Here is a 54981-nt window from a genome sequence, read left to right as displayed (position 1 = left end):
GCGTCCGACGCCCGCGCCGGTGGGCTGCAGACGCTCGCCCTCGAGGGCGTGCTCGATGCGCTGCTCGACGATGTCGGGGAGCTTCGTCCCCCCGCGGGCGAAGATCTTGATGCCGTTGTCGGGGGCCGGGTTGTGCGACGCCGACACCATCACGCCGAAGTCCGCGTCGTGATCCGCGATCAGGAAGGCCGTGGCGGGGGTGGGGATCACCCCGGCGTCGAGCACGTCGACGCCGGAGGAGGCGAGTCCTGCGGCGACAGCGGCGGCGAGGAACTCCCCCGACACCCGGGGATCGCGCGCGACGACGGCCGTCAACCGACGGCCTTCCGCTTTGCGCGCCTCCGCAGAACGGCCCTGGCCCAGGACGACAGCAGTCGCCTGGGCCAGGTGCAGCGCGAGTTCGGCGGTGAGGAGGCCGTTGGCCAGCCCCCGCACCCCGTCCGTGCCGAAAAGAGGCATACGGAGAGTCGAACTCAGCGCTTGGAGTACTGAGGCGCCTTGCGGGCCTTCTTGAGACCGGCCTTCTTGCGCTCCTTGACGCGAGCGTCGCGCGAGAGGAAGCCGGCCTTCTTCAGGGTCGGGCGGTTGTTCTCGGCGTCGATCTCGTTGAGCGCACGGGCGATGCCCAGGCGCAGCGCGCCGGCCTGACCCGAGGGGCCGCCACCGGAGATGCGCGCGATCACGTCGTACGAGCCCGCGAGCTCGAGCACCGTGAACGGGTCGTTGATCAGCTGCTGGTGCAGCTTGTTCGGGAAGTAGTCCTCGATCGTGCGGCCGTTGACCGTGATCGTGCCCGAACCGGGGATGAGGCGCACGCGGGCGATGGCCTGCTTGCGGCGGCCCACGGCTGCGCCGGGAACCGAGAGCACGGGGCGCTCGGCAGCGACGACCGACTGCTCGGCCGGCGTCTCGGTGCTGTAGTTGCTGGAGTCGATGTTCGACACTGTTTCGTCCTTATCCGGCGGCGCTTACTGGGCGACCTGGTCGAAGGTGTATGCCGTGGGCTGCTGGGCACCGTGGGGGTGCTCGGCGCCGCGGTAGACCTTGAGCTTCTTGAGCTGCGCCGCGCCGAGGCTGTTCTTGGGCAGCATGCCGCGGATGGCCTTCTCGACCGCGCGGACGGGGTTCTTCTCGAGGAGTTCGTCGTAGGTGACGGACTTCAGACCGCCCGGGAAGCCCGAGTGGCGGTACGCCTTCTTCTGCGTGAGCTTCTGACCCGTGAGGGCCACCTTCTCCGCGTTGATGACGATGACGAAGTCGCCGGAGTCGATGTGGTTGGCGAAGGTCGCCTTGTGCTTGCCGCGGAGGAGGACCGCCGCGTGCGAGGCCAGGCGGCCGAGAACGACGTCGGTGGCGTCGATAACGACCCACTCGCGCGTGACCTCAGCGGCCTTGGGGGTGAAAGTGCGCGTCACAGTAGTGCTGCTTTCTTGATCGAACGGAGGAGTTCGTGAATCCCGCTCCGGTGGTCCGTTGCCCCGCCGATGACGGGGGAACAGGGCCGGTGGAGGGCTCACGTTCGGGCGTCCCGCTCGCAGGGAGGCGGGCACCAAAGAGCAAGACTACGGCATCCGGATGCCATCGCCAAACGGGGACGGAGACGACGAGGGAGCGTGCTCCCATGACGCCCCGCGGGACCACGCTAGGAGAGCAGGGCGCCCGCTGCCAGCAGAGCGTATCCCGTGGCGTTGAAGACCACGTGCACCGCGACCGCCGGCCAGATGCGTCCGGTCGCCATCACGAACGTTCCGGTCACGACGCCGACCGCGGCGAGCGCGATCGAGTCGACGCCGCCCTGTTGCGACGTGAGCCGGTGGGCGACGACGAACAGAGCCGTGGAGAAGGCGACGGCCGCGATCGCGGCGGGCACCCGCCCGCTCAGCCGCCTCACGAGCGCAAAGGCGCACACCAGCACGACCCCCCGGAAGAAGAACTCCTCCGTCACCGCCGCGACGACCGAGTCGGCGAGGGCGTCCGCGACGAACGACTCGGGCAGGGATCCTCCCGTCGAGAAGGTTGAGGGCCAGGCGGCCGGCACTCCCCCGGTCTCCGCGAGGGCCCCCTGCACGATGCGCAGAGCGACACCGAAGACGATCCCGTAGACCACGTCGATCAGGCGAACGCGCAGCAGCCCGCGGGGCCGGGACCGAGAGAAGGCCAGGGCGATCGGCACTCCGAGAGCAACCCACACGACGGCCCGCGCACCCCCCTCCGCCGTCTCGGGCGGAAGGAGGACGGATGCCGCCCGCCCGGCCAGAGCACCCGCACCGAGCGCGCAGACGGCCCACGCCAGCAGTTCGAGGTTCCACCGCCGCGTCGTCGAGCGCCCCTCGCGCCAGGGCCGCGGACGGCTGCGCCGTCGCCGCTGCATCCCGCGAGTCGAGGCGTCGGCGGCGTCGGACATGGCGGTCACGTTAGGTCGCGTCCGAACGGGTCTCAGCGGACCCGCCGGGCGAATGCGGACGTGCGGCTCGGCGATTCACCCCCGCTGTCATCACGCACCGATGCCCCGTCACCGGGCGGTGACGGGGCATCGGATCGGCCGGCGCGTCCCCCGCGGATGCGGGCGAGAGTGGGGCGCGCCGAGCGGGTCAGCGCTTCAGGAAGTCGATCAGCACGCGGTTGAACTCGTCGGCGTGACTCACGTTGACGCCGTGCGGCGCTCCGGCGACCACGTGCAGTTCGCTCCCGGCGATGGCCTCGTGCGTGCGCTTGCCCGAGCCCTCGAACGGCACGGTGGCGTCGCTGTCGCCGTGGATGATCAGAGCGGGCACACCGACGTTCGGCAGGTCCGCGCGGAAATCGGTCGTGGCGAAGGCCTCCATCGACTTCAGGGCGGCGTGGTGATCGGCCTGGTTCGCGAGGCGCTCCGCCTCGGCCTGCTCCTCGGGCGCGACGACGAGCTCGCCGTTCACCGAGAAGAAGTCGGTCGTGAACTGGTGATAGAACGCCTTCTCGTCGTCCGTGAGTCCCTGCTTCATCCCGTCGGCGGTGTCATCGTCGAGGGGACCCTCGGGGTTGTCGTCGGTCTGGGCCAGGTACGGCGGGACGGCCGCTGCGAAGACGACGCTGTGCACGCGGTCCGCGCCGTGGCGCGTGAGGTAGCGCGCCACTTCGCCGCCGCCCATCGAGAAGCCCACCAGCGTGGCATCCCGCAGGTCGAGCGCCTCCAGTACGGCCTGAAGGTCGTCGGCGAACGTGTCGTAGTCGTACCCGGTGCGGGGCTTGTCGCTCCGGCCGAAGCCGCGGCGGTCGTAGGTCACGACCCGGTGGCCGGCCGCTTCGAGGGCCGGAACCTGGTGCGCCCACGACTCGCCCGACAGGGGCCAGCCGTGGATCAGCACGACGGGGCGACCCGATCCGCCGGTGTCGTCGACGTGGAGGTCGATGTCGGTCAGGAGTCCATGGTGTGCGGTGATCTCGCTCATGGCCGCCATGGTTCGCCCTGCACCTGACCGGAGGCCCGCCGTTGACGATCGCGTCGAGAATTGGTATCGCTCGGCCCGCCGGGGAACGCACACGCGACGCCGCGATGCAAGCACTCCGGCGGTCCGTTCGCGCATCGCTAGCCTCGCGCCATGGCCTCGACCCGCTCCCTCGCCGTCGCCCTGTCCGCTGTCACGGTCCTCGCGCTCAGCGCCTGCGCCCCCTTCGGCGGTGGCGGCGGATCCCTCACCCCCACCGATCAGGATGCCGTCCGCGCCGTCACCACGGCCGAATCCGACGCCGGTGGCCGTGCGTTCGCGCTCGACGCGGATGACAACCGGTGGGAGGTGCACGTCGCCGTCGGCGATCAGGAGGTCGAGGTCCAGGTCAGCACCGACGGTACCCGCGCGGAGTCCTCCGACGGCTCCGAGAGACTCGATGCGGACGACTCCGCCGCTCTCCAGGCGACCACGACCACCCTTGCGGATGCCATCCGCATCGCCGCGACGCGAGCCTCCGGTGGGGCACGGGTCGAGGAGGCCGTCCTCGAGCAGGAGGACGGCGCTCCCGTGTGGAAGGTCGAGATCGCCGGAGGCACGACGGTCCGCGTGTCGGGTGTCGACGGCAGCGTGCGCTGAGGCAGCAGAAGCAGGGGTGGGTGCGCAAGCCCGGAGCCGGCATCCGTGGGGATGGCCCCCTCTCATTACACTCGCCGCATGTGCCACGCTCTCGACGCCGACGGTCATAGTCCGAGCGCCCGGGTGACCCCGGGTGCCGAACGCATCGCGACGAAGGCGGGCGAGCGATGAACGACCTCGCGCTGAACATCGTGCTGGTCGTGGTCTTCGTGCTCATCGGCGGGGTGTTCGCCGCGACCGAGATGGCCCTGGTGACGCTGCGCGAGAGCCAGGTGAACGCCCTCGCGGCGCGCGGGCGGCGCGGGCAGAAGGTGGCCGACCTCGCGCGCAACCCCAACACCTTCCTCTCCGCCGTCCAGATCGGCGTCACGGTCGCGGGTTTCGCGTCGGCCGCCTACGGCGCCTCGTCGATCGCCCCGTCGGTGACCCCGCTCTTCACCGCGTGGGGGCTCGACGAGCCGGTCGCGGCCACGGTCTCCACCATCGCGCTCACCCTGGTCATCGCCTACCTCTCCCTCGTCCTGGGCGAGCTCGTTCCCAAGCGGCTCGCGATCCAGCGCAACGCGGCGTTCGCCTACGGCGTCGCGCCGGTGCTGAACGGCTTCGCCACCCTCATGCGACCCGTCATCTGGCTGCTGTCGATCTCCACCAACGTGCTCGTGCGTCTGCTCGGCGGCGACCCGAACAAGACCGGTGAGGAGCTCACCGAGGAGGAGCTGCGCGACATCGTGTCGAGTCACGAGGGCCTGCCCGCCGACGAGCGTCGCATCCTCGACGACGTGCTGTCGCTGCGCGACCGCCACGTCAGCGAGGTCATGCGACCCCGCCCGGAGGTCGTCACCCTGGATGCCGGCGGCTCGATCGCCGAGGCGGTGGAGCGTGTACGGGATCTGCCCTATTCGCGCTACCCCGTCGCCGAGCACACGATCGACGACGTCGTCGGATTCGTGCACGTTCGTGACCTCTACGAGGACACGTCGCGTCCCCTCACCGCCGTGATGCGCGACATCCGCTACATCCCGTCGACCGCGCGGGTGCTTCCCACCCTCACCGCGATGCGCGCCGAGGGCAGTCACATCGCGGTCGTCGTCGACGAGTACGGGGGAACCGACGGCATCGTGACCCTCGAAGACCTCGTCGAGGAGGTGGTGGGCGAGATCTTCGACGAGTACGACGACGCCGCCGAGCAGCCCCTTGCCGAGGGCGAGCACGGCACCGTCGAGGGCCGACTCAATCTGCAGGACTTCGAGGAGGCGACCGGGGTGACGCTCCCGCGGGGTGCATCCGACACCGTCGCGGGATTCGTCGTCGAGCGGCTGGGCCGTCTCGCCCGGGTCGGCGACATCGTGGAGGTGGACGGCGCCACCCTCCAGGTGAGCGCCGTCGACCGCCGACGCGTGGCCGAACTGCTCGTCACCCGGCATCCCGTCGACGACGACGACGCGGCACCCGCGGCCCGCGACTGAGCGTCCGACAAGCCTCGGCTTCCGGCCCCGCGCGCAAACGTCTCCCGCCGTCGGGCCTCGCCCGTCGACGGGGTGGAGGCTCAGGCGAGGTCGCCTCCGAGCGGGGCGACGGAATCCCCCAGCTCGAAGTGATGCCCGTTGATGGCGAGCAGGTCGCGGTCACCGTCGGGGAGGAAACCCGATGGCGCCGTGAAGCTCGCGTCGCTGCGGCGGATCATGCGCCCATCGTCGCCCGGGAGCGGGGGCGATGGCAGGGCTTGACAGAGCGACTCGCTCCGGTCCCGTTCTTTAGGTTGTGCACGATTGAATTGTGTGCAACAGTTCTTCCATGCCCGCCGTCGACGCCCTCGTGTGCTTCGCGCTCTACGCCGCCAACCGCACGACCACGCAGGCCTACCGCGTCCTCCTCGAACCGTGGAACCTCACGTACCCGCAGTACATCGCCCTGGTCACCCTGTGGGGCGACGGCGATCAGACGGTCAAGAGCCTCGGCGAGGCGCTGCAGCTGGACTCGGGCACCCTCTCGCCGATGCTCGCCCGCATGGAAGCGGCGGGCTACATCGAGCGGACCCGTCGCTCCGACGACGAGCGGGTGGTTTCCGTGTCGCTGACGCCTCGAGGAGCCGGCCTGGGGGAAGAGCTGTCCCACGTCCCCCGCTGCATCGCGGCCGGCGCGGGTCTGTCCGACGCCGACAGCGCACGGGAGCTGATCGACGCTCTGCACCAGCTCACCGAGGCGATGAAAGACCTGCGCGACCACCCCGACACCGTCCTGTCGGCCGTGGGCGCGCCCCGCCGTTCGTCGTGACGCGACGACGCCCCTCCGTCCCCAGAAAGGAACACCCATGGACGTTCTCTACACCGCAGAAGCCGTTTCCACCGGCCACGGCCGCACCGGCCACGTGACGGCCGGTCCCTACATCGACCTCGAGGTCGCACCCCCGAAGGAGATGGGCGGATCGGGCGCGGGCACCAACCCCGAGCAGCTCTTCGCCGCGGGCTACGCCGCCTGCTTCCACGGCGCCCTGCACGCCGTCGCGCGCGGCCGGAAGATCACCCTCGAGGACTCGTCCGTCGGCGGCCGCGTCCACATCGGCCCGAACGGCCAGGGCGGCTACCAGCTGGCCGTGCTGCTCGAGGTGGTCCTCCCGGGCGTCGAGCACGACATCGCCCAGGAGCTCGCCGACCAGGCGCACCAGGTGTGCCCCTACTCGAACGCCACGCGCGGCAACATCGAGGTGACCGTCACCGTCTCCGAGGACTGACCTCCGACTCCCGGGGCGGGGCGCTGAGCCCCACGTATCGCGCCTCGTCCTGGGCCTGCCTCCGGCAGTACGACGCCGCCCGTTCCCTGCGGGCGGCGTCGTCGCGTGCAGCGCCTCCACCCCGCCCGCCGCACGTCAGGAGAGCTGGAGCTCGGCCTCGGTCTTCGGATAGGAACGGCGCAGCCACTGGCCGAAGCCCGGCTGGGCGAGACAGGCCGTTTCATCGATGCACGTCACGACGGGATCCTGCGCCGCGTACACCTGATACACGTCGACCTTCGCATCCAGCGGAGCTCCGACCACGTTCACCGGCTGCCGCTTCGAGGGATACCCGATGTAATAGGTCACCGCTTCCGCCGGCACCCCGGCGGTGGGTGCGACGGCACGCACGAGCGACCCGACGCACGAATGATCGGGGTGGTCACCTCGCGCGAAGGCGCTCTCGTGGGGGATGTTCGTCGTGATGCGATCGGGCCGCCCCGCGTGGATGAGCTCGGCGACCGTGTCCGAGAGGCGCGCGGCGTCGAGGGTGGGGCCGTCGTCGATGGGGGCGAGCGCCGGCACGGTGCCGTTGATCAGCTGCGTGAGTCCCGCTCCTCCCGTGGCGGGAAAACCCTTCGCGCTCAGGTTGCCGTCCGGCAGTCGCAGAACCGTGATCGATAGACGCGGCTCGTCGCTCGGCACGAACCGCGTGACGCGGGCCCCGCTCAGCAGCGCGATCTCGCGCGTCTCCCACGGTGCCGTGCTGCCGCGCATCTGGTCGTAGGCCGCGCGGATGCCCGCCTCGCGCTGCTGCGCGTAGGCGAGGCCGCGCCCGGCGTCTCCCGCGGTGATGAAGATCGTCCGCAGGGTCGCTCCGGAGGCGATGACCTCGCTGAGGTGGGGGTTGGCGAAGATGATGTCGTCGTCGGCGTGGGCCCAGACCGCCACCGTGGAGTCGTCCCCCGGCTCCTCGAATGCGGGCGACGCGTCCCGCGGCGCGTCGCGGGGCTGGGGGACGATCGGACTCAGCTTCACCCAGGTGCCGTCGGGCCCGTCCGATCGCCGCATCTCGCGGTACGCCCACGCGCCCCCGCCGATCGCCGCGAGACCGCCGAGGGCGAGGCCCCCGAACACGAGCGATCGGCGCGAGATCGAGCGCCGACGGCTCGCCCCGGCGCCGTTCTGCGCCTCGCGTCCGGCACCGCCGTCGCCGCTCGATGGCTCGTCGATGTCACTCACGGCGACTCCGTCCTGTGTTGCGCCCCCCGGCGACGGATGTTCGGGTTCCCCCGCGCCCTCGGGCGCACGGGTTCCCCCGCGCCCTCGGGCGCACATCGACGGTACCGCGAAGCACGCCGCTCACCGCGCGCGAAACCCCGCGGCGGCGCGACGTCGCGGGCAGAGCGGACCGATCACCGCGTCGATCATCCCGCGGGTGACCGCGCGCGGCCGGCCGGTCCACCCCACGCATGGCCGATGCTCAGCCCGCGCCTAAGAATGCTGGCGACACTCGCACTCATGCAGACGTCCTCACCGCCGCGGTCTCTGTCGCCCGTCGCCCTGCGCATCCGTGCCGTCCTCAACGACTGGGACCCGATCGGGGTCCATCGGATCGGGCGCGGGTGGCCCGACGACGAGTACGACGACCTGATCCTCCCGATCATGGAGGCCCTCGAGGTCGCCCCGAGCGTCGACGAGCTCGCCGCCGACCTGCGCGAGGTCGTCGAGGTCGACTACGGGCTGCCGACCCCCGACGGATGCCATGATGCAGCCCGCTCCCTTCTCGCCCTGCCCCACTGATCGCTAACCTCCGCCGACCCGCGACGCAAGCCCTGCCGGCACGTCGGGAACGGGTCCTATCGTGCGGAGCATGGTCGATCTCTCCCGCCCCCAGACGCCCGATCCGTATCCCCTCCTCCCCGCCACCGCGTCGTTCGACGTGGCCAGTGACGACGTCGTCGACGGTGAGCCGCTGAAGGACGATCAGGTGGCCGAGAAGGGCAACACCTCCCCCCACCTCCGGTGGTCGGGTGCCCCCGAGGGTACGAAGTCGTTCGTCGTCACCGGCTTCGATCCCGACGCGCCGACGCCGAGCGGCTTCTGGCACTGGGTCCTCGTCGACATCCCGGCGGACGTGAACGAGCTCGCCACGGGGGCCGCCTCCGGCGACCTGCCCGGCAACGCGTTCCACGTGCGCAACGACGGCGGCGAGAGCGGGTTCATGGGCGCCGCTCCCCCGCAGGGCGATCAGCCCCACCGCTACTTCTTCGTCGTGCACGCCGTGGGCGAGGAGACCCTCGGTGTCGACGCGGACGCGAGCCCCGCCGTGGTGTCGTTCAACCTGGCGTTCAAGACGCTCGGCCGCGCGATCCTGCACGGCACGTACCAGCACTGAGCGCGGGCCATGACGCAGCGCAGTGAAGGGTTCGACAAGGACGAGACCATCGCCGACGTCGAGGAGCGCGTGCAGGTGCGCTTCCCCGACGCCCCCGCGGAGGTCGTGCACGACGAGGCCGTGGCGGCCGTCGACAAGTACGCGGACGCCCCCGTGAAGGACTTCGTCGACATCATCGCCGAGCGCGACGCGCGCGCGGCCGTCGAGGACGCGCTCGCCTCGGACGACGAATGATCAACCGAGCTGGAGCTCGGCCTCGCTCTTCGGGTACGAACGCTGCAGCCACTCGCCGAACTTGCGGGTCTTGAGACAGTTCGAGCGGTCCGCGCAACGGATCACCTTGTCCTGCTGCGTGTAGATGCGGTACGTGTCGACCTTGCGGTCCAGCACCGCTCCCTCGAGGTTGCGGGGCAGGTTCTCCGACGGGTAGCCGACGAAATACCGGATGCCGGGGGCCACCGCCGCGTCCGACGAGAGCGCTTCGCGCACGAGAGCGCCGACGACCGAGTGATCCGGGTGATCGCCGGGGGCGAAGGCGCTGCCGCGCGGGATGTGGGTGAGCGTCGCGCTCGGCCCGACGGCATCCGCGAACTCGCGTATCGACGCGACGACCTGCCCGCGACCGACCGCGGGGCCGCCGTCCACGGGAGCGAGCGACGAGATCGCCCCGTCATACAGCTTGCTCAGGGTGGCGAAGCCCGTCTCGGAGAAGCCTCCGTCCGTGATGTTGCCGTCGGGCAGACGCACGTAGGCGACCGAGATCCGCGGATCACCGTCGGGACTGAGTCGGCGGATGTGCAGGCCGGTGTCGAGGGTGATGTCGTCGGCGTGCCAGAGCCCCTCCTGCCCGCGCATGGCGTTGTAGGCGCGCAAGATGCCGAGCTCCCGCGCCTGCACGTACTCCATACCCTTGCCGGCGTCGCCCGCGGTCAGGAAGACGGTCCGCACGCACTGGCCCGCGGCGATGGCGTCCGAGATCGTGGGATTGGCGAAGATGATGTCGTCGTCCGGGTGGGCCCAGAAGCTGAGGAGAGTGGGAGCCCCGTCGCAGACCTGGGCGGCCGGTGACGTGGGCGGAGCGGGCGTCGGCGTCGCGGTCGGAGTCGGGGTCGGCGTGGGAGTCGGCGTCGCGGACGGGGCCGACGACCCCGTGAGGGTCGGCGACGGAGACGGCGACACCGCGGAAGAAGAGGCGGTGGCGTCGATGGCCACCGGATCTCCGGCGGGCCGCAGGAGTGCGAACGCGAAGACCGCCGCCACGGCGACGAGGAGCACGGCCGCGATCGCCAAGGCGGCGATGAGACCGGCCGACCCCTCACGTCGCGCGCCGAGGAGCGGCGGCGGGACGCGGGTCATGAAGTTCCTCCGGTGGGCGGGTGGGCATGCATCCCGCGATGCGGGGGGAAATCTCGCAGGCGGCCGGCGTCGGCCGATCCGCTGCCCGAGTGTAGGGGACGCGCCCCTCGCGGGGCCACCGCGCGCGCGTGAGGGGCGCGGCGGATCGCGCTGTTGTGATGACTTCGTCTCACGTGTCGGGTGAGTTAGCGGGTGACGGCCGCGGTGTTTCAGACTCGTGACAAGTGCCGCAGGGTGACTTATGGGGTGACTCTCGCCTGTTATCGTTCACGGGGTAAGCCGAAAGGCTCGCCGGCCGGGGGGAGGAGCTGCACATCGTGACGTCCGATCTTCAGATGAGCGCCGAGACCGCGGACGCGGACGCGGACCCGCTCACTGCGCGACCCCCGCGCGAGACGCCGACGCAGGCTCCGATGTACCAGCGCGATCCGTGGCGGCGGCGTTACCGTCTCAACCTCGCGCTGACCGATCTCTTCTCCCTCACGTGGGTCGTCTACGGCACGCAGCTGCTCTGGTTCGGCCTGGGGAACGTGCAGCTCGCCACCGGTCGCGACAGCCGGATCAGCGACCTCTCGTACTGGGTCTTCTCCGCCATCCTGATCGTGACCTGGATGTGGGCGCTGTCGTTCGTCGACTCCCGCAGCGACCGGGTCATCGGAACCGGCTCCCAGGAATACGTCCGCATCGCCGACGCCAGCTTCCGCCTCTTCGGGACCGTCGCGATCATCGCGTTCCTCACGCAGATCGACGTCGCCCGCGGATACCTTCTGATCAGTCTGCCCCTCGGCATCCTGGTCCTGATCTTCACGCGATGGATGTGGCGGCAGTGGCTGGTGGCCCAGCGCTCGCGCGGTCTGTACTCGGCGAACGTGCTGCTCGTCGGGTCGCTCCCCTCCGTCACCCAGCTCGCGCGCGAGTTCGGCCGCTCGCCCAGCGCGGGGTATCGCGTGGTGGGCGCGTGCGTCCCCAACGGCAAGATCGCCGACGTCATCCCCGGGACCGAGATCCCGGTGATGGGGCACGTGGGAGACGTCACCCGCGCCCTGCAGGTCACGGGTGCCGACACGGTCGCGATCACCAGCGCCGACGACCTGCCCGCCGACAAGGTCAAGCAGATCTCGTGGAGCCTCGAAGCGGGCCGTCAGCACCTCGTACTGGCCCCGAGCATCATCGACATCGCCGGTCCCCGACTGCACACGCGTCCCGTGGCGGGGCTCCCCCTCATCCACGTGGAGACGCCGAAGTTCTCCCGCGGGCAGAGCTTCCTCAAACGCAGCGTGGATCTCGTCGCCGCGTCGGTCGGCGTCATCCTGCTGAGTCCTCTGCTGGCCTTCCTCATGATCGCGGTGCGACTGTCCAGCGATGGTCCGATCTTCTTCCGTCAGACCCGCATCGGGTTCCGTGGACGCGAGTTCACGATGATCAAGTTCCGCTCGATGGTCGTCAACGCCGAAGACCTCCTCGAGCAGCTCGCCGCGCAGGAGCGGGACTCCGGCAACGAGGTGCTCTTCAAGATGAAGAACGACCCGCGCGTCACCCCCATCGGGCGCGTCATGCGCAAGTTCAGCCTCGACGAGCTCCCCCAGCTGTTCAACGTGATCGGCGGGTCGATGTCGCTCGTCGGCCCGCGCCCCCCGCTGCCCTCCGAGGTGGCGGTCTACGCCGATCACGTGCATCGTCGATTCCTCGCCAAGCCCGGCATCACCGGGCTGTGGCAGGTCAGCGGGCGCTCCTCGCTCTCGTGGGAGGAGTCGGTCCGTCTCGATCTCTCCTACGTCGAGAATTGGACGCTCCTCGGCGACTTCGTCATCCTCGGCAAGACCGCCCGCGCCGCCCTGGCGCCGGGCGAGACGGCCGCGTGAGAATCCTGCGCTCCCTCGCGGGTCCGCGAACCGGCGTGTCCGGGTCGTGTCGATGTGTATCTGAAAGGCTCTGATCGTGCGTTTGTCTGTAGTGGGTTGCGGGTACCTGGGAGCCGTGCACGCGGCTGCGATGGCGTCGATCGGGCACGAGGTGGTCGGCATCGATGTCGACGAGCGCAAGATCGCCTCTTTGTCCAAGGGCGAGGCGCCGTTCTTCGAGCCCGGTCTCCAGGAGATCCTCACGGAGGGCATCGCCTCCGGCCGCCTGTCGTTCACCACCGACATGTCCGCTGCGCAGGGCGCGAAGGTGCACTTCGTCGGCGTCGGAACGCCGCAGCAGGCCGGTGGCCACGCCGCCGACCTGACCTACGTCGATGCCGCCGTCGACGGGCTCCTCCCCTTCCTCAGCGACGGAGACATCGTCGCCGGCAAGTCGACCGTGCCGGTGGGAACCGCCGCACGCCTCGCCCCGCGCGTGGCCGAGCGCGGCGCCGTGCTCGTCTGGAACCCGGAGTTCCTGCGCGAGGGCTGGGCCGTCCAGGACACGGTCGACCCCGACCGCCTCGTCGCCGGCGTCCCGTCCGAGGACGGCAAGCCCACCGCCGAGGGCGAGCGCACCGCCGACGTCCTGCGCGAGGTCTACCACCCCTCGATCGCGAAGGGCACGCCCTTCATCGTCACCGACTACGCGACGGCCGAGCTGGTGAAGGTCTCGGCGAACGCGTTCCTCGCGACCAAGATCAGCTTCATCAACGCCATCGCCGAGATCGCCGAGGTCACCGGTGCCGACGTCACCACCCTGGCCGACGCCATCGGGCACGACGCGCGCATCGGCCGCCGCTTCCTCGGCGCCGGCATCGGCTTCGGCGGCGGATGCCTCCCCAAGGACATCCGCGCCTTCTCCGCGCGGGCCGAAGAGCTCGGACGCGGGGAGTCCGTCGCCTTCCTCCGCGAGATCGACGCCATCAACCTCCGCCGTCGCGACCGCGCCGTCGAGCTGACGACCGACGCCCTCGGGGGCAGCGTGTTCGAGAAGAAGGTCGCCGTCCTGGGGGCCGCCTTCAAGCCCCACAGCGACGACATCCGCGACTCCCCCGCCCTCGACGTCGCCGTGCGCCTGCACGGCCTCGGAGCGCACGTCGTCCTGACCGATCCTGCTGCGATCGAGAACGCCCGTCGCATCCACCCCCAGCTCACGTACGAGACCGACCTCGACGAGACGCTCCGCGACGCGGACGCGGTCATCGTCGTGACGGAGTGGGACGAGTACCGTCGTGAACTGTCGCCCGAACACGCGGCCTCGCTGACCCGAGGGCACGTCGTCGTCGACGGACGCAACTGCCTCGATCCCGTCGCGTGGCGCGCCGCGGGCTGGTCGTACTTCGGCATGGGTCGCCCCTGACCATCCCCTCCGTCATCGCGAACGCCCCGGCTCCGGCCGGGGCGTTCGTCGCTCGCGGAGCAGCATCCCGCCGCGGATCGTCATCCCGAGAGACTCTGCTCCGACGGGCCGACGACCGAGTCCGGCGCTCCCGCTGGATCGACGTGGGAGCGGCGCCGGGGTCGTGGTCGTCGGGGGACGAACCGAAGTTCTCTCCGACCCGCGTGACGAATCCTCCCCTCCACGCGTCTGCGTAGTGACGGTCCGCTGCGGATCACCGCCGGACCCCGTGCAGAAGGAGGATGCCATGCGCAACAAGATCATCCTGATCGGCGCCGTCGCGCTCATCGCCTACGTCGTGGGGACCCGCACCCCGCGTGTGCAGGTCAAGAAGCGGGAGTCCGTCGGGCACCAGATCGTCCGGTTGTGGGACGACCCCAAGGCCCGCCGTCGTCGGCACAAGGCGGCGAAGAAAGCCGCTCGCGCTGCGCGCAAGCGCGCACACCGCACCCTGCACGACCTGCGCTCCTGACCCGGGCAGCGCAGTCCGACCGACCGGGAAGGAGTCTCATGAGCCGTATCTCTTCGAGCAAAACGGTGATCCGTTCGCGCCGCAGCGCCGCCGCCGCGATGACCGGTGGCGTGGTCATCGCGCTCATCGTGCTGCTGGGCTTCCTCCCCCTCGTGACCTTCCTCGCGGGCGCGACGGCGAGCACCGCCGGGTTGGTGCCGTTCCCCGTGCTGGGCGTGACCGCGGTCGCGCTCATCGGACTGCTCGCCATCGTCGCCTTGCTGGCGGGGTCGGTCACGCGCCGCCGCGCCCCCGCGGCGTGGGCCCTCTCGGCGACGGCGGTGGTGGTGGCGATCGTCGTGACCGCGTTCCCGCTCATCGCCGTCGTCGTGGGCTCCGTCGACCGCGTGGGAGACCTCGGTGCGGTCGTCGAACAGCTCGTGCAGCGGCTCGGTGGGGGCAGCTGACGCACCCCTGTGGATGACACGCCACAACGACGCATGCGCATGCGAAGATGCCTCCCAGGAGGAACCATGCACCTGCCCCTTGACGATCCGCCGCGAGAGCGCGGGCGATTCGACGACGACGACCTGCTGGTCGGCTTCGCGCCGAATTGCCCCGCCTGTTCCCTGACGATGCGTCCGCACTCTTCGCGCGACGGGCTCGCGTGGTGGCGATGCGGCGAATGCGCTCTTCCCCGGATCTGCTGAGCAGACGACTACGCTGACCCCGTGGGGGCCACCATCCTGATCTCGATATCCGCCGTCGTCTCGGCGGTACTCGTCGGGTTCGTCGCCCGGCGCATCCTCGGGACCGCGGTCGGGTGGCCGCGCAGCATCGTCGTCGGGCTCCTCGTGTTCTTCCTCGGCGTGCCATCCGCCCAGTGGACGCTCGGTCAGACCGACCTCATCGACACGAACGCCGTCGTCGAAGCGAACGACGCATGGCTGTGGATCGGGCTCATCGCCCTGTCGCTCGCGTGGGTCTTCGCCCTCGGCGTCGCGGCGCTCGTCGCGAGCGAGGCGATCTTCCCCACGCGCCCTCTCCCCAACCCCATCGACCTCGTCCGTGCCGCGCTCCGCCAGCGCAAGCGCACCCGCCGCTATCTCGAGATCCTGACGATCGCGTCCCGACACGGCGTGGGATGGCTGTTCCACGGCGGCCGCGCGCGCGTCGAGGAACAACTCAGCACCTCCGAGGAACGCGCGAATGCGATCGTCGCGACCATCAACGACGCGGGGGTGAGCTTCGTCAAGCTGGGCCAGGTCCTCTCCACGCGCCGCGACCTCATCCCCGAGCCGTACCTCACCGCCCTGTCATCCCTCCAGACCAACGCCACGACGCTGGCGTGGGAAACCGTGCGAGCGGTCATCGAAGACGACCTGGGCACGGCCATCGACGAGATCTACGCGCAGGTGGATCCGGTCCCCCTCGCCGCCGCCTCCGTGGCGCAGGTGCATCGCGCCGTCCTGCGCGACGGAACCCCCGTCGTCGTGAAGGTGCAGCGTCCCGCCGCGCGCGCTCAGGTCGAAGCGGATGCCGACATCATCGGCCGTCTGGCGCACCGGGCCGAGATGCGCACGCGGGTGGGCCGCGACCTGCGCATCGAATCGGTCGCCCGCGGGTTCACGAGCACACTCGTGGAGGAGTTGGACTACCGGATCGAAGCTCGCAACACCCGCATGATCCATTCCACTCTCGACCTCATCGACCGCGCGGAGCCGTCGCGCCGCGGCGTCGTGACGGCTCCGAGGGTCTTCGAGGCCGCCTCGGGACAACGCGTCCTCACGATGGACCTCGTCGACGGCGCGGCGCTGAGCGACAGTGTCGACCGCCTCGCCACGTTCTCCGCCGAGGATCGCGACCGTCTCGCTCAGACGCTGATGTCGACGGTCATCGAGCAGATCCTGGTGTACGGCGTGTTCCACGCCGACCTGCACCCCGGCAACGTGCTGCTCAAAAGAGACGGGACTCTCGGACTCATCGACTTCGGCGCGGTCGGCATCATCGAACGCAGCCGCCGACAGCACATGACCGCGCTCCTCCTGGCCGCCCTGAGCGAGAACGACGTCGCCGCCACCGATGCCCTTCTGCTGATCGTGGATCCCCCCGATGACCTCGACATGGATGCGTTCCGCCACGACGTCGGAATCGTGCTCACGACCGAGCACCTGCGCACCGACGGCCAGGGCTCGATCTTCACCCGCATGGTCGACGTGATCCGCCAGCACCACATCGCCCTTCCCGGCGAGCTCGCCTCGGCCTTCCGCAGCTTCGCCACCCTCGAGGGGTGCCTCCGCGTCCTCGTCGACGATTTCGACATGGTCGGGCGCGCTCTCCCCCTCATGCCGACGCTGCTGCGCCGGACGTTGTCCGCGAAGCGCATGGCCACCGATCTCCAAGCACAGGCCGTCATCTCGCTCGCCCGCCTGGAACGTATGCCCCAGCGCCTCGACGCCCTGTTGTCGGGCGTCGAGAAGGGGTCGATCGGCGTCACGCTCCGCAGCGACGACGGCAACGACGTCAGCGGGATCCTCGGACGCGTGACGGCCGAGGTGGCGTCGACGCTCGTGTCGATCGCGGCCGTCGTGATCGCGGTCGTCCTCGTCATCGCGGGAGGCGGTCCCGTTCTCGGCGGCTCCGTGACCCTGTTCGCCGTCCTCGGAGCGGTCATCGGCCTGTTCGGCTTCCTCGGGCTGCTGCGGATTGTCCGGAGGACGTTCACTCGACCTCGATGATGCGCCGGCCTGATTCGTCGGCGCGTCGCTTGCGATGTCGGCCTCACCGCGGCAGTACGGTGAGCGCACCACCGACCGGTGGACGGGCTCCGAAGGAGAAGTCCCATGTTCGCTCTCGCCCTCGTCCTCATCGCCGCCACCATCTGGATGATTGCCGCCCTCGCCACCGGCATCGGGCTCGGTCGGGTCATCGCCCGAGCGGATTCGGAAGCGGTGCGGGGTTCGCTACCCGCGGCGCCGAGTCTGTCCGGGACCGTGCGGTCGTGAGCAGCGGTCCGACCCGCTGACGACACTCCCGCACCCCGCCGACCCCATCGGACCGCTGCGGGGCCGAGCGTCAGGCGCTTTCCGGTCCGGGCGGGGCCACCGGAGGCTGCGGGCCGGCCGGAGGAACCGGAACGGTCTCCGCGGGCGGGGAGCCGGCCCGCTTCCGCGACATCTGCTCGCCCTCGCCCGCGGTCATCGGCCCACCCACGGGGGTGTCCAGAGCGCGTCCTCATCGCCTCGTTCGGGAGCCGCCGTCGTTTCACCCGGACGCTCGCCCGGAACGGCCGCCGCGGTCGGCGGCGCGGTCGTCCCTGCAGCGATGTCTTTCAGGATGCGACGCGGATGCAGAGCCCGCGGGTCGTATTCGCGCCAGTCCGGCGCGAGCTCGTCGAGCTCGTCGACCACCTGTGCGCGACCCTGCTGATACAGAGCGTGGATGCGACCGATGTGGCGCGGGAGAGCCCGCCGGAGCTCGCGCAACCGCTCGGGCCCCATGATCAGGCCGACCAGGACGGCCACCACGATCATCTTGTCGATACCGAGATCGAACACATCAGCTCCTCTGTGCCGAACCGGCGTCCCGCACGGCGTTCTCCTGCAAGCGGCGGAATTCCCGACGAGTGGCGGGCTGCGCGGGGGACCGCCCACCGGCGGTCAGGGCGGGGAGGGCCGCGACGGCCGCGAGGATCGACGACACCGCCTGCGTCGCCTGCCGTTCGAAAGCGAGCCAGGCGGCGTCCGGGCCCCCGACCGGATCGAGCATGTCGTCCTCCTCGGCGTCGCGCGGCGGCGCGCTCAGCCGCGCACGCGACACCGAATGGACGAGCCCCGCCCATGTCGTCGCCCGGCCGTGGACCGTCTCCGCCAGGTGGGAGAACTCGCGGATGGTGAACACCGATGAGATCAGGTCGGGGCGCAGATCGAGCACCGTCCGACGGTGCACGCGCTCCGCGCAGAGGACGGTGTCACCCGTGCGCAGGACGCCCTCGTCCAGACGCCGTGAGCGATGCCCCTCCAGGTTCAGTCCGTAGGTACGCCCGAGAGCGACCACCTTCTCATCGGCAGGAGTCCCCGGTCGGGCGAGGGTCCCCGCACTTTCGAACGTCAGGCGACCGCCGTGCCCGTCGGGGACGCGGGACGCGAGCAGGGCCGCGACGAACGCCGATCGGATTTCGTTGGCGGTGCAGACGATCAGGACGCGGTCAGTGCTCACGATCACCTCGTCTCCTCCGGCACGGTCCTCCCCGGCCGAAGAGAGGCACGGGGGTGGAGACCAGTAAAGCCGTGCTGCGAGGTGGCGCCTCACCGGTGGGCCGTTTCGCTTCCGACCGCCGGGCTGGTGAAGTCGCTGCTGAGGTCGGGCGATTGTCGATCGCATCACGGGCGACGCGCACGTGTCGACCCGAGCATGAAGGGACGGACACTTCTCGAAAGGTCAACTCATGGGAATCTTCGGCAACGCACTTTCCGGCTGGCATCTTCTGCTGATCCTCGCCGTCGTCCTGCTGCTGTTCGGGGCGTCGAAGCTGCCGGGGCTGGCGCGCAGCGTCGGCGAGTCCGTTCGCATCCTCCGGACCGAGAGCAAGGAGACCGACGCCCCCGGCGATGACACCGCGGCCGCCGCGTCGCCCGCCGTGACCGATCGCGCCGCCGAGAGCGGGCGCACATCGCCGTCGGCGTGAGTCGGGAAGCGCGCGAGCGCCGTCGGAGCGACCGGATCCGGTCGGATGGGAGAGGAGGGGCGATGCCCCTCCTCTCCCATCTTTCGGAGCTGCGGCGCCGGCTGATGATCGCGGCCGGCGCCATCCTGATCGGAGGCGTCGCAGGGTTCCTCCTGTCGGACGTGGTGATCGCAGCGGCCGCTGAACCGCTCTCGCACGTGCACGGCCCCTCCGTCGCCACTCTGAACTTCACCCGCCTGGGCGAGGCGTTCGACCTGCGTTTCAAGATCGCCCTGACGCTGGGGATCATCTTCGCCGCTCCGGTGTGGATCTGGCAGGTGTGGGCATTCCTGGTGCCCGGACTCACCTCACGGGAGCGGCGGATCGGCATCGCTTTCGTCTGCGCGGCCGTGCCCCTCTTCCTGGGGGGCGTGACCTTCGGGTGGATGATCGTCCCCCAGGTCGTGAACCTGCTCGCGGGCTTCGCGCCGGCGGCGTCGACCACCATGCTGACGGCCGGTCAGTACTTCGACTTCCTGCTCAAGCTGATCGTGGGCATCGGGATCTCCTTCGTCTCACCGCTGGCCCTCGTCGCCCTGAACGCCGTGGGGGTCCTGAGCGCGCGGACGATCATCCGCGGGTGGAGAATCGCCCTGGTGGTGATCATCTTCTTCTCCGCCATCGTCACGCCCGCCTCCGACGTCATGAGCATGCTGCTGGTTGCCCTCCCCCTCTGCGTGCTCTACCTCGGGGCCGCCGTGTGGACGTCGATGCACGATCGGCGCAAAGCGCGCCGCGCGCTCTGACGCGGCCGCTCAGGATTCTTCGACGAAGGCGCGGAGGTGTCGGTCGACACGGACAGCGTGCACGACGGCCCGTGCGGCCTCGCGAGACATCGCGATCGACACCCCGCCGGGCGCTTCGACGACGAGCCAGGTCTCGTCGTCGGCGGACCGACGAAGCAGGCCCACCTCGTAGTCGTCGAGCCGACCGGGACCGCTGCTCGCCGCGGCGCGCACGCGGAGGGCGACCGCCACTCCCTCGCTGCGATGGTCCTCGTCGTCCGCGTGCACGGTACGACCGTGATCGGTCGCGCACCACTCGAACGCACAGCGCCGGAACTCGAGATCGAAGACTTCTTGTCGGTCCATGCCGCACACCTCTCTCAGAGGACCGCCCGGGTGGGCGGGCCGAACGTGGGTGGGCACGACGTCAGTCTGCCTCGAACCTCCGACACTGCCGTCAGCGCCCGGGTGCGAGACCCTCCGGAGGCGTCGGGACGAGGTCGCGGAACGGGATGCCGAGGACCTCCGAGAGGAGGACCAGCGTGCGCAGTCGCGGATTGGCGGCCGTTCCCGGATTCGACTCGCCCTTCTCGAGCTTGCGGTAGGTGAAGGTCGCGAGTCCGGCCGCGTGCGCCACCTGCTCCTGCGACAGGTGCTTCTCGGCCCGCGCGCGAAGAAGTCGCACTCCGAGCTCTCGCGCGAACTCGGTCCAGGGGTCGGGCGATTCGCTCATGGTTCCAGCTTGAACCGCGACCAACTCTCACATGAACATGTGAACATGCTCCCCCGAAGAGAATCGACCCTACGACGGGGGCGCGACGAGATGGTGAGCTGACCGGCCACCGGGGTGATGGAGGGAGCGATCCTCGCGCATGGCGCGACGATCCCCGCGCCGGCACTCGCGCATCGGCCCGCACCAGCTCGGTGTGGGCGACGCGCCTGCGCGCCTCACCCGAGGACGTCTCCTTCGAGGCCGGGACCCGCGTTCCGATGCGGGTGGGACAGTTCCCGCGCCCACCGTCGTAGCCACACCCGGGCGACGGTCTCTTCTCGACCTCGGGGCACGGTCCGCGGAGCACAGATGAACACTTCCGTCTCAATTGTCGACTCACCCCTCACGTCAAATGACGTCACCCCTCCTCCGGCCGCGCGACGTATCCCCTGGCAACGCAGGTACGCGCGACTCGTTCTCGCGATCGACACCATCGTGGTCGCGATCGCCGTCTTCGTGTCGCAGGTCTTCTGGTTGGGTCCGCACTCCGTTGACGTCGCGTCGTCTCCGCTGGACTACACCACCCTGTCGCTCGTCCTCTCCGTCGCGTGGCTCGGAGCCCTGACCGTCGGGGGCACGCGGCATCCCCGGGTGATCGGCTACGGGATCACCGAATACCGGCTGACGCTCGCCGCCTCGTTCCAGCTCTTCGGCGCTCTCGCGATCGTGGCCTATCTGACGGGCGCCGACGTCTCGCGCGGGTACTTCCTCCTGAGCCTCCCGCTCGGAACGACCGCGCTGCTGACCGGCCGAGCCCTCTGCCGCCTCTGGCTGCGTCATCGACGCCGTCACGGCCTCATGAACGCCCGCGTGATCCTGGTGGGCGGGGCCGACGAGAACGCCCGCGTCGCCGCGGAATTGGCGGCGCAACCCGCTGCGGGACTGCAGGTCGTCGGCATCCACGAGCTTCCCGCCGAAGCCGCCGCGTGGGACGAGGTGCAGGCCGCGTCCCTCCGCCGGCTTCTGACCGACTTGCGAGCCGACAGCGTGCTCATCTCGGGCGGCGCCCTGCTCGAGGCCCGCGACATCCGCCGCATCGGGTGGAGTCTCGATCCCGGCCAGCAGCACCTGATCGTGGCCGTCAATCTCACGGACGTCGCAGGACCCCGCCTCCACACACGGCCCGTCGCCGGGCTTCCCCTGGTGCATATCGAGACCCCGCAGTTCTCGGCCACGCAGCGGATCCTCAAGCGGGCCTTCGACATCGCGGGCTCCGCGTCGCTCCTGCTCCTGCTGGCGCCCGTGTTCCTCGTCCTCGCGCTGCTCGTCCGCATGTCCGGCCCGGGGCCGATCTTCTACCGTCAGGAACGCGTCGGGCAGGGCGGAACGCACTTCGGCATGATCAAGTTCCGATCCATGATCGACGGCGCCGATGCGAGGCTGCACACCCTTCTGGCGGAGCAGGGGCGCGAGGGCACCCCGCTGTTCAAGGTGGCCGACGACCCCCGCATCACACCGGTCGGTCGCTGGCTGCGGAAATACTCCCTCGACGAGCTGCCTCAGCTGCTGAACGTGCTCGCCGGACAGATGAGCCTGGTGGGCCCCCGCCCGCAGCGCGATGCAGAGGTGGAGTTCTACGACGACGACGCGCACCGCCGGCTCATGGTGCGGCCCGGGATGAGCGGCCTCTGGCAGGTGAGCGGCCGATCCGCGCTCGCGTGGGACGACGCGATCCGGCTCGATCTCTTCTACGTCGAGAATTGGTCGCTCGTGGGCGATCTCACCATCCTCGCGCGGACGTTCAAGGCGGTGCTCGTCCCGGGAGACACCGCGCACTGACGCCGATCCACGAGAAGAGGCGCCGGCCATTTGGCCGGCGCCTCTCGCGTTGGGTGTGAGCGCTCAGGGCGTGCGGCGGCGTCGACGCCCCGCCGCGGACGCGACGGGGGCTACGAGCGTCGTCTTTTCACTCGGCGAGTCACCCTCGGCTTGGCTCACCGTCCTTCGCTGAGACAGGGTGCGCAGGCCGCTGACGTTCTCCGGGGGCAGCTCCGACGACCGCCGCCGAGGACCGGTGGACTCCTCGGCCTCTGCGGCCTCCGCGACCCGGGTTCGACGACCCAGCCGCCACCAGGGCCGCGCCTCGCCGCGTGGCGCCCCGTAGCCGTAGTACCCGCCATAACGACCCCCGTAATAGGACGAGTCGACGCCACGGAGGGGAGCCCGGTTCAGCACCACACCGAGGAGGTGGCCCCGCGTCTTCGCGATGTTCTCCGCGGCCCGGGAGAGCATGTCGTCGGTGGTCCGGCCCGCCGTCACGACGAGGACCGCGCCGTCCGCCCAGCTCGCGATGACGGCGGCGTCGGCCACCGCGAGCGTGGGTGGGGAGTCGACGACGACCACGAGATCCTCGGCCAGCTTGCGCGCCAGCGCCTGCATCCGCTGCGACCCGACCATCTCGCTGGGGTTGGGCGGGGTGCGCCCGGCGGCCACGACGAAGAGCCGGCCGTTCTCGTCCACCTGATGGGCGACCTGTTCGATCTGCGCGCGCCCGGCGAGCACGTCGGACAGTCCCACGTCGTCGGAGAATCCGAACATCCCGCCCAGCACGGGACGCCGCAGGTCGGCGTCCACGAGGATCACGGCCTGTCCGGTCGCCGCGATGCTCACGGCGAGGTTCGCCGCCGTCGTCGACTTCCCGTCACCGGGGAGCGGGCTCGTGACCACCATGACGCGTGCGGGCCTGTCCACGTCGACGTACTGCAGGTTGGTGCGCAGCTCTCGCATCGCCTCCTTGTGGGCGAACGAGCCGCGGCCGTCGCGGATGTCGTCGAAGGAGAAGACCGCGCGGCCCGACGCCAGTTCCTTGTCGACGGGCAGGATGCCGACCACGGATGCGGCGATCGTGTCGGTGATGTCCGAGGCGGAACGCACACGTCGGTCGAAAGCCCGCCGCACGAGGGCGAAGACGATTCCGGCGAGCGCCCCCACGAGCGCTCCGATCGCGACGTCGAGCTTCACGTTCGGGGAGGACGGCGACGTCGGCAACCGCGCGGAGTCGCCCGCGATCAGGCGCACGGCGCTCTCCCCACCCCGCCCCGTCTGAAGCTGATCGACCTGCGTCGTCATCCCCCGGATCCACGCCTCTGCCAGGTCGCGGGCGGCTTCCGGCGTCGAGCCGGTGGCATCCACGCGGACGTTGACGGTGTCGACGGGGTTGGAGACGTGGACCCGTTGCACCAACGCCTCGGGGGTCTCGCTCAGGCCGAGCTCGCTCTTCGCCGTCTCCGCGACGCTGCGCCAGTAGCCCATGTCGATGAAGGACTTCACTTTCGAGAGCGCGAGCTGGTCACCGGCGAGGGCGGCGCCCGTCGACCCGTCGGAGGCGACCGCGGCGACATAGCCGCTGGCGTCGGCGGTGTACACCCTGGGTTGTACGGCACTCCATGCCAACCCGACCAGCCCGCCCGCAACCGTCAGTGCGACGATCGCCTTCCAGTACGCGCGCAGGATGCGCACCACCCGCTGCATGTCCACTCGTGTCCGCCTTTCCACGCCCGCCGGACAGACCCGTCGGACCGCCCGCAGCATAGGCATGAGCCTCGCCACCGACGGACCAGCCCCTCTCCGCCGACCCGCGGGCGAGGAGCCGATCGAGTCGCCCCGCTGACGACGGATGGGGTGATGCGGATGGGGTGATGAGGGGATGACGAGGAGGATGAAAGAGCCGCCCTTGGTCTCTCTCGTCCTCCCCCTCACCCACAGGATCATTCCTGCGCGGTCGGCTACCCGCTGCGCGCGCGAACGTGTCTGCACGGAGACGTTCGGTCCCTGAACTGGAGGTAACGATGCTCATCGATGTGGACAGCCTGCCCACGAACGCGCGCTCCACCCGTCGCACGAGCCGCTACTGGGCGCCCCGCGCGGGCGCTCTCGCTCGTCTGCACGAAGCGCTGAGCGGCGACGTGGTGCTCGTGCGCGGTCCGGCCGGGGTCGGCAAGACCTCCCTGCTGCGTCAGTTCGCGGTCTCCCTCGAAGACGACCCCGAGCGCGGAGTCCAGCTCCTCGACGCAGCCCAGGCGCCGGCGATCTCCTTCCCGCGCGTCCTCGAGGCTTTCGCGGACGGGCCGTCGGTCCACGTGCTCCTCGTCGACAACTTCAGCGAGGACACGGGCGTGACGACCGAGGACCTCCTTGGCATGCTGCGCAGCGATCCCGCCCTCCGCGTCATCGTCGCCACCCGTTCGTCGACGGGGCTGGAGAGTCCGCTCGTGGCTCTCGAGTTCGACGTGCAGGTGCTCGCGGCGGAGGACCTGCGCATGACCCGCGACGAGCTCGTCGCCGTCCTCTCCCTGAACGGTGTCGAATCCACGGACAACGCCGTCGACAAGCTGGCCGAACTCACGTACGGCTGGCCCGCCCTCGTGCAGCTCGCCGGCACCCGTCTCCGCCTGGAAGGCACAGCGCTTCGGACGCAGGACGACGCCGTCGGTGCGGCCCGATACGCGGTCGCCGCCCTGACGAACGACATGGAGCAGAGACTCGCCCTGCCTGTCACGGATGAGATGCGCCTCCTCGCCGTCGCGCCCTACATCACCGCCCCTCTCGCCGAGGCGATCGGGATGGACACCACCACCGTCCTCTCTCGCGACCTCCTCAGCCGCATGCAGGCGGCGGGGCTGGTCTGGCCAGGCTCCACGCGCGTCACCCTCGCCGAACCCGTCCGTGAGCAGTGGTTGGGGGTGATCACGGCCCGCAGCCCCCAACTCGTCGCGACCGCCCGGCTCCGCCTCCTCGATCACCTGGTCGAGGGCGGAGAGCCGCTCCTCGCCGCTCAGCTGGCCGCCGACGCCGGTCAGTGGAACACCCTCGCGGGAGTCCTCCGCTCATCGGGACCCGAGATCTGGGCGCGGGATCGAGACGCCTTCGATCGTCTCGTCACGGCGCTCCGGCTGAGCGGTCCGGCGGAGCCGCGTGTCATCGGCACCCTGCTCGCTCTCGACGCCGAGACGGCGTCATCGCCGGAGACGCCGGCTCGGGCGGTCGGTGCCCTCGGACGGCTCACGGATGCGAAGAGCGCGGCCGCCGCCAACCTCGACGCCCTGATCCTCCGTGTGAGCCTGCTGCGCGCCGCGGGGCGGTTCGCTCTGGCGACGGAGGCCGCGACCCTGCTGTCCGACGCGCTCCGACGGCGCCCGGAGCTCGAGGGCGAGGCGCTGCACGAGGGCTGGTACCAGATCGGCATGACGGCGTTCGCGATGGGCAAGCTCCGTGAGGCGACGCTCGGGCTGGGGCAGGCGGAACGCACAGCACCTCCGGCTCGACGTCTGCGCGCCCGCGGAGCCCTGGCGATCATCGCCCTCCTCGAGGGCGACGTGCGCGCCGCGCGGCGCATCATCGATGACAATCGCGCAGACCCGTGGTTCGCGTCGCCGTGGGGTGAGGGGATGCGCATCGCCGACGCCTGGCTGCTCCTCGAGACGGGCGACGCCGCAGAGGCCCGGACACGCTTCGATGCGATCCCGGCGACGGAGGGGGCGCGCGAGCTCTGGCCCTTCGCCGCGGCGGCGCACACCCTCTCATTCCTCCTGTCGGGCGCGGCGTCGGATGCTCTCGGCCTCCTGCGCGCCTGGGCGGGTCGCGCGCGCAGCACGCCGCCCTCGCACTATCAATCCACGCAGATCCTCACCGCACGAGCCAAGGTGCTCATCGCGCTCCGCCAGGCGCGCAAAGCGCTGGCGCTCTTCGAGGGACCGTTCGCGCTCTCGCCCGTCACGGCCCCCGCGATCGCCCTGTCGCAGTTGTACGCGGGTCGCACGCACGAGGCCTTCGTCATGAGCGTGAAGTGGGGCCTGCACCACGAGCCGTCCGCACGCGCGGCGCTCGAGAGCCTCGTCGTGAGCATCGTCGCCGATGTCCGCCTCAACGGCGTCGACGCGCACCGCACGGCGGTCCAGCGAGCGGAGGCGCTGAGCACGCGACACGACCTGTGGGGTCCGTGGAGCGCGGTCGCACCCGAGGACCGCGCCCTGGTGCTGCGGCTGCTGTCTCCCGCTGCGCGCGCCCAGGTCGCGGAACGGACGTCGTTCTTCGCGTCGTCGGTGAGCGTGCCGCACCTCACCAAGCGCGAGCAGGTGGTCCTCGCGCACCTGACGCCCACCTCGACCATCGCGGACATCGCGCGCGCTCTCGTCGTCTCCCCCAACACGGTCAAGACGCAGCTGCAGAGCCTCTATCGCAAGCTCGAGGTGTCGGACCGGTCGAGCGCGATCCGGGCCGCCCACGCCTGGGGGCTCATCGAGGGCGACGGGGAGGGGTGAGCGGGTGGTCGCGCCGCCGTCGACGCGACCACCCCACCACTGCGCGTACGACGAAGAGGAGGACGAAGACGATCACGACACCGGGAACGGTGAGCGGGATCCCGGCTCCGCGCACGACCGCCAGCACGACGATCAGCGCCGCGACGGGAAGGAGCAGGGCCGCCGCCCGCTTCAGCTGTCGGAGCGTCAAGAGGGCCCTGCCCCGACGGCGCGGCGCTCCGGGGACCACGTCAGAACCCCCGTCCGTCTCGCCACGCCGTTCGGAGCTCGCTCGCGATCTGCGATCCGAAGACGCCGAACCAGGCGATCGCCAACGTCGCCGCCGTGAACTCCAGGTTGCCGCCCAGCACGGTGTCGCCCCGGAACAACGCGAGCATGGCGCCGGTGAACGAGGTCGCTCCGACGGCGATGAGGATCAGCACACTCGCCCCCCTCATCCAGGGGCGCCGCCGCACGAGGGCGACCTGCCCCATCGCGACGATGGCGAGAACGAAACCGATGACGGCGAAGGTGATGTGGACGAGATCCTGCGGCAGCGCTCCGGGCGTGAACGGGACCGGACACCCCGGTGAGCAGGTGACGGCCGACGCGATCCCGAAGCACAGGCCGCACAGAAGCAGTGTCGTCGCGATGGGCCAGCCGACGTCGTAGACGTCGTTCGGCCCGCGGTGGAGGGCTCGATCGACGAGAACCGCGGCGACGGCCAGGAGCAGCAGCGCCAGATTGAACACGGGAGCCGTCGGCATCCCCGTCGCCCCCAGCTGACTGACGTAGTGCACGCTGGGGTCCCACAACCGGCAGACCCAGATCAGCGCCGCGCTCACGAACGCGGCGGCGGCACCGACCGCAGCCTGGATGACGGGGCGGCGCGTGAGGGCGGTCGGGCGGATGCCGGCCGGCCGGTCGACGGTCTCGGTCAAGGGCTCCTCCTGGATCGGGCTCCGCCACATTATCGTTCCGTCCGCCTCCGGTCCGTGGAGAGGGGATGATGTGCGCATCGTCCGGGGTGATTTCGGCGGGAGGGCTCCGGCATCCGCTCTCGTCCGCATCGGATGCTGGGACTGCGGGCAGGGCGACCGCGTCACCGTGCGAGCCGGGGGGCCGTACCGTCGGACCGTCGCTCTGCCCGCACCCCTCGCCGCCTCGCGAGGTGTGCGGAGAGCCCTGTCGCCGTCGTCTCGACGCGGGTTCCCCCCTCCGGGAACAGGCGAATCCGCGGGTGAGAATCGACGCTCCCGGCGGCTCATATCGCCCCCGACTGAGAGGCTCGGGGGGAGCGGACGTCGCGTGGCTCTCCCCCAGAACCTCACTCCCGACGACTCCGCTCGTCCATGGATGCGCGGCCCCGGCCACGGCACCCGGCCGCAGGGCCGCGCATCCTCTCGAACCCACGACCCGACGACCGGCACGAGACCGGATCGGGGCGTGCGGGGGTGCGAAGACCCAGGAGGAAGACGTGACCGAGCGAACCGACGGCATCCCGGGCACTCCCGACCAGGACCGCTCGCACGAGGACGCAACGGGCGACTCCGCTCTCGACGCGCTGTTGAGGTCGGTCGGGGGCGGCGACGAGGGTCCGGTCTTCCCCGTCGGGTTCCGCGGATACGACCGGGATGCGGTCGACGAAGCCGTCCGCGAACTCGGCGAGCGCCTCCGGCGCAGCGTCGAAGAGGCGCACGATGCGAAGCTCCGGGCCGAAGCGATGTTCGCTCAGCAGCGGGCGGAGCACGACCAGGAACTCGCGGAGGCCACCCGTCGGCACACGGAGGAGAACAGCGCACTCCGCGAGCAGCTGCGTGAGGCCGCGGCCCGCGCCGCGGAGGCGGAGACGCAGGTCTCGGCACTCTCGAACGAGTTCGCCGCGCGCCGGAGCGACGATGACCCCGAACAGGGCCGCCAGCAGTTCGACGCGATCCTGCGCGTCGCCGAGGAGCAGGCGTCGGTCCTCGTCCAGAACGCGGTCGGGCAGGCGGAGCGGCTGCTGGCGAGCGCCCACGCCGAGGCAGCGGCGATCCGCGACGACGCGGTCTCCGAGCAGGCTCGCCTCCGCGCGGAGGCGCAGCACGACGCCGATCAGGTCCGTCTCCGCATCGAGACCGAGGCGACCGCGCACGCGGCGCGCCTGGAGCGCGAGGCGGCTCACGCCGCCGAGCGCGTCTCGCAGGCGGAGCGGGAGGCGGTCGCGGTCCGCACCGAATCGGAGAAGGGTGCGGCCGCCCTTCGGTCCCTCGTGTCTCGGGAGACCGCCGACCTTCGCGCCAAGGCCGAGCGCGACGTCCGCGAGATGACGGCACGAGTCCTGGAATTCGAGGAGTCCCTGACCCGACGACAGGACGAGGCGCAGCAGGAGTTCCTCGTCCTGCACGACCAGGCCGTGGCGCACGCCGAGCGGATCACCTCAGACGCGAGCGAGCAGGTCGCGGCGGCCCTCGAACACGCGCGACGCATCGCGGCACGGGCCGACGACTACGAGCGTCTCGCCCGCGCGCAGGCGCAGCGGGTCGAGGCCGACGCGCAGGTGCGCGCTCGGGAGATCCTCGACGCGTCGCGCGATCGGGCCCAGACGATCGCCGACACGATCACTAAGCATGCGGCCTCGGTGCTCCGCGACGCGGAAGACCGCACGCGCGACCTGCGCTGGCAGCAGCAGCAGCTCGGCAGCTTCATGGCCGAGATGAACGAGCTGCTCCGCGCCGTGCCTCGCGGCGGCTCCGACGGACGCGACCTCGGCGACGATGACACCGCGGATCCCACCGCGACGGACGTCTCCGACGTCGCCGACGGCGACGCGCAGGATGCGGTTGAGAACCCGGAGAGCGCAGCGGCATCCGTCGACGACGGGGAGTGAGCGCCGAGCCGTCTCGGCTCCGACCCGCGCGGAGCCGACTAGCGTGGAATGATGCGCACCGTTCCCCTCGGCTCCTCCGGTCTCTCCGTCCCCAACGTCGTGGCGGGCATGATGCGGATCGACGACAAGACCGATGCGGAGGTCCGCGCGCTCTACCAGGCGTCGCGTGACGCCGGCATCGACTTCTTCGATCACGCCGACATCTACGCGCGATCGCTGCACTCCGCGGAGGAGCGCTTCGCTCAGGCCCTCTCCCTGAGCGGCGCGGAGCGCGCCGAGATCCGTCTGCAGACCAAGGCGGGCATCGTCCGGGAGGGGCCGTACTTCGACTTCTCCTACGAGCACCTGGTGTCGTCGGTCGAGGGCTCCCTGCGGGCTCTGCGCACCGACTACGTCGACGTCCTGCTGCTCCACCGGCCCGATGCATTGGTCGAGCCCGATGAGGTGGCCCGCGCCTTCGACCACCTCGCGGAATCCGGGAAGGTGCGGGCGTTCGGGGTCTCGAACCACACGCCCCGCCAGATCGACCTCCTTCGCACCGCGGTGCGCCAGCCGATCGTCGCCAATCAGGTGCAGCTGTCGATCGCGCACGCGCCCGTCGTCGCGCAGGGTCTCGCCGCGAACATGGAGACAGCCTCCCAATCCGCCGTTCTCGACGGCGGCGGCCTCGTCGAGTACTGCCGCATCGAGGGCATCACGATCCAGGCGTGGTCCCCCCTGCAGGGAACACGCGGCGGGGGCGGGGTCTTCCTCGGTCATCCCGAGTACGCGGAGCTCAATCGGGTGATCGACGATCTGGCCGGCCGCTACGGCGTCGAGCCCCTGGCGATCGCGGTGGCATGGATCACGCGGCATCCGGCGGGGATGCAGGTCGTGCTGGGCACGACGACGCCGGCGCGGGTCATCGATGCCGCCGCGGGCTCCGACATCCCGCTCACCCGGGCGGAGTGGTACGCGCTCGTGCGGGCCGCGGGGTACGTCGTCCCCTGAGCGCGCCGCTGGTCAGTCGCCTCGGCGGCCGCGCCGGCCTCGTGAGATGACGACGATCGCGCCGATGACGACGACGGCCGCTCCCAGGAGTGGAACCAGCACGAAGGCCAGTCGTCCCGCCTCCGCCTCGGAGTCCGGTTCAACCTGCTCAGCGACGGTGGCCGACACGGGGGATGCCACGGACACGACGTTGCTGTGGACACCCACCGCATCGGTGGCGGCGGCGAAGGCCGGTGCGGGAGCGAGCGCGATCGTGCCGGCGAGGAGAGCAGAGGTCATGAGGGGGGTTCTTGCGATGCGCACGGCGCACTCCTTCCATCGGGTCGCCCACGATACGTATGCTCCGACCGGGAGGCCCCACGGTAGACGGCGGGCGCCGGGAAGGATATGGCGCCGAACCGGTCGCCTAGGCTGACCTCGACGACCCACGAGAGGAGATGACGCGTGGCGCGAACGCAACGCCCCTGGGGCGCCGTCCTCAGCGGAGTCGCGGCCGCGGTCCTCGCGACCCCAACGTTGGTCTTCCCCGCCGACTCGCCCACCGAGCCCAAGCTCGGCTTCTTGGCGGTCGGGGCCCTCATTTTTGCCGGTGCGGTGGTGAGGATCCGAGCCGAGGGTCACGGCGCTGACGCCACCCCACCGGGCGAGGTCGTCACCGAGGACTGAGGGCTTCGAGGGCCTCCGCGGTGATGACCGAGATCGGTTCAGTGGGGAGCTCCCACGATGCCAGGGGTTCCATGCAGATGTTCCGTTCTTGGGTGTCCGGGCGGGCGATCGTGTCCCCCGTCGAACCGGGGACGCACTCCCTGTCAGGCGGCGCGGGCGAGGCTGCGCGCAGCCTTCTGAGCCTGGGGAGCCTGGCGAGCAGGGACGGATGCCGTGGCGGGCTCGTCGAGTGCGATGTCGAGGCTGAGCCCACGCGAGGAGTTGGCGTCGTTCGCCATGCGCTTCAGAAGGTTCTGATCGAGCGCCTCGGGCTGTTCCGAGTCGAAGACGAAGCGCAGCGGGATCGAGGGCTGCAGCCAGATCGTCGACCGGCCGACGGGCTGATCCGGGCCGTGCACCCACGACAGGGTGAAGCTCTCGCCGCGGCGGAGCTTGGTCGAGACGACCACCTTGACGTGCGCCAGAAGACGGTCGTCGATGTCGATGGGCTCCGTCGTGGTGCCGTAGAAGAGCTTCGCCATGATGTTTCCCCTTTGCTCGTTGCTCATGAATGAACTTACTAGGTAGACTAGCGAATAGGCAAGCGAGATATTAGGAGCACGATGACGATCGACACCCCCTCGCCTCCGTCGTACTGGTACAGCGACAGCACCGACGATGAGCGAGGCGCGCGGATCATGGAGGCCATGCGCGCCTACCGGTCGTCCGAGATGGCGATGCGTCGGCGCACCCAGGAATCGATGGCGATGGGCGAGAACGAACTGCTCGTTCTCCGCTTCCTCGCGCGCGCTGCCGCGACCGGCTCCCCTGTGACCCCCATCGATCTCGCCCGGCATCTGGGCGTGTCGACTGCGTCCATGACGGCCCTCCTCGACCGGCTCGAGAAATCGGGGCATATTCAGCGCCGCCCCCACCCCTCCGACCGACGGAAGGTGCTCGTCAGTAGTACGGCGCACGCCGACGACGAGATCCGCGACACCCTCACCGACATGCACGCCCGGATGATGCGGGCCACTCGCGGGATGACGGAGGAGGAGACGGTCGCCGTCACGGAGTTCTTGAACCGGATGCGGTGCGCCGTCGCCGACCTGTGCGGTGCGGGCGGATCGTGCTGTCCCCCGGCGCGGAGTCCGCGGCCCGCCCCGCTCGCATCGGACGCGGCCGCGTGAGGGCGTCGGTCGGCGTCGACATCATCCTTTCCACGGAGGCCGAGGCGGACGTGGTGCTCTCCATCACCCCCGCGGATGGATGGGCCGACGACGAGACCCTGACGATCGCCTCGGCCGGCCGGACGATCCCCGCGGCCGAGATCGCGGACGCGCACGGCACGAGAGCGCATCGCGTCGTCCTCCCCGCGGGACGGACCAGCGTCACCTACCGCGGCTCCGTCTCGACACCTTCCGCACCGGCCCCCTCGGCCGAGATCGACCCGGTTCGCTATCTTCGCCCCAGCCGCTACGCGCCGTCGGACGATCCGAGGATCTCGGAGGTGGCGGCCTTCTCCTCGTCATCCGTGCGGGAACGCGTGCGACAGATCACCCAGTGGGTCTCGGAGAACCTCGACTACGTCTCCGGCGTCAGCGGACCTACCGACACCGCCCTCGACACGCTGCGCGAGGGAGCAGGGGTCTGCCGCGACTACGCGCACGTCACCATCGCCCTGCTTCGCGCCGCGGGGATCCCCGCTCGACTCGTGTCCGTCTTCGCCCCGGGGCTCGAGCCGATGGACTTCCACGCCGTGGTCGAGGCGTTCGTCGACGGCCGTTGGGAGGTCGTGGATGCCACCCGCCTCGCGCCCCGCGCCCACTTCGTCCGGATCGCGACGGGTCGAGACGCCGCCGACACCGCGTTCCTCACGACCGTGTCGGGCACGGCGACGTTGGAGTCGGTCGACGTCACGGCGGTGACCGTCGACGATCTCGTCGCGGACGATCCCGACGCCTCGATCCTGCTGCGCTGACTCCGCCTCACGAGGGAGTCGCCGCCGCACGGCCGCGGGTAGCGTCGGAGGATGGACGTCATCTCGCGGTCGTCTCGCCCGCTCCCCCGTCTCGCGATCGGTCTGATTGTTCTCGCTCTCGTCCTGCTGGGAGCGACGGCGGTCCCCGCACCGGCGCGCGCGGACGTCGGCGACTTCGCCTTCGACTCGTTCGCGGCCGACATGACGCTCTCCCGAGCCGACGACGGGCACGCGGAGCTCGCGGTGACCGAAACGCTGGTCGCACGCTTCCCCGACGTGGATCAGAACCGCGGCATCATCCGCTCCATCCCCGACGACTACGACGGGGTGCCCCTGCAGACGCGGGTGCTCTCGGTGACCGATGCCTCCGGCGCCCCCGTCGCCTACGACGTGGAGACGGATCGACGGGAGGTGCGGGTGCTCACGGGTGACGACTCGTTCGTGCGAGGCGTGCAGACCTACGTCATCTCGTATACGCAGCGCGATGCCATCCGCTCGTTCGCCGACACGGGCGCGGATGAGTTCTACCGGGACGTCAACGGCACGCAGTGGGATCAGCCGTTCGGGGCGGTGAGCGCCCGGCTCCGCGTCGATCCCGCTCTGACGGATGCCGCGCTCGAGGGCGCTGCAGCGTGTTATGTCGGGGCGCAGGGAGCGTCGGAGAGGTGCGAGATCTCCCGCACGATCGACGCCGACGGCCTCGTCTTCGAGGCCGGGGCCCAGGATCTCGGCCCGGGAGAGAACGTCACGATGGCCGTCGGCTTCGTCCGCGGCACCTTCGTCCCCGGAGAGGTGGTGCGCACCCCGCTCGAGCAGTTCTCCGTCGACGCGGCCCCGGTGCTGGCCGCCGGGTCTCTCGGCGCCGTCGGTGTCGGGCTCGTCGCCGTGGCCGCTGCGGTGAGGGCCCGGCGTCGCGGACGCGATGCCGAGGGCCGGGGCGTCATCGTGGCGGAGTACGACCCACCGGCCGGGGTCGACGTGCTGCAGGGCGCCGAGCTGGTCGCGCGTCGCGGCACCGGCATCCCCGCCGCCATCGTCGACACCGCCGTGGCGGGGCACCTCCGCATCGTCGACGACGGCGACGCGCGGAGCCTCTCGCTCGAGCTCGTGACGGCGGAAGGCGCCGACGCGCTGCACGGTGCGATCCTCGGCGCGGTCTTCGGTGCGGCCGCCCGACCCGGAGCCAGCGTGACGCTGGGGCCCGATCGCCAGGACGTCGCGAAGGCTCTGCAACGGCTCCCCCACGCCGCCGCGTCCGAACTGCGCTCGCGGGGGTGGAGCGAGAAGCAGCACCCCAGCCGCTCCGTCGCCGCGGCGGGTGTCGCCGTGGGCGCGTTCGTCCTCGCGGTGCTCGCGCTCATCTTCGCGGCGATGGGGACGGCGCCCGCCTGGTGGCAGATCGCCGCCGTCCCCGTCACGGTGGTGCTCGGCATCCTGAGTTTCGCGCTGCTGCGCTACCGCGATCGGATCACGGATGCCGGAGCACCGGCACGCGACCACCTTCGGGGGCTGCGCGAGTACCTGCAGCTCGCGGAGGCGGACCGCCTGCGCGTGCTCCAGAGTCCCGAGGGGGCGGAGCGTCGTCCGATCGACCCGGATGATCCTCGCCAGGTGCTCCACCTCTACGAACGTCTGCTGCCGTGGGCGATCGTGTGGGGCGTCGAGAAGGAGTGGTCGGAGGCGCTCGACACCCGCGTGCGCGAGAGCGGCGACGATCTGCACTGGTACCGCGGCGGCGGCGGCTTCTCGTCGGCGGCCCTGCTGTCGACGATGGGGACGCTGCGCATGGCGAGCGCCCCGGTCACGACCACGACGAGCGGCTCGGGGAGCTTCTCGGGCGGGTCTTTCGGCGGCGGCTTCTCGGGAGGGGGCTCGGGCGGAGGCGGAGGCGGAGGGCGCTGAGAGGCGCTCACTCCGCCACGCGCACCACCTCGGCGATGACTCGTGGGTCGGCGAGCACGCGGAAGTGCCCTCCGCCGGCCAGTTCCACGTTCCGGGCACCGGCGAGTTCGCTGCCCTCCGGGATGTGCGGGTCGAACGGGCCGTAGACGGACACGATCCTCGCGTTGGCGTCCGCGGCCCTCGCCAGTGCTCGCATGGTGGCGTCGCCCGACGCGAACGCGCGCAACGACGGTGTGGGCATGAGGCGGCTGTACCGGGATCCGCCGAAGGGCGTCGCGACCGCGACCATCGCCCGCACCCGGGACCCTTCCGGGTCGAAGGCCATGACGTGCTTGCCGATCAGGCCGCCTTTGCTGTGGGCCACGAGCACGACGTCATGGAGGTCGCGCGACACCAGCAGTGCCGCGACGCGATCGGCGGACTCGGCGATCGGACGACGGTTGTCCCCCAGCTCCGCGACGACGTGCACCGGGTGTCCGCGCTCGTGCAGGGCGCGGGCCAGCGGCTCCATGAAGCGCCAGGTCTCGTAGATCCCGGGCAGCAGCACGATGGGGCGCCCCTCGCCCTCCTGCAGGTCGAGGTCCCCTCCGCCTCCCCGGGCTCGCAGCTGCGCCCGCACGGCGTAGGCGTAGTCCTTCACCCACCACGAGAGGTCGCGCGCTCCGGTTCGCAGGGCGCTCACGGCATCCATCGGCATGCCTTCATCCTGCGGGCGCGGGCGCGGCTCGCAGGCGGGGTTGCCACGACGACGCCGCACACCCGCGCATCGGGCGCAACCCCGGGATGACGGCGATCCGGGCCGTCTTAGGCTCGGGGCCATGGACATTTCGGACATCCGGTGGAACGAGCCCGCACGACAGAAGATCCTCGACGACGCCGACGGCGTGCTGCGGGAGGCCGTCGTCGCGGTCGCGCGTGAGAGCGAAGGGATCTCGTCGGACGAGGCCTTCGCGCAGATCAACGCGCGCATCAAGGACCGCTTCATCGACTACGAGCCCGGCCCCGACATCCGCACGTATGCCGACGCGATCGCCGCCGGAGAGATCCCCACCGACGACGCCGGATGACCCGCGGCACGATCCTGCCCCGCGGGCGCCAGTTCGTCCTCACCTGGGGCGTTCCGCGCGAGTACGGCGGCCTGACCGCCGCCCTCCTGCGGCGTTCCCGTTTGTTCGCTGGTCGTGGTGCGCCGGTGCACGTGCTCACGTGCGACGACCGCGACGACCGCGCTGCGGTCGCGGAGGAACTGTCCCGTCGCGACGCCCTCGGCGAGGGCGTCCGGCTCACGAACCTGTGGGACTGGCTGCGCGAGAACGACCTGCGCGGCCGATCGGTCGCGGCCGGCGCCGGGTTCGCCCCGCTTCCCGCCGGGGCGCTCGAGGAGACGTCGGGCGGGGTCGTCGTGAGACGCATCCGCACGGATGCCGAGGGCGCGGTGCTGCAGATCGACCATCTCCGCGCGGACGGGACGGTGGCCGCGAGCGATCGCCGCGACGTCCCGCACTCCTCCGGCCGGACGCGCCGCGTCATCGTCACGTGTGACGCTGCCGGCGCCCCCCGCGCCGCGTGGCGCGGAGTACGCGAGCTGTACGCGGCCTGGCTCGACCGCCTGACGGCCGGCGAGAGGTCGTTCCTCCTCGTCGACAGTAAGGCCATGGCCCGTTTCGCCGCGGGTTACCGGCGCCCGGGCGTCGTCGTGCTCCACATCGTGCACGGCTCGCACCTCACCGACGACGGCACCGCGATCCGCCCGTCGCGCGCCGAGGTGTTCTCGCGGCTGAGCGCGTTCGACGCGGTCGTGCTGTGCACCGCGCGCCAAGCGGGCGACGTGCGCCGTCAGGTGGGCCCGGCGCCGCTCCTGGCCGTCGTGCCCCACCCCGTCGAGGTGGGTGACGTGGAGACGAGCCGCCCCCGCGACGGCGCGGTCGTGCTGGCCCGCTTGGAGCCGATCAAGCGCGTGGAGCACGCGGTGGATGCCGTGGCCCGTGCCCGGCGGCGCGTCCCGTCGCTCGAGCTCGACGTCTACGGCGATGGTCCGGCCCGAACCCGCCTCGAAGGGGCCGGGGTCGACGGGGTCCGCTTCCACGGTTTCGACCCCGCCGCCCGAACCGCCCTGCAGCGCGCATCCGTACTGCTGATGACGAGTCGGTCCGAGGCCTTCTCGCTGGTCGTCGCCGAGGCGATGGCCGCGGGCTGCCTGCCCATCGCCTACGACGTCCCCTACGGTCCGCGCGAGCTCATCGTCGACGGCCGCACGGGATGGGTGGTGCCGGCCGGCGATGTCGACGCCCTCGCCGACGCGCTCGTGCGGGCGGCATCCCTCGATCAGCCCGCTCTCGAGCGCATGCGGCGGCAGGCGGTCGAGCGCGCACGCCGTTACGACGAATCGGCCGTCCTCACGCGATGGGCGCTGACGCTGTCGCGTGCGGCGCGACGCCACCGACTCCGCGAGGCGACATGGCGAATCCGCGAGGTGCTCCGGCGTCGCCTTCGGATCGGCTGAGATCCCTCGTGCGGGGCACGCGGCAGGCGTACTCTGCATCTACCCGGCCCCGGCATCGCCGGCGCGGATGACGCCGATACGGCGTCCGCGACGACTCCCGCCCGTCGAGCCCGTCCCCCACACGGCTCCGGACGGGAGTCGTCGTCCGGGTCAGCGGTCTTCGCCGTAGCCGCGGATGCTGCGCAGGTCGTCCTTCAGGTCTTCCTTGGAGGCGTCGCCCGGGACGATGTCGCTCTGCGGCGCATCGTCCTGCACGGCCGCATCCGCGGCCTGCTGCTCCCGCGCGCCGTCCTTCTTCTCCTCGACGCCGGCGTCGGTGGCGCCGTCCATGACGGGGGCGTCCTGGGTTTCTTCGCGATCGGTCATCGTCGTCCTCCTCGGGATGGGTCCTTGGTGGCATCCTGAGGGGTCCCTGCGGTCGCCGACCGGGGCTTGCGCGGCCCCGTCGGCGGTGTTCACACTCCGTGGTGGCCGGGGTGACGGCGCTCGAGAGCCGCCCCCTCGACGTCGACGTTGGGCACGATGCGCTCGAGCCACTTCGGCAACCACCACGCCGACCCGCCCAGCAGGTGCATGAGGGCGGGCATCAACAGCATCCGCACGACGAACGCGTCGAACAGGACGCCGAGGGCCAACCCGAGGCCGAACGACTTGATGATCACCGCCTCCGAGGTGATGAAGCCCGAGAAGACCGAGATCATGATGACCGCCGCGGCGATGACGACCGTACGCCCGGCGCGGAAGCCCTGCGCCACCGCGAGGCGCGGCGCGGCGCCGTGCGCCCACGCCTCGCGCATGCCCGTGGTCAGGAACAGCTGGTAGTCCATGGCGAGACCGAACAGGATGCCGACGAGGATCACCGGAAGGAAGCTCAGGATCGGGCCGGGATTGTGCACGCCGAACAGCCCGCCCAGCCAGCCCCATTGGAAGACGGCGGTGACGGCCCCATAGGTCGCGAACAGCGACAGCACGAAGCCGAGCGTCGCGATGAGCGGAACCAGGAGCGAACGGAAGACCATCACCATGATGAGGAACGACAGGCCGACGACGACCACGAGGTAGATCGGCAGCACCTCGGCCAGCCCCTCGGAGATGTCGATGTTGATCGCCGCGGCCCCCGCCACTCCGAGCGCGATATCACCGTCGACGGGTGGCAGGGCGCGAAGGTCGCGGACGAGCCGATCGGTGGACACCGCGTTGGGCCCCTCGGTGGGGATGACCTGGAAAGCGGCCAGCGTGCGATCGTCGGAGACGGCGACGGGAGCGACGGCGGCGACGCCGTCCTGGGCGAACAGCTCGCGCGCCACGTCGAGCTGCAGGCCCTGCACATCGGCCTCCGCGGTACCGGCGGGGAGGGAGGCCGTGACCAGCAGGGGGGCGTTCGAGCCGGCGCCGAAGGCCTGCTCACTCCAGGTGAAGGCCTTGTAGCCGGTGGAGTCCGCGGCTTCCGATCCGCCGTCGGGCAGCCCCAGGCGCATCGAGAGGGCCGGGATCGCCACGACGAGCAGGGCCAGGGTGGCGACGATCATCGTGACGACCGCGCGGAGGGTCGACATCGGCCGGACGGGCCGGGCAGTCGGCGCGCCCGGGCCGGTCGCCGTGCGCGAGGAGCGCCGCGAGTGCTCGTCTCGATCGACGGATGCCGTCCGCGCGGCACGTCGTGGATGATCCGCCGCGTCGGCCGCGATCGCCGCGCGGGCGCGCGCCCGACGCCCGAGGACTCGCGTCCCCGCCAGGCCGAGGAGAGCCGGCGTCAGCGACACCGCGATGAGCACGGCGACCAGGACGCTGACCGCTCCGGCCGTACCCATGAGGCCGAGGAAGGGGATGCCGGTGATGTTGAGCGCGAGCAGGGCCACGATGACGGTGGACCCGGCGAACACGACGGCGTTGCCGGCCGTACCGTTCGCCAACCCGATGGACTCGCGTATGTCGGCCCCGGCCAACAGCTGTCGGCGGTGGCGATAGAGGATGAACAGCGCATAATCGATACCCACGGCGAGGCCCAGCATCACGCCCAGGAACGGGGTGACGGATGCCATCTGGATGAGCCCCGAGAACGACAGCGTGGCCATGGCGCCGATGGCCACGCCGATGATCGCGGTGACGATGGGGAACGAAGCGGCCAGGAGCGAGCCGAGGACCACGACGAGGACGATCCCGGCGACGGCGACGCCCACGACCTCACCGACGCCGAAGATCTCGGGGACGCCCTGCGAGATCTCGGTGTTGAAGGCCACCTCGACGCCGGCGACGGGGTCGGAGAAGTGCTCGACGACCGCTTCCTTCGAGGCCTCGGTCAGTTCGAGACGGGGCTTGTCGAACGAGACGTTGACGATCGCCGTCGAGCCGTCCTCCGATACGAGGCGAATGGCATCCGCGAACCCGAGCAGTTCGGCCCCGTCGTCGAGCTGCGTCTGCTGGGCGTCGATCTGCGCGAGGCCCGCGGTGAGCTGCGCCTGCTGCTGCTCGAGCGCCGAGCGCTGTTGGTCGATCTGCTGCTGCTGCGCCTCGAGGGCGGCCACCTGCTCCTGCTTCTGCGCGGAGGGCAGCCCCGCTGCCTCGAGCTGTGCCCGCCCCTGGTCGAGACGCTGCTGGCCGGCCTCCAGCTGCGCCGCCCCCTCCGTGAGCTGCTGCTGACCCGCCTCGGCCTGCGCGCGCGCCTGATCGAGCTGAGCGCGCCCGTCGACGAGCTGCCGACGTCGAGCGTCGAGCTGCTCCTGGGCGGTGAAGGGGTCGGTCACCCGGGCGACGTCGGGAAGGTCGTCCGACGAGTCGACGAGTGCCGAGATGGCCGTGCGCTGCGCATCGGTGAGCGGGGAGCCGTCGCCGGTGCGGAACACGACCGTGCCCGCTGCACCGGCGAAATCGGGGAGCTCGTCCTGCAGTTCGGCGATGACGTCACCGGATGCCGTACCGGGGATGTCGAAGCTGGAGCTGAGCCCTTTGAAGCCGACGAGGAAGCCCGAGACGACGATGCCGAGGATGACGGCCCACGCGACGATGACCGTCCAGGCGCGGCGTGCGGCGAACGTTCCGAGGCGGTGCAGCAGTTCGGCCATTCAGGTATTCCTCTCGTGCGGTGCGCGCGAGAGCACCGTCGGCCTCGATCAGCGGGGAAAAGATAACACGCACCGTCTCGTCTTGTTCTGTGAGCCGTCGTCCAGAATGTGTGTCATGGCCCTTCCGCGCAGTGGACCGATCCGCAGTCAGGCGGCCCGCTCGGCGATCCTCGACGCGGCAGCCGCGCTCTTCGCCGAGCAGGGCTACGACCTCCTCACGATCGAAGGCATCGCCCGGCGCGCCGGAGTGGGCAAGCAGACCATCTACCGATGGTGGCCGAGCAAGGGCGACGTCCTGGCCGAAGCCATCCTGGAGCGACGCCTCCTCGGGGCTCAGCGCGAGCTCCCCGACACCGGGGACGCTCGGGCCGACCTCGCGACCTGGCTGAGCGATCTGTTCACCCTTCGAGCGAGTCCCGACGGTGAGGGCCTGCTGCGCTCCCTCGTCGCCGCGGCCGCGGGCAGCTCCGAGACGGGCAGAAGACTGCGCACCGAGATCCTGGCGGCGCCGCTGATGGATCGCCTCGCCGTCGCCATGGGGGGAGCCGCCGGCGCTCGGCTCGAGGCCGCCGCCGACGCTCTCGTGGGCGGTGTCATCCTGCGTGCGCTGAGCCGCGAGGACTTCGGGCTCGACGACATGCGCACCCTCGTCGACACCGTGGTCGGGCCGGCACCCCGGTGATGACGCGCCAAGACCCGGCGCCCGCTCGCCCCTGACCCCTACCACAGCGGCGAGCGCGACGTCCAGACCGGGAACGCACAGCTGCGTCCCGTAAGATGATCGCAGCAAGGGGAGTACTCCCACCGCGACGTTCTCGTCAATACGGATCACGCCATCGTGATCCCGGGACGTCGGCCCATCTCGCCGGGTGGAGGAGACCTTGGTGTCTTGTCGTACACCTATTTCCCTTGGAGGCCGCCGTGGGCGTCACCCCCCTCGTCTGGATCATCACGATCGCGATCACCATCGCGTTCTTCGTCTTCGAGTTCTTCGCGCACGTGCGCAAGCCGCACGAACCATCGATCGGCGAATCCGCCCGCTGGTCGGCGTTCTACATCGGCCTGGCCCTGCTGTTCGGCGTCGGCATCGGCATCTTCTCGGGCTGGACCTTCGGCGGTGAGTACTTCGCCGGGTATCTGACCGAGAAGGCGTTGTCGATCGACAACCTCTTCGTATTCCTCATCATCATGACCGGGTTCGCGGTACCGAAGAAGTACCAGCAGAAGGTGCTGATGATCGGCATCGTGATCGCGCTGATCATGCGCGGTGCGTTCATCGCCGTGGGCGCGGCGCTCATCGAGAACTTCTCCTGGATCTTCTACATCTTCGGCGCCCTCCTGCTCTTCCTGGCTTACCGACAGGCGTTCTCGCACGGCGAGAGCGACCCCGCCAACGGCAAGTTCATGCGTTTCGTGCGCCGCGTCCTGCCCGTGAGCGAGGAGTACAACGACGACAAGCTCACCGTCCGCAAGGACGGCAAGCGCTTCGTCACCCCGATGCTCCTGGTCATCATCGCGATCGGTTTCATCGACCTCGTCTTCGCGGTGGACTCCATCCCCGCGATCTACGGTCTGACCAACGAGGCCTACATCGTGTTCGTCGCGAACGCCTTCGCGCTCATGGGTCTGCGCCAGCTGTACTTCCTCATCGGCGGCCTCCTCGAGCGCCTCGTCTACCTCGCGCAGGGTCTGGCCGTCATCCTGGCCTTCATCGGCGTCAAGCTCGTCTTCCACGCGCTGCACGTCAACGAGCTGCCCTTCATCAACGGCGGTGAGCCGCTGCTGTGGGTCCCCGAGATCCCGATCTGGTTCTCGCTGCTGTTCATCGCCGCCACCGTGGCCGTCGCCACCATCGCGAGCCTGCGCAAGACCCGCAACGACGACGAGAAGAAGAAGAGGGAGACCTTCGACGGCGAGAAGGTCATCCACGCCCCCGAGGACTGACTCTCCGAACCGGTGACGGGCTCGCGGCTCCGGCCGCGGGCCCGTTTCGTCTGCCGTATCCGAACGGCGAGCGCAACCCCGGCGGGACGCCCCGGTGGTCGTCCTACCGTGGCCGACATGACGCGATTCGGCTACACCCTCATGACCGAGCAGAGCGGCCCGCGGGCGCTCGTCGACTACGCCGTCGGCGCCGAGCGCGCCGGCTACGACTTCCTCGTCTCCAGCGACCACTACTCGCCGTGGCTCACCAGCCAGGGCCACGCTCCCTACGCCTGGACCGTGCTCGGCGCGGTGGCGCAGGCGACCACCGACGTCGAACTCATGACCTACGTCACGTGCCCCACCGTCCGATACCACCCGGCGGTCGTCGCGCAGAAGGCCGCGACGCTGCAGTTGCTCTCCGAGGGCCGCTTCACGCTCGGTCTCGGATCCGGCGAGAACCTCAACGAGCACGTCGTCGGCGAGGGCTGGCCCGCCGTGCACGCGCGCCAGGACATGCTCGTCGAGGCCATCGAGATCATCCGCGCGCTGCACACCGGCGACCTCGTCACCTACGACGGCGAGTACTTCCGCGTCGACTCCGCTCGCGTGTGGGACGCCCCCGACGGCGGCGTGCCGATCGGCGTGGCCGTGTCGGGCGAGCACTCCATCGAACGTTTCGCACCCCTCGGCGATCACCTCATCACGACGGAGCCCGACGGCGATCTCATCAGCGGCTGGGACGCCCACCACGACGGTGAGTCCCGCAAGATCGGCCAGATCCCGATCAGTTGGGATCCCGACAAGGATGCCGCGATCGCGCGCGCGCACGATCAGTTCCGCTGGTTCGCGGGCGGGTGGGCCGTCAACGCCGATCTGCCGACGCCGGCGGGCTTCGCGGGCGCGTCGCAGTTCGTGCGCCCGGAGGACGTCGCGGATTCCATCGCGTGCGGTCCCGACCTCGATGAACTCGCCGAGAGCGTCCGCCCGTTCATCGACGCCGGCTTCACCGATATCGCCATCGTCCAGGTGGGCGACGAGCAGCAGCAGCGCTTCGTCGACGAGATCGCCGCTCCGCTGCTCGAGAAGCTGCGCGCGCTGTGACCTCGGCGGGGCGCGCCCGATGGCGCGTCCCGCCCCTCAACGGCGGATGTGTCCCGCCTCGACGACCCATTGCTCGAGGCGCCACACGGGGAGGCGGAAGACGCGGGCGACCGCGACCGCCGAGAAGCCGCCGTCGACGACTGCGGCGATCGCGAACTCTCGCAGCGACGTGAACTCACGGCCGGCGAGGGCCCCCTGACGCAGCTCCGCGAACGTGCGGGGTTGCCGCATCGCCGCCGGGCCCGACGCATTCAGGACGTACGGCGACCCGGAGTCCGCGGGACGACGATGCGGGTGACCGGGCGCCGGCAGAGCCGGCACGACGGTCTGCGCGGGCGGCGCGGGCACGATGTCGGATGGCTCGGAGACGTTCGTCCACGGCGCCGGCGGAAGCTGCCCGCCCCAGGAGGCCTCCGTCGCCCGCGTCACGGCTCGCGGCACCTCGCGCGTCTCGTCTCTGCCGGCAGGGACGACGACCTTCGGCTCGTCGGGCGGTTCGGGCATCGTGGGCGCCGCCCTGGCCGAGGTCCACGGTGCCGCCGGCAGCTCTCCACCCCACACGACCTCGCTCGGCACCACGTACGGACTCACGACGGCGGCGGCCGGTGCGGAGGTCAGCCAGGGAGCCGGCGGCAGTTCTCCACCCCACACCACCTCGCTCGGCACCACGTACGCGCTGTGCGGCACGCGGGACGGCGACGCCGGATCGGAAGCGGCCTCCCCGAAGAGTTCGGCGACCTCGACCTCGAACGTCTCGGCGAGCGCGACCAGCGTCGCCAGCGACGCCGTCGTGCGACCCGCTTCGATCGCCCGCACGCGGGACTCCGACAGTCCGGCCTCGAACGACAGGGCCAGCACCGTCAAGCCGCGCTCTTCGCGCAGACGGCGCACGCGCTCGGCCAGGACCCGCAGCACCTCGTCGAGGCGCCCATCCAGTGATGCCTGCGTCAAGCGATCCTCCCCTCAGCCGACAACGCGCACCTGTGTCCGGGGGAGACAATGAAGACTATCGCGTTCCCCGCCGCGGAGCGGGGACGCTGACGGTGCCGCGCGTTCGTGCCGCGCGCCCGGTCCCGCTGCGCGCGTCAGCCCCGCAGCGCGGCCGAGCCCAGGACGCGCTCGACGGCGATCTCCAGCACGACGCGCTCGGGGTTCACGCGCGGCTGCCGGTATCGCGCGGCGTACAGCTCGACGGCGTGCGCCACGGCATCCGGATCCTCGCTCACGCGCGCGGTGCCCTCGAAGCTCATCCATCGCGCACCGTCGACCGAGCACACCGAGGCGCGCCCGGAGCGAGCGGCGTTGACGAACTTCTGCGTCCCGCGCGATCCGATCACACGCACGACGCCGTCTTCGTAGGTGAATCCGACCGGGACGGAATGGATGCGACCCGACCGGCCGAGGGTCGAGAGGGTGGCCAGGTGGTATTCGCTCAGGAAGGCGAGGGCGTCATCGGTCAGCACCCTTCCAGCGTGCCACGGCCGACGACCTCCGAGACGGTCTTCGTGGCCGTCTCCCACCGGCGGATGCCGACCGCACGCACCGATCGCTCGAGAGGGGCGTGTTCAGACAGCACCCGCAGCGCGTCGCCGACGCGATCCAGCGCGACCCGTCGCCCGAGGGTGACGTGCGGTGTCCACGCTCCCGGTCGCGTGTGGTCGGCGTCGTCCCCGGCCCCCGCGAGGTCGTGCACCCGCGTGTGGAGGTCCACCAGCGCCGCCGAGGGGACGACCGAGCGCGCGATCACCCTCGTGCGCCCCGCACCGAAGAGCACGGGTGCACCGAGGGTCATCCCCAGGGGAAGGGCGTCGGCGAGGGGCGCCGCATCGAGATCCGGCAGGCTCGGGCGCACGAGCAGGGTGATGTGCGGACGATTGCTCTCCCCCGTGTGGCGCGCCTGGCTGGGGAGATCGGCTGCGGCGAGCGCGTCCCATTCCTCGCGCATCGCCGCGTCGGACTCGTCGTCGAAGACGAGCTCGAGGCTGACGATGTCGCTCACGCGCGGTTCACCGGGTCGACCACCAGGCGGCCGCGACGAGCGCCGGCTGGAAGAAAAGGCGTCCGAACCGCTTCTGATCGGTGTCGAGACCGAAAGCCGACCGTCCCTTGCGCCACTGGTCGATGTTCCCCGGGAAGATCGCGATGAAGAACGCGGCCAGAGCGGCTCCGATTCGACGACGCTCCTTGGGCAACGCGACGAGGGCGAGACCGAACGCCGCCTCCACCACGCCGGATGCCACGACGACCGCGTCCCGATCGAGGGGGCCGTGCTCCACCAGGGCATCCGGCACCTGGGCTTGGAAGTCCCGCCGCGCGAAGGTGAGGTGGGAGATACCGGCGAACATCATTGCCAGGGCCAGCGCCCAGCGCACGAACGACTTCATAGGAGCACGCTAGAGCGCGAGCCCCCGACATCCGCCAGGCTTGACGACCGCTCGCGGACCCTTCTCTCCCGGGGATCCGGCGCTACGGCACCGGTCCGCATTGCGCAACCCCCGGCCGCAGACGACGCTTCGCGCTTGACTGGGACCACGTCGGCCGAGGAGGTGCCCCATGACGATGACGGATGCCGAGTCCCCGGCAACCCGCGAGGAAGATCTCGATGCGCTGCTCGTGCGGGCGGCGTCGGGCGATTGCGACGCGTTCGTCGCCTTTTACGACGCGACCTCGCCGCGCATCTACGCGATCCTGCTCTCACTGACGGGCGTGGCGACGAAGGCCGAGCGGCTGCTCGAGGGCATCTACATCGAGGCGTGGGAGCGCATGCGCGGGCGCAACGCTCCCCCGTGCCCGGGGATGCAGTGGATGTCGGCCATCGCGCACCGGCACGCGTCCGGTCGAGCCTGAGACGCACGCGGGGCCGCGACGGGCGGGCCGACGCGCCCTACGAGGCGTCGACCGACGTGGTGATGACGTCGTGGGTCTCGAGGTCGACCGTGAGGCCGCTCGAGGAGTTCGCGGAATTCGCGTACGTCTGCAGGAGGGCCGGGTCGAGCATCTCCGGCTCGACCGAGCCGAACACGAAGCGGAGCGGGATCGACGGCTGGAGCCAGATCGTGCTGCGACCGGCGGCCTCACCCGACGGATGCCGCCACGACATCGTGAAGCTCTCTCCACGACGCAGTTTCGTGGCGATGACGACCTTCACGTGCGCGAGGACCCGATCGGGGATCTCGATCGCTCGCTCGGAGGAACCGTAGAACAACGAGCCCATCAGCTCCTCCTTCCGAGGATGCCACCTGCCCATATTTTACTAAGTTGCCTAACTATCACCAAGTGAATTCGCGGGAAATCTCCGGAGGGACGCTTCGTCGGACCCGGGGGCAAGGTAGTTCCGTCCCCTGGAATCTCGGCGACCGAACTACAATGGCGCGACGGGGGCCAGACCCGGAGGAGACGCATGACGATCGAGACCGCACACGACCCCGCGACCACCGCCGCGCAGGCGGTCGAACGTCTCCGCCTCGCCGAGGCACGTCTCGCCCGACGCCGCCAGACGGAGTGCGGGCCGAGCGAGAATGCGCGGGCCGCGATGCGCCTCATCCTCGAACGCGCCGACACCGGCGCGAACATCACTCCGACGGAGATCGCCCAATCCCTCGCCATCTCCACGGCATCCGTCACCGGAATGCTGGACCGCCTGCACGCCGGCGGGCTGATCGCATTCGTCGCGAATCCGGCCGACCGGCGCAGCAAGTTCGTGGTCCCGTTCGACCGCGACGTCGACCCCGACGCCATCGACCCCGTCACGGCCCGCATCCGGGAGTTCGCCCTCGATCTCCCCACCGACACCGCGGGCCACCTCGCGCAGTTCCTCGACCGCGTGCGCGAAGTCGTCGATGCGGAATGCCGCTGACGGCGTCAGGACGACGCGACGGCCTCGGGGTCGGGCTCGGTCGTGATGCTGAGACCGCCGGGCGAACTCGCCTCGTTCATGAGGTCGTCGATCCATCGACGATTCAGCTGAGGCGCGCGACTGCCGTAGAAGTGGAAGACCAACGGGATCGACGGCGAGATCCACAGGCTCCGGGTTCCGCTGCCGTCGCCGAGCGGGAAATGGAACATGAAGGGCTCGCCGCGACGCAGCTTGTTCATGAAGACCATGCGCAGGTGGGAAAGAGTCCGGTCCTCGATATCGAACGAATGACCCAGGGTGTTGTAAACCAGTTTGCCCACGTTGACAGCGTATCGCGCTCCGTGAGGTTAACTACTGCTCCGCAGCTTCTCTCACACCTCAACTAGAGTGCTCAGCGTGCCCCGACTTCCGCGCTCCACCCGCACCCGGCGCCGGGTCCCCCGCGCCGTGCTGGTGGCGCTCGCCGTGGTCGCGGCCGTCGCCGTCATCGCCGTGATCGCCGTCGTCGGCAACCTCGTCACGACCCTCTTCCAGACGCTCTCCGCGCGACCGCCCGCTGTGGACACGCGCATCGTCGCGCCCGACGAGTCGAAGGCCGCCCAGGCGGCCGATGCCGCCGCCGGCGACACCGAGGAACAGGCCGCCGCGCAGTGGCTCGCCTCCCAGCCGACCACGTATTGGCTCACTCCCGAGATCGACCCCGTCGACGAGGTGTGGGACCGCGTCGCGCATCTCGCCGCCGAGGCCCGGGATCAGGATGCCGCCCTGTCCATCGCGGTCTACGGTCTCCCCGATCGCGACTGCGGCAACCACTCCGCCGGCGGACTCGATCCGGACTCCTACCGCGCCTGGACGCAGCGCATCGGAGACGCCCTCGGCAACGCGTCCGACATCCAGAAGATCGTCATCCTCGAACCCGACAGCATCGCCCTGTCATCGACGTGCGGATCGCCCTCCGACCGCGCCGGCTACCTCAAGGACGCCGTCGACAACATCCGCGGGACCGATACCTGGATCTACATCGACGGGGGCCACTCGTCGTGGCATCCGGTCGCGGAGATGGCTGATCTCATCCGCGCGACCGGAGTCCTGCCCGACGTGCGCGGCATCGCGCTCAACGTCTCGAACTACCAGGACACGGCGGCCGAGTTCGACTACGCCCACGCCCTCTCCGACGAGCTGGGCGGGACGCACGCCGTCATCGACACCTCCCGCAACGGTGCAGGACCCGCCGGTTCCGAGTGGTGCAACCCGGCCGGCCGGCTCGTCGGCAGTCCCACGGGCTCGTTCGGCGACGGCGTCGTCGACACCAATCTGTGGATCAAGCCGCCCGGAGAGAGCGACGGCGAGTGCAACGGCGGGCCCACCGCGGGCACATGGTGGCCGTCGGCAGCCGTCGAGCTGACCCGCGAACAGCGCTGACCCGCACACCGCAGTCCGCGGCGCGCGAAGCCCGACGGTCGCCAACGTCGGGAAGTGTGTCAAGATTGCGCTCGTCGCTTCGCGACGCCGTGTCTCGGGGGAGTACGCGGGCACGATCTCGTGCGAAGCCGGAAGAGTGGGTGAAATGAGCGACAGCTCCGAGTTGCTGAAGACCGCGGTCATCGTCGAAGACGACCCCGACATCCGTCATCTCCTCGTCGAAGTGCTCGAGTCCGCCGGGTTCTCGACCGTGTCGGTCGGCAACGGCATCGACGGCGTCCGCGCCGTGCTCGCCTACCAGCCGTTGATCACCACCCTCGACGTCAACATGCCCGGCATCGACGGGTTCGAAGCGGCCCGCCGCATCCGCCAGCAGAGCGACACGTACATCATCATGCTGACCGGCCTCGAGGAGGAGGCCGACGTCGTGCTCGGACTCGGCGCCGGCGCCGACGAGTACGTGGTCAAGCCGTTCCGACCACGCGAACTGCGCGCGCGCATCGAGGCTTTGCTCCGGCGCCCCCGCGGCGGAGAGCCCCACGCGCCCACCGCGCCCCGGCAAGACAGTGTCGGCCCCTCGTTCCCGAATCCCCGCACCGAGGCATCCGCTCCCCCGGCCCCCGCCGCGGCACCGAGTGCAGCGGTGATCGTGCCGTCGTCGCAGGGGCCGGAACCCCGCGCGGAGGCGCAGGCCCCCGCCTCGCGGACGGAGCTCGTGCCCCGTCCCGCCGCCGGCGACCTCACCCCCACCGGAGGGGCGTGGATCGCGCACCGCGACCTCCAGCTCGACCCCGACAGCCGCCTCGTGCGCGTCGGCGGCGAGGAGCTCGAGCTGACGCGCACCGAGTTCGACCTGCTGGCGACCCTCATGGAGTCCAAGCGCCGCGTGCGCAGCAAGGCCGATCTCACGCTCGTCCTGCGCGGGGAGTCCTATGTCACGAGCTACTTCGTCGGCGAGGCCGACAAGAGGGCGATCGAGGCGCACATGACCAACCTGCGCCGCAAACTCGGCGACAACCCGGCCAACCCGCGCTACATCGAGACCGTGCGCGGCGTCGGATACCGACTGACCTCGGAGCTGCTCGCCGCACCCTGAGCCGGATGCGAATAACGGATGCCTCGACCCTCCCCAGGGCCGAGGCATCCGTGTCTCTGATGCGTTCGGGCGCGATCAGATCGTGTGTTCGTCAGACCTTGAAGCCGTGCTGGCGACGAACGAGCTTGGAGAACATCAGGAGGGTCTGCAGCACGGTGACCACACCGACGATGGGCCAGCCGATCCACAGGATCGAGGACTGCACCATCGGGCCGACCATGACCCAGATGACCGCGAGGGCGATGGCCACGGCGATCAGGACGACCATCGGGGTCCAGTGGCCGAGCCCGCCACCGCGCTCCGCCTTGGCCTGCATCGCCCAGTTGTCGACCTTCTTGCGCGAGAGGAAGCGGGTCCACGAGCGCACGAAGTGGCTGATGCGGATCCACATGAACAACTCGGCCGGGAAGAAGAGCACCGCGAACAGCACATCGCTGCGGTTGCAGTTCTTCATGGTCCGCGCGATGCGCAGATTCAGCAGCATGGCGATCACCGGCGGGATCAGCCACACGGGCGAGAACACGAAGGCGCCGATCGACAGCGACCCCGCGAGCAGCGTGAGGAACGCGACGCGGACGAACAGGTTGGTCAACATGCCGAAGTTCTCGAACCAGCGCAGTCGCAGGTTGGGGTGGAACGGCTGACCCTTGGTGTCACCGCGCTGCCCCGGCCACATGAGCTCGATCGCGCCGTAGGTCCACTTGACCTGCTGGGCGTCGTAGCCCGACAGGGTCGTCATGCCGCCCACGTCGGCCCGTGCGTACGGGCTGATCTTGGTGAGGTAGCCGGCGCTCTTGATCTGCAGCGAGAGGAGCGAGTCCTCCACTTCGGAGTCCTTCACCCAGGGCGTCGACTGGTGGTTCTGCTTCATGGCGTCGCGCAGCGCGTTCGTCGAGAAGATCGAGAACTGTCCGCCGAGCACCGCCATGTTGCGGCCGCGCAGCATGTTCTGGAGGTTGAACGCGGCGAACTGCGTGCGCTGTCCGGCGGTGAGGAAGCGGGCGATCACGCCCTTGATCGGCTTGTCGTCGATCGTGTAGATCGCCGAGATGCCGCCGATCCGCGAGTCCGAGACGGCCTCGGTCTCGAGGTACTCGACGGCCTTGGTGTCGGCGATGGTGTCGCCGTCGACGCCGAGGAGGTAGTCGTACCCCTCGACGAGGGAGTACCCGTAGTTGAGCGCGCCGACCTTCTTGTCGGGGTTCTTGCCGATGTCGTGGACGAACACCTCGGTGAACTGCTCGCCCAGTTCGGTCTGCAGCTCGTGCGGCCCGCTGTACTCGGACGCGATCTTGACCGTGGCGTCCGAGGTGTTGTTGACGACGACGTGGATGACATCGGGGACGCGCGTCTGTGCGAGCAGGGCCTCGATCACGTCGGCGATCGACTCCTCCTCGTTGTATGCGGGGATGACGCACCCGATCGTCGAACGGTGCACCGACGTGTGCTCCAGGACGGCGGCGAAGTCGTCCGCGAACCCGTGCTCCTCCGCCGTCGTCGACGCCGCCAGCTCGCCCTGCTGGAGGTGGAAATCCCGGGCGGCGGGGGTGAAGCTTCGCGCATCGGTCATGGCGGTGTCTTCCTGTCGGTGTATCGGCGGATTAGCCGAGTCCTACTCTGGTAGGTTCACCGCAACGCGACCACTGCACACGACCACCGTCCCCGCAAGATTTCCTCAAGATTTGCGGCGGATCCCGAAGGAGACGCGCCTCGTGATCTTCCTCGCGCTGCTGGCATCCATCGTCGCGGCGGGCCTCGCCCTCACCATGCTCTTCCTCACACACGGTCGACCGGACGACGACCGGGGCGGCCAGCGCGCGGACATGGTGCGCTACTTCGGGGTGGCAGCGATCGCGGCCCTGCTGTGCGGGACGATGAACGTCCTCGAGACGGCCGGGGGCGGCGACACGGCGGCGGCGGTCGGCAATGCCACCAATCTCGTCGCCGTCGGCCTCATGTGGGCGGGAGCGCGCCGATTGAATCGCCGCCGCGCGATCGGGGCGGTCAGCACCGCGGCCGGTGCCGTGCTGATGCTGGGCTTCACCTTCCTGATCCCCCTCGAGGACGCGACGCTGCTGAAGACGGCCGGTCTGACGGTCTACGGCGCCTTGAGCGCTCTCGAGCTGGCCCGCCGCCCGCTCGGCGCCCTGTCCGGCGCGCGCGTCCTGGCCTGGACGCTGGGCGCCTACGCCGCCTACAACCTCGCCCGACTCGTGGTCGTGGCCGTCGTCGGACCGGGAGCGCTCCTCGGCGGCGGACCCGTGTCGGCCGAGGCGACCGCGGCCGTCAGCGCCGTCGCCATCGCCGTCGTCTCGCTCGCGGTGGTGCGCCTGGGACGTCAGCTCGACGACGCTCCGGCGCCCGGCACGCGGGCGCACGACCGGGGGTCACTGCGCCGCGGGACCGTGCAGTTGCTCGCCGGATCCTCGCTGGTTCGGGCCACCATCGTCCGTGTGCCCGAGATCGACCTGATCCGCGCCGCTCACAGTACCGAACGGGCGGAGACGATGCTGCGCACGGTGGCAGCGGCCCTCGACGACGCGATCGACGACGTCGCGTGCGGGATGCCGGTGCGCGACACGGTCTTCGCCGTCGCGCCGGCGCTCCTCGACACGGCCGATCTCGAGAAGGCGGTGCGTCGCGCCTTCGCCGCTCGGATGCCCGGAATCGATTACGACGACGTCCCCGACCTCGCTTTCGAGCACTATCTCATCCGCGACGTCGACGATCTGTCGCTGCTCATGGAGAGTCATCGTCCGCGCCCCCGGCAGGAGCTCTCCGACTGAGGCTCCGGCCGCCGCCGACGTCAGTTCGAGCCGGTGGTCTGCCCCCAGCCGGGCGCGCGACCGGTACCCGAGGTCGTGCCCGTCGAGTCGGCGGCGGCGCCCTGGCCCTCGTCGGCGAAGATCGCGATCGGGAGGTACTGGTACACGGTCTGCTGCGAGAACGACGAGTCGGTGTTGGCGGTGCCTTCGACGGCCACGTTCAGCGCGAATTCGAGGGTGATGCCGTAGGTGTCGTTCGGCAGCTGCCGGATGGACGTCGTGGGGACCAGCAGACCCCCCTGGAAGCTGTTCAGGAGCAGACCGCGGTCGGAGCGCAACGTGTCGGAGGGCACGAGCGTCCGGGGATCGGCGCTGAACTGGAACGGATTCGAGACCTGACCGTTCGTCTGCGCGGTCTGCGACGAGATCGACACGGATGACAGATACACGCGACGCTTCTGGGTGAGCACCGCCTTCTCGTCGACCCTCTTGTCGACGACGTTGATGGCGAACCCGAACTGCTTCTCGTTCGTCGACGTCCACTCCATCGTGCGCTTGGGGTTGTCGGCCCAGACGTCCAGCCGCACTTCGAGACCGTCGGCCACCTCGGAGGTCAACGAGACCGACCCGTCGTAGGTGAATTGGGAATCGAACGGCATGGACGAGGACGACACGGCGGGCTCGGGGGTGGCGACCACGACGGACTGGCCGTTCGCCCCGCCCGCTTGACCGGGCAGCGCGTTGAACAGATCGGCGACCTGAGTACAGCCGGTCAACGTCGAGGGAAGAGCAACGGCGAGGGCGAGGGCCACGACGGTCGCGCGCGCACGGCGGCGAGAGGTCACGCTCACGGGAATCTCCTGAGGATCAGCGCGAGAACGCGCAGAGGTCGATAAACGACCATCACGCTGCGGGATGCAGGCCTCAGGGGGAGTCTGACCGGGCGTCGTGACGCTTGTTCACGCGCGGCGAGCAGAGACAGGATGGCGCGCTGAACATTACACCACTCTCTATACACTCGTGACATGGCATCCGCGAGGAGCGTCCCCCCGGCGGTTGTCCCCGGAGGCGCGCAGGACGAAGACGGTGCGAGCCCCAGCAGCCGCACGCGCTCGGTCTGGTTGCTCCAACTCGTGCTCGGCGCGAGCGTCGTCATCACCGTCCTCCTCGTCCAGGCCCTCGAGCCGTCCCTGTTCGCGCTGTGGTCGTTCTCGTCCGGAGTGGGCGTGGTGATCGCCCTCACCGCGGTCGCGATCGTCGTGCCCTGGCATCGGCTCCCCCGCTCGGCGGTGGCCGCGGTCCCCTTCGGAGACATCGTCGGCATCGGGCTGCTGAGCTTCGGAACCGACCTCCGATTCGGGTTCTTCTGGGTCTTCCCCATCATCTGGATCGCCACTCACTTCGCCCTTGCCTACCTCGTCTCCGCCCTCGGTGCGGTCGGCACGCTGATCGTCATCGACGCGACGGTGAACGCCTCCGGACCCGTCACGGCACTCCGCCTGATCGTCGTCCTGCTGTCGCTGACGTTCATCGCGATCACGTCGTTCCTCTCCGCGCGGCAGACGAGAGCGTTCAAGCAGCTCCTGCGCCGTCAGGCGAGCCGGCTCCAGGGCACACTGCAGCGGGTCTCCGGCCAGGAACGACGCGTCTCGCAGATGCTCAACGGTCTCGACACCGGCATCGCCCGCCTCTCGGCCGACGGCGAGGTGCTCGCTCTGAACGACACCTACGTCGACCTGTACGGCGTGGAGCGCGACGAGCCCCAGCGTCCCGGAGGAGCCGTCGAATACGCGAACCTCCGCGGCGAACCCCTGCCGGAATCCGAGCGGCCGTTCGCCCGCGCCGCCCGCGGCGAGCAGTTCGACGACGAGAGGGTCTGGCTCTTCGACACCCACGGGGATTGGCACGCCCTGTCGGTCTCGACCCGTCGCCTGATCTCCTCCGACGAGGCGGAGAGCACTCTCCTGATCGTCCACGACATCACGGCGCTGATCGAGTCGGAGCGGGCACGCGAACGCCTCGCGGCCACGGTCTCGCACGAGCTGCGCAACCCGCTCACCGCGATCATCGGACACGCCGATCTCGCCCTCGACGACCCGGGTCTGCCGCCGAAGGTACG

The 54981-nt window shown here is 70.3% G+C and carries 63 protein-coding genes (2 of these 63 only partly in view); 35 read left to right on the top strand and 28 right to left on the bottom strand.

From position 1 onward, the window contains the following. The 5 genes from glmM to Q0818_RS03225 form a co-directional block, all read right to left on the bottom strand. Positions 1-459, bottom strand: the 5' portion of a protein-coding gene (gene glmM, locus Q0818_RS03245; RefSeq protein ID WP_298871316.1) for a phosphoglucosamine mutase. The gene continues 897 nt to the left of window position 1, outside the view; 459 of the gene's 1356 nt are visible here — the first part of the coding sequence; it begins with the start codon at positions 457-459; the stop codon falls past the left edge of the window. 14 nt (positions 460-473) lie between these two features. Then, on the bottom strand, positions 474-944 hold the full coding sequence (rpsI, locus tag Q0818_RS03240) for a 30S ribosomal protein S9 (RefSeq protein WP_298871314.1): 471 nt from the start codon (positions 942-944) through the stop codon (positions 474-476). A gap of 24 nt (positions 945-968) precedes the next feature. After that, positions 969-1415 (bottom strand): 50S ribosomal protein L13, encoded by a 447-nt coding sequence (gene rplM / locus Q0818_RS03235; RefSeq protein WP_094734663.1) that lies wholly within the window; start codon positions 1413-1415, stop codon positions 969-971. 227 nt (positions 1416-1642) lie between these two features. Continuing rightward, the gene (locus Q0818_RS03230) at positions 1643-2404 is read right to left on the bottom strand and encodes a CPBP family intramembrane glutamic endopeptidase (RefSeq protein WP_298871303.1); all 762 of its coding nucleotides are present in this window, start codon (positions 2402-2404) and stop codon (positions 1643-1645) included. Positions 2405-2591: 187 nt separating this feature from the next. Beyond that, positions 2592-3428: an alpha/beta hydrolase gene (locus Q0818_RS03225; RefSeq protein WP_298871299.1), complete on the bottom strand. Its 837-nt coding sequence runs from the start codon at positions 3426-3428 to the stop codon at positions 2592-2594. Positions 3429-3578: 150 nt separating this feature from the next. On the opposite strand from Q0818_RS03225, the gene Q0818_RS03220 reads away from it, so the two are divergent. Both Q0818_RS03220 and Q0818_RS03215 read left to right on the top strand, forming a co-directional pair. Beyond that, positions 3579-4064 carry a PepSY domain-containing protein gene (locus tag Q0818_RS03220; protein ID WP_298871295.1) on the top strand — a complete coding sequence of 162 codons (486 nt, stop codon included), beginning with the start codon at positions 3579-3581 and terminating at the stop codon, positions 4062-4064. Positions 4065-4231: 167 nt separating this feature from the next. Further along, a complete protein-coding gene (locus tag Q0818_RS03215; RefSeq protein ID WP_298871292.1) occupies positions 4232-5530 on the top strand; it encodes a hemolysin family protein in 1299 nt (432 codons plus the stop codon). Positions 5531-5610: 80 nt separating this feature from the next. Here Q0818_RS03215 and Q0818_RS03210 read toward each other — a convergent pair whose 3' ends face one another. Next, on the bottom strand, positions 5611-5748 hold the full coding sequence (locus Q0818_RS03210) for a hypothetical protein (protein ID WP_298871290.1): 138 nt from the start codon (positions 5746-5748) through the stop codon (positions 5611-5613). 110 nt (positions 5749-5858) lie between these two features. Between Q0818_RS03210 and Q0818_RS03205 the strand changes: the two genes are divergently transcribed. Together Q0818_RS03205 and Q0818_RS03200 are read left to right on the top strand one after the other, a co-directional pair. After that, positions 5859-6338 carry a MarR family transcriptional regulator gene (locus Q0818_RS03205; protein WP_298871287.1) on the top strand — a complete coding sequence of 160 codons (480 nt, stop codon included), beginning with the start codon at positions 5859-5861 and terminating at the stop codon, positions 6336-6338. A gap of 37 nt (positions 6339-6375) precedes the next feature. Next, on the top strand, positions 6376-6795 hold the full coding sequence (locus Q0818_RS03200) for an organic hydroperoxide resistance protein (protein WP_298871284.1): 420 nt from the start codon (positions 6376-6378) through the stop codon (positions 6793-6795). 135 nt (positions 6796-6930) lie between these two features. Here the strand turns inward: Q0818_RS03200 and Q0818_RS03195 are convergent, their stop codons facing one another. Next, complete coding sequence (locus tag Q0818_RS03195) at positions 6931-8016, bottom strand: PIG-L family deacetylase (protein WP_298871279.1); 1086 nt, start codon at positions 8014-8016, stop codon at positions 6931-6933. Between the two features lie 279 nt (positions 8017-8295). Between Q0818_RS03195 and Q0818_RS03190 the strand changes: the two genes are divergently transcribed. The 3 genes from Q0818_RS03190 (at position 8296) to Q0818_RS03180 (ending at position 9406) form a co-directional block, all read left to right on the top strand. After that, positions 8296-8577 carry a hypothetical protein gene (locus Q0818_RS03190; RefSeq protein WP_298871276.1) on the top strand — a complete coding sequence of 94 codons (282 nt, stop codon included), beginning with the start codon at positions 8296-8298 and terminating at the stop codon, positions 8575-8577. Positions 8578-8647: 70 nt separating this feature from the next. Next, complete coding sequence (locus tag Q0818_RS03185; RefSeq protein WP_298871274.1) at positions 8648-9172, top strand: YbhB/YbcL family Raf kinase inhibitor-like protein; 525 nt, start codon at positions 8648-8650, stop codon at positions 9170-9172. A 9-nt stretch (positions 9173-9181) separates the two neighbouring features. Further along, complete coding sequence (locus tag Q0818_RS03180) at positions 9182-9406, top strand: three-helix bundle dimerization domain-containing protein (RefSeq protein ID WP_298871272.1); 225 nt, start codon at positions 9182-9184, stop codon at positions 9404-9406. On the opposite strand, the gene Q0818_RS03175 is transcribed toward Q0818_RS03180, so the two are convergent. Further along, positions 9407-10528 (bottom strand): PIG-L family deacetylase, encoded by a 1122-nt coding sequence (locus tag Q0818_RS03175; protein ID WP_298871269.1) that lies wholly within the window; start codon positions 10526-10528, stop codon positions 9407-9409. A gap of 317 nt (positions 10529-10845) precedes the next feature. Between Q0818_RS03175 and Q0818_RS03170 the strand changes: the two genes are divergently transcribed. The 7 genes from Q0818_RS03170 to Q0818_RS03140 all read left to right on the top strand — a co-directional run bounded on the left by Q0818_RS03170 (position 10846) and on the right by Q0818_RS03140 (position 17287). Further along, the gene (locus Q0818_RS03170) at positions 10846-12390 is read left to right on the top strand and encodes a sugar transferase (protein WP_298871267.1); all 1545 of its coding nucleotides are present in this window, start codon (positions 10846-10848) and stop codon (positions 12388-12390) included. Positions 12391-12466: 76 nt separating this feature from the next. Then, the gene (locus tag Q0818_RS03165; protein ID WP_298871265.1) at positions 12467-13792 is read left to right on the top strand and encodes a UDP-glucose/GDP-mannose dehydrogenase family protein; all 1326 of its coding nucleotides are present in this window, start codon (positions 12467-12469) and stop codon (positions 13790-13792) included. 286 nt (positions 13793-14078) lie between these two features. Next, on the top strand, positions 14079-14303 hold the full coding sequence (locus Q0818_RS03160; RefSeq protein ID WP_298871262.1) for a hypothetical protein: 225 nt from the start codon (positions 14079-14081) through the stop codon (positions 14301-14303). A gap of 38 nt (positions 14304-14341) precedes the next feature. Beyond that, positions 14342-14749, top strand: a complete 408-nt coding sequence (locus Q0818_RS03155) for an MFS transporter permease (protein WP_298871260.1) — start codon at positions 14342-14344, stop codon at positions 14747-14749. Positions 14750-14815: 66 nt separating this feature from the next. Beyond that, positions 14816-14992, top strand: coding sequence for a hypothetical protein (locus tag Q0818_RS03150; protein WP_298871257.1), 177 nt, complete (start codon positions 14816-14818; stop codon positions 14990-14992). A 21-nt stretch (positions 14993-15013) separates the two neighbouring features. Continuing rightward, a complete protein-coding gene (locus tag Q0818_RS03145) occupies positions 15014-17020 on the top strand; it encodes an AarF/UbiB family protein (RefSeq protein WP_298871254.1) in 2007 nt (668 codons plus the stop codon). 105 nt (positions 17021-17125) lie between these two features. Further along, positions 17126-17287, top strand: a complete 162-nt coding sequence (locus tag Q0818_RS03140) for a hypothetical protein (RefSeq protein ID WP_298871251.1) — start codon at positions 17126-17128, stop codon at positions 17285-17287. 192 nt (positions 17288-17479) lie between these two features. Here Q0818_RS03140 and Q0818_RS03135 read toward each other — a convergent pair whose 3' ends face one another. Both Q0818_RS03135 and Q0818_RS03130 read right to left on the bottom strand, forming a co-directional pair. Beyond that, the gene (locus Q0818_RS03135) at positions 17480-17839 is read right to left on the bottom strand and encodes a hypothetical protein (RefSeq protein ID WP_298871248.1); all 360 of its coding nucleotides are present in this window, start codon (positions 17837-17839) and stop codon (positions 17480-17482) included. Between the two features lies 1 nt (position 17840). Next, positions 17841-18500, bottom strand: a complete 660-nt coding sequence (locus Q0818_RS03130) for a hypothetical protein (protein ID WP_298871245.1) — start codon at positions 18498-18500, stop codon at positions 17841-17843. Between the two features lie 229 nt (positions 18501-18729). Here Q0818_RS03130 and tatA point away from each other — a divergent pair, with 229 nt between their 5' ends. Beyond that, positions 18730-18969, top strand: a complete 240-nt coding sequence (gene tatA, locus Q0818_RS03125) for a twin-arginine translocase TatA/TatE family subunit (RefSeq protein WP_298871242.1) — start codon at positions 18730-18732, stop codon at positions 18967-18969. 62 nt (positions 18970-19031) lie between these two features. Continuing rightward, entirely contained in the window at positions 19032-19754 is a 723-nt protein-coding gene (gene tatC / locus Q0818_RS03120) for a twin-arginine translocase subunit TatC (RefSeq protein ID WP_298871241.1), read from the top strand. 9 nt (positions 19755-19763) lie between these two features. Here the strand turns inward: tatC and Q0818_RS03115 are convergent, their stop codons facing one another. Next, positions 19764-20099 (bottom strand): hypothetical protein, encoded by a 336-nt coding sequence (locus Q0818_RS03115; RefSeq protein WP_298871239.1) that lies wholly within the window; start codon positions 20097-20099, stop codon positions 19764-19766. Between the two features lie 91 nt (positions 20100-20190). After that, on the bottom strand, positions 20191-20466 hold the full coding sequence (locus tag Q0818_RS03110) for a helix-turn-helix transcriptional regulator (protein WP_298871238.1): 276 nt from the start codon (positions 20464-20466) through the stop codon (positions 20191-20193). Positions 20467-20814: 348 nt separating this feature from the next. On the opposite strand from Q0818_RS03110, the gene Q0818_RS03105 reads away from it, so the two are divergent. Next, positions 20815-22284 carry a sugar transferase gene (locus Q0818_RS03105; protein ID WP_298871236.1) on the top strand — a complete coding sequence of 490 codons (1470 nt, stop codon included), beginning with the start codon at positions 20815-20817 and terminating at the stop codon, positions 22282-22284. Positions 22285-22347: 63 nt separating this feature from the next. Here the strand turns inward: Q0818_RS03105 and Q0818_RS03100 are convergent, their stop codons facing one another. After that, positions 22348-23976 carry a polysaccharide biosynthesis tyrosine autokinase gene (locus Q0818_RS03100; protein WP_298871690.1) on the bottom strand — a complete coding sequence of 543 codons (1629 nt, stop codon included), beginning with the start codon at positions 23974-23976 and terminating at the stop codon, positions 22348-22350. A gap of 317 nt (positions 23977-24293) precedes the next feature. On the opposite strand from Q0818_RS03100, the gene Q0818_RS03095 reads away from it, so the two are divergent. Further along, the gene (locus Q0818_RS03095; RefSeq protein ID WP_298871235.1) at positions 24294-26765 is read left to right on the top strand and encodes a LuxR C-terminal-related transcriptional regulator; all 2472 of its coding nucleotides are present in this window, start codon (positions 24294-24296) and stop codon (positions 26763-26765) included. On the opposite strand, the gene Q0818_RS03090 is transcribed toward Q0818_RS03095, so the two are convergent. Beyond that, positions 26740-26955, bottom strand: coding sequence for a hypothetical protein (locus Q0818_RS03090; protein ID WP_298871234.1), 216 nt, complete (start codon positions 26953-26955; stop codon positions 26740-26742). The genes Q0818_RS03095 and Q0818_RS03090 overlap by 26 nt on opposite strands. Positions 26956-26995: 40 nt before the next feature. After that, positions 26996-27685, bottom strand: coding sequence for a DUF998 domain-containing protein (locus tag Q0818_RS03085; protein WP_298871232.1), 690 nt, complete (start codon positions 27683-27685; stop codon positions 26996-26998). 536 nt (positions 27686-28221) lie between these two features. Between Q0818_RS03085 and Q0818_RS03080 the strand changes: the two genes are divergently transcribed. Further along, positions 28222-29613 carry a cell division initiation protein gene (locus tag Q0818_RS03080; protein ID WP_298871231.1) on the top strand — a complete coding sequence of 464 codons (1392 nt, stop codon included), beginning with the start codon at positions 28222-28224 and terminating at the stop codon, positions 29611-29613. Between the two features lie 51 nt (positions 29614-29664). Continuing rightward, the gene (locus Q0818_RS03075; protein WP_298871229.1) at positions 29665-30603 is read left to right on the top strand and encodes an aldo/keto reductase family oxidoreductase; all 939 of its coding nucleotides are present in this window, start codon (positions 29665-29667) and stop codon (positions 30601-30603) included. Positions 30604-30615: 12 nt separating this feature from the next. Here Q0818_RS03075 and Q0818_RS03070 read toward each other — a convergent pair whose 3' ends face one another. After that, a complete protein-coding gene (locus Q0818_RS03070; RefSeq protein ID WP_298871227.1) occupies positions 30616-30882 on the bottom strand; it encodes a hypothetical protein in 267 nt (88 codons plus the stop codon). Positions 30883-31047: 165 nt separating this feature from the next. Here Q0818_RS03070 and Q0818_RS03065 point away from each other — a divergent pair, with 165 nt between their 5' ends. Further along, positions 31048-31269: a hypothetical protein gene (locus Q0818_RS03065; protein WP_298871225.1), complete on the top strand. Its 222-nt coding sequence runs from the start codon at positions 31048-31050 to the stop codon at positions 31267-31269. A 143-nt stretch (positions 31270-31412) separates the two neighbouring features. Here the strand turns inward: Q0818_RS03065 and Q0818_RS03060 are convergent, their stop codons facing one another. Next, the gene (locus Q0818_RS03060; RefSeq protein WP_298871222.1) at positions 31413-31790 is read right to left on the bottom strand and encodes a hypothetical protein; all 378 of its coding nucleotides are present in this window, start codon (positions 31788-31790) and stop codon (positions 31413-31415) included. An 81-nt stretch (positions 31791-31871) separates the two neighbouring features. Here Q0818_RS03060 and Q0818_RS03055 point away from each other — a divergent pair, with 81 nt between their 5' ends. The 3 genes from Q0818_RS03055 to Q0818_RS03045 are packed head-to-tail and all read left to right on the top strand — an operon-like array spanning position 31872 to position 35131. Continuing rightward, a complete protein-coding gene (locus Q0818_RS03055) occupies positions 31872-32438 on the top strand; it encodes a MarR family transcriptional regulator (protein WP_298871220.1) in 567 nt (188 codons plus the stop codon). Positions 32439-32491: 53 nt separating this feature from the next. After that, positions 32492-33229 carry a transglutaminase family protein gene (locus Q0818_RS03050; RefSeq protein WP_298871217.1) on the top strand — a complete coding sequence of 246 codons (738 nt, stop codon included), beginning with the start codon at positions 32492-32494 and terminating at the stop codon, positions 33227-33229. A 51-nt stretch (positions 33230-33280) separates the two neighbouring features. After that, positions 33281-35131 carry a DUF2207 domain-containing protein gene (locus tag Q0818_RS03045; protein WP_298871214.1) on the top strand — a complete coding sequence of 617 codons (1851 nt, stop codon included), beginning with the start codon at positions 33281-33283 and terminating at the stop codon, positions 35129-35131. A 7-nt stretch (positions 35132-35138) separates the two neighbouring features. Here the strand turns inward: Q0818_RS03045 and Q0818_RS03040 are convergent, their stop codons facing one another. Further along, positions 35139-35828, bottom strand: a complete 690-nt coding sequence (locus tag Q0818_RS03040) for an alpha/beta hydrolase (protein ID WP_298871212.1) — start codon at positions 35826-35828, stop codon at positions 35139-35141. 121 nt (positions 35829-35949) lie between these two features. Between Q0818_RS03040 and Q0818_RS03035 the strand changes: the two genes are divergently transcribed. Then, positions 35950-36198 (top strand): hypothetical protein, encoded by a 249-nt coding sequence (locus tag Q0818_RS03035; RefSeq protein WP_298871210.1) that lies wholly within the window; start codon positions 35950-35952, stop codon positions 36196-36198. After that, positions 36195-37634 (top strand): glycosyltransferase, encoded by a 1440-nt coding sequence (locus tag Q0818_RS03030; protein ID WP_298871208.1) that lies wholly within the window; start codon positions 36195-36197, stop codon positions 37632-37634. Before Q0818_RS03035 ends, Q0818_RS03030 begins: the two co-directional genes overlap by 4 nt. A 150-nt stretch (positions 37635-37784) precedes the next feature. Here the strand turns inward: Q0818_RS03030 and Q0818_RS03025 are convergent, their stop codons facing one another. After that, entirely contained in the window at positions 37785-38000 is a 216-nt protein-coding gene (locus Q0818_RS03025; RefSeq protein ID WP_298871206.1) for a hypothetical protein, read from the bottom strand. 89 nt (positions 38001-38089) lie between these two features. Beyond that, positions 38090-40696, bottom strand: coding sequence for an MMPL family transporter (locus tag Q0818_RS03020; RefSeq protein ID WP_298871204.1), 2607 nt, complete (start codon positions 40694-40696; stop codon positions 38090-38092). Positions 40697-40811: 115 nt separating this feature from the next. On the opposite strand from Q0818_RS03020, the gene Q0818_RS03015 reads away from it, so the two are divergent. From Q0818_RS03015 to Q0818_RS03005, 3 genes are all read left to right on the top strand, one after another. Continuing rightward, positions 40812-41378, top strand: a complete 567-nt coding sequence (locus tag Q0818_RS03015) for a TetR/AcrR family transcriptional regulator (RefSeq protein ID WP_298871202.1) — start codon at positions 40812-40814, stop codon at positions 41376-41378. A 239-nt stretch (positions 41379-41617) separates the two neighbouring features. Next, positions 41618-42640, top strand: coding sequence for a TerC family protein (locus Q0818_RS03010; RefSeq protein ID WP_298871200.1), 1023 nt, complete (start codon positions 41618-41620; stop codon positions 42638-42640). 117 nt (positions 42641-42757) lie between these two features. Then, on the top strand, positions 42758-43723 hold the full coding sequence (locus tag Q0818_RS03005; RefSeq protein WP_298871198.1) for an LLM class F420-dependent oxidoreductase: 966 nt from the start codon (positions 42758-42760) through the stop codon (positions 43721-43723). A gap of 36 nt (positions 43724-43759) precedes the next feature. Here Q0818_RS03005 and Q0818_RS03000 read toward each other — a convergent pair whose 3' ends face one another. From Q0818_RS03000 to Q0818_RS02985, 4 genes are all read right to left on the bottom strand, one after another. Next, positions 43760-44674, bottom strand: coding sequence for a helix-turn-helix domain-containing protein (locus Q0818_RS03000; RefSeq protein ID WP_298871195.1), 915 nt, complete (start codon positions 44672-44674; stop codon positions 43760-43762). A gap of 134 nt (positions 44675-44808) precedes the next feature. Further along, positions 44809-45186: a PPOX class F420-dependent oxidoreductase gene (locus Q0818_RS02995; RefSeq protein ID WP_298871192.1), complete on the bottom strand. Its 378-nt coding sequence runs from the start codon at positions 45184-45186 to the stop codon at positions 44809-44811. Continuing rightward, the gene (locus Q0818_RS02990) at positions 45180-45722 is read right to left on the bottom strand and encodes a 2'-5' RNA ligase family protein (protein WP_298871190.1); all 543 of its coding nucleotides are present in this window, start codon (positions 45720-45722) and stop codon (positions 45180-45182) included. The genes Q0818_RS02995 and Q0818_RS02990 overlap by 7 nt, the downstream gene beginning before the upstream one ends. A 7-nt stretch (positions 45723-45729) precedes the next feature. Further along, positions 45730-46107 (bottom strand): hypothetical protein, encoded by a 378-nt coding sequence (locus Q0818_RS02985; protein WP_298871188.1) that lies wholly within the window; start codon positions 46105-46107, stop codon positions 45730-45732. Positions 46108-46276: 169 nt separating this feature from the next. Here Q0818_RS02985 and Q0818_RS02980 point away from each other — a divergent pair, with 169 nt between their 5' ends. Next, positions 46277-46570: a hypothetical protein gene (locus tag Q0818_RS02980; RefSeq protein ID WP_298871186.1), complete on the top strand. Its 294-nt coding sequence runs from the start codon at positions 46277-46279 to the stop codon at positions 46568-46570. A gap of 37 nt (positions 46571-46607) precedes the next feature. Here Q0818_RS02980 and Q0818_RS02975 read toward each other — a convergent pair whose 3' ends face one another. After that, complete coding sequence (locus Q0818_RS02975) at positions 46608-46937, bottom strand: hypothetical protein (protein ID WP_298871184.1); 330 nt, start codon at positions 46935-46937, stop codon at positions 46608-46610. Positions 46938-47123: 186 nt separating this feature from the next. Between Q0818_RS02975 and Q0818_RS02970 the strand changes: the two genes are divergently transcribed. Beyond that, positions 47124-47579 carry a MarR family transcriptional regulator gene (locus tag Q0818_RS02970; RefSeq protein WP_298871182.1) on the top strand — a complete coding sequence of 152 codons (456 nt, stop codon included), beginning with the start codon at positions 47124-47126 and terminating at the stop codon, positions 47577-47579. 5 nt (positions 47580-47584) lie between these two features. Here Q0818_RS02970 and Q0818_RS02965 read toward each other — a convergent pair whose 3' ends face one another. Beyond that, positions 47585-47899 (bottom strand): ATP-dependent DNA ligase, encoded by a 315-nt coding sequence (locus Q0818_RS02965; protein WP_298871179.1) that lies wholly within the window; start codon positions 47897-47899, stop codon positions 47585-47587. Between the two features lie 76 nt (positions 47900-47975). On the opposite strand from Q0818_RS02965, the gene Q0818_RS02960 reads away from it, so the two are divergent. Beyond that, positions 47976-49001 carry a glycoside hydrolase family 6 protein gene (locus tag Q0818_RS02960; RefSeq protein WP_298871175.1) on the top strand — a complete coding sequence of 342 codons (1026 nt, stop codon included), beginning with the start codon at positions 47976-47978 and terminating at the stop codon, positions 48999-49001. Positions 49002-49146: 145 nt separating this feature from the next. After that, on the top strand, positions 49147-50097 hold the full coding sequence (locus Q0818_RS02955; RefSeq protein WP_298871174.1) for a response regulator transcription factor: 951 nt from the start codon (positions 49147-49149) through the stop codon (positions 50095-50097). 91 nt (positions 50098-50188) lie between these two features. Here the strand turns inward: Q0818_RS02955 and Q0818_RS02950 are convergent, their stop codons facing one another. Beyond that, positions 50189-51667 (bottom strand): glycosyltransferase, encoded by a 1479-nt coding sequence (locus Q0818_RS02950; protein ID WP_298871171.1) that lies wholly within the window; start codon positions 51665-51667, stop codon positions 50189-50191. Positions 51668-51809: 142 nt separating this feature from the next. On the opposite strand from Q0818_RS02950, the gene Q0818_RS02945 reads away from it, so the two are divergent. Next, positions 51810-52883, top strand: a complete 1074-nt coding sequence (locus Q0818_RS02945; RefSeq protein WP_298871168.1) for a hypothetical protein — start codon at positions 51810-51812, stop codon at positions 52881-52883. A 20-nt stretch (positions 52884-52903) separates the two neighbouring features. Here the strand turns inward: Q0818_RS02945 and Q0818_RS02940 are convergent, their stop codons facing one another. Next, positions 52904-53713 (bottom strand): fructose 1,6-bisphosphatase, encoded by an 810-nt coding sequence (locus tag Q0818_RS02940; protein ID WP_298871165.1) that lies wholly within the window; start codon positions 53711-53713, stop codon positions 52904-52906. Positions 53714-53887: 174 nt separating this feature from the next. Between Q0818_RS02940 and Q0818_RS02935 the strand changes: the two genes are divergently transcribed. After that, positions 53888-54981 carry the 5' portion of a cell wall metabolism sensor histidine kinase WalK gene (locus Q0818_RS02935; protein ID WP_298871163.1) on the top strand. The gene runs 574 nt beyond the window's last position, so the window shows 1094 of its 1668 coding nt (coding positions 1-1094); it begins with the start codon at positions 53888-53890; its stop codon lies beyond the right edge, outside the window.

It is taken from the genome of uncultured Microbacterium sp., from assembly GCF_947489255.1.
GTDB lineage: Bacteria > Actinomycetota > Actinomycetes > Actinomycetales > Microbacteriaceae > Microbacterium > Microbacterium phycohabitans.
The sequence above is the reverse complement of the archived record's forward strand: the minus strand, read 5'-3'. Positions and strand labels throughout refer to the sequence as shown.

Coding starts and splice junctions, on each gene's coding strand:
- Q0818_RS03150 (WP_298871257.1), top strand. CDS start 14,816: ATGCACCTGCCCCTTGACGATCCGCCGCGAGAGCGCGGGCGATTCGAC.
- Q0818_RS03180 (WP_298871272.1), top strand. CDS start 9,182: ATGACGCAGCGCAGTGAAGGGTTCGACAAGGACGAGACCATCGCCGAC.
- tatA (WP_298871242.1), top strand. CDS start 18,730: ATGGGAATCTTCGGCAACGCACTTTCCGGCTGGCATCTTCTGCTGATC.
- Q0818_RS03040 (WP_298871212.1), bottom strand. CDS start 35,828: ATGCCGATGGATGCCGTGAGCGCCCTGCGAACCGGAGCGCGCGACCTC.
- Q0818_RS03070 (WP_298871227.1), bottom strand. CDS start 30,882: ATGACCTCTGCTCTCCTCGCCGGCACGATCGCGCTCGCTCCCGCACCG.
- Q0818_RS03190 (WP_298871276.1), top strand. CDS start 8,296: ATGCAGACGTCCTCACCGCCGCGGTCTCTGTCGCCCGTCGCCCTGCGC.
- Q0818_RS03155 (WP_298871260.1), top strand. CDS start 14,342: ATGAGCCGTATCTCTTCGAGCAAAACGGTGATCCGTTCGCGCCGCAGC.
- Q0818_RS03005 (WP_298871198.1), top strand. CDS start 42,758: ATGACGCGATTCGGCTACACCCTCATGACCGAGCAGAGCGGCCCGCGG.
- Q0818_RS03215 (WP_298871292.1), top strand. CDS start 4,232: ATGAACGACCTCGCGCTGAACATCGTGCTGGTCGTGGTCTTCGTGCTC.
- Q0818_RS03055 (WP_298871220.1), top strand. CDS start 31,872: ATGACGATCGACACCCCCTCGCCTCCGTCGTACTGGTACAGCGACAGC.
- Q0818_RS02985 (WP_298871188.1), bottom strand. CDS start 46,107: ATGAAGTCGTTCGTGCGCTGGGCGCTGGCCCTGGCAATGATGTTCGCC.
- Q0818_RS03060 (WP_298871222.1), bottom strand. CDS start 31,790: ATGGCGAAGCTCTTCTACGGCACCACGACGGAGCCCATCGACATCGAC.
- Q0818_RS03225 (WP_298871299.1), bottom strand. CDS start 3,428: ATGAGCGAGATCACCGCACACCATGGACTCCTGACCGACATCGACCTC.
- Q0818_RS02955 (WP_298871174.1), top strand. CDS start 49,147: ATGAGCGACAGCTCCGAGTTGCTGAAGACCGCGGTCATCGTCGAAGAC.
- Q0818_RS03115 (WP_298871239.1), bottom strand. CDS start 20,099: ATGGACCGACAAGAAGTCTTCGATCTCGAGTTCCGGCGCTGTGCGTTC.
- Q0818_RS03210 (WP_298871290.1), bottom strand. CDS start 5,748: ATGATCCGCCGCAGCGACGCGAGCTTCACGGCGCCATCGGGTTTCCTC.
- Q0818_RS03030 (WP_298871208.1), top strand. CDS start 36,195: ATGACCCGCGGCACGATCCTGCCCCGCGGGCGCCAGTTCGTCCTCACC.
- Q0818_RS03230 (WP_298871303.1), bottom strand. CDS start 2,404: ATGTCCGACGCCGCCGACGCCTCGACTCGCGGGATGCAGCGGCGACGG.
- Q0818_RS03205 (WP_298871287.1), top strand. CDS start 5,859: ATGCCCGCCGTCGACGCCCTCGTGTGCTTCGCGCTCTACGCCGCCAAC.
- tatC (WP_298871241.1), top strand. CDS start 19,032: ATGCCCCTCCTCTCCCATCTTTCGGAGCTGCGGCGCCGGCTGATGATC.
- Q0818_RS03175 (WP_298871269.1), bottom strand. CDS start 10,528: ATGACCCGCGTCCCGCCGCCGCTCCTCGGCGCGCGACGTGAGGGGTCG.
- Q0818_RS02970 (WP_298871182.1), top strand. CDS start 47,124: ATGACGATCGAGACCGCACACGACCCCGCGACCACCGCCGCGCAGGCG.
- Q0818_RS02975 (WP_298871184.1), bottom strand. CDS start 46,937: ATGGGCTCGTTGTTCTACGGTTCCTCCGAGCGAGCGATCGAGATCCCC.
- Q0818_RS03015 (WP_298871202.1), top strand. CDS start 40,812: ATGGCCCTTCCGCGCAGTGGACCGATCCGCAGTCAGGCGGCCCGCTCG.
- Q0818_RS03075 (WP_298871229.1), top strand. CDS start 29,665: ATGCGCACCGTTCCCCTCGGCTCCTCCGGTCTCTCCGTCCCCAACGTC.
- Q0818_RS03035 (WP_298871210.1), top strand. CDS start 35,950: ATGGACATTTCGGACATCCGGTGGAACGAGCCCGCACGACAGAAGATC.
- Q0818_RS03020 (WP_298871204.1), bottom strand. CDS start 40,696: ATGGCCGAACTGCTGCACCGCCTCGGAACGTTCGCCGCACGCCGCGCC.
- Q0818_RS02950 (WP_298871171.1), bottom strand. CDS start 51,667: ATGACCGATGCGCGAAGCTTCACCCCCGCCGCCCGGGATTTCCACCTC.
- Q0818_RS02980 (WP_298871186.1), top strand. CDS start 46,277: ATGACGATGACGGATGCCGAGTCCCCGGCAACCCGCGAGGAAGATCTC.
- Q0818_RS03185 (WP_298871274.1), top strand. CDS start 8,648: ATGGTCGATCTCTCCCGCCCCCAGACGCCCGATCCGTATCCCCTCCTC.
- Q0818_RS03140 (WP_298871251.1), top strand. CDS start 17,126: ATGTTCGCTCTCGCCCTCGTCCTCATCGCCGCCACCATCTGGATGATT.
- Q0818_RS03200 (WP_298871284.1), top strand. CDS start 6,376: ATGGACGTTCTCTACACCGCAGAAGCCGTTTCCACCGGCCACGGCCGC.
- Q0818_RS03160 (WP_298871262.1), top strand. CDS start 14,079: ATGCGCAACAAGATCATCCTGATCGGCGCCGTCGCGCTCATCGCCTAC.
- Q0818_RS03025 (WP_298871206.1), bottom strand. CDS start 38,000: ATGACCGATCGCGAAGAAACCCAGGACGCCCCCGTCATGGACGGCGCC.
- Q0818_RS03095 (WP_298871235.1), top strand. CDS start 24,294: ATGCTCATCGATGTGGACAGCCTGCCCACGAACGCGCGCTCCACCCGT.
- Q0818_RS03110 (WP_298871238.1), bottom strand. CDS start 20,466: ATGAGCGAATCGCCCGACCCCTGGACCGAGTTCGCGCGAGAGCTCGGA.
- Q0818_RS03105 (WP_298871236.1), top strand. CDS start 20,815: ATGAACACTTCCGTCTCAATTGTCGACTCACCCCTCACGTCAAATGAC.
- Q0818_RS03220 (WP_298871295.1), top strand. CDS start 3,579: ATGGCCTCGACCCGCTCCCTCGCCGTCGCCCTGTCCGCTGTCACGGTC.
- Q0818_RS03045 (WP_298871214.1), top strand. CDS start 33,281: ATGGACGTCATCTCGCGGTCGTCTCGCCCGCTCCCCCGTCTCGCGATC.
- Q0818_RS03100 (WP_298871690.1), bottom strand. CDS start 23,976: ATGCAGCGGGTGGTGCGCATCCTGCGCGCGTACTGGAAGGCGATCGTC.